The sequence below is a fragment of the Pseudomonas sp. B2M1-30 genome (genome assembly GCF_025447575.1).
Lineage (GTDB): Bacteria > Pseudomonadota > Gammaproteobacteria > Pseudomonadales > Pseudomonadaceae > Aquipseudomonas > Aquipseudomonas botevensis.
This window is the reverse complement of record NZ_JAOEJT010000001.1, coordinates 173,015-228,829: the sequence shown is the minus strand read 5'-3', so window position 1 is coordinate 228,829 and position 55,815 is coordinate 173,015. Positions and strand designations below refer to the sequence as shown.

Here is a 55,815-nt window from a genome sequence, read left to right as displayed (position 1 = left end):
CAGTCAGTTGAGTTATGTCGACGTGCCGCTGTGTGCGCTGGAGCAGGCGGCGGTGCAGGTGGGTGAGCAGGTGGCGAAGGTGCCGGATTTGTTGGCGCTGGAGAAGTTATTGGTGGATGCCGGACTGGTTTGAGTCCACTTGAGTTTTGTGTCGCCCCCATTCCCCTCACCCCAGCCCTCTCCCGGAGGGCGAGGGGGCCGACCGAGGTGTCTTGCGCTATCCATCGACCTGAGCCACCGAGTTGATTATGGATTCAGAGCAAATCGTTCAGGTCGTTGCAGCTTTCGAACATCCCCCGATCAGTCCCCTCTCCCTCCGGGAGAGGGCCAGGGTGAGGGCGCTTTTGATCGTTACGCTCAGCGTAATGATTCACCACCGCGCTTGATTGATGCCCCCACCCGACACTCCTAAGGTAGCTCCACGACAGCGAACCCCGTGGAGTGAGCATGACAACAACAATTTCCCCCGACTCGCGCTGGACGCGGCGGCGTGACGAGAAACAGCGTCGCCTCGACCGGGTGCGTGGTCTGGCCGACGGTGCGGTGTTGCCAACCGACAGGATCGTCGCGGCGCTCGAAGCGCTGATCCTGCCCGGCGACCGCGTGGTGCTGGAAGGCAACAACCAGAAGCAGGCGGATTTCCTCTCCCGTGCCCTTGCCAAGGCTGATCCGCAGAAGCTCCACGACCTGCACATGATCATGCCCAGCGTCGGCCGTTCCGAGCACCTCGACCTGTTCGAACGGGGTATCGCCCGCAAGCTCGATTTCTCCTTTGCCGGCACCCAGAGCCTGCGCATCAGCCAGTTGCTCGAAGACGGCCTGCTGGAAATCGGCGCGATCCACACCTATATCGAACTCTACGCCCGGCTGGTGGTGGACCTGATCCCCAACGTCGTGCTCTCGGCCGGGTTCATGGCCGACCGCGCCGGCAACATCTACACCGGCCCGAGCACCGAAGACACGCCGGCGCTGATCGAACCGGCGGCATTCAGCGACGGCATCGTCATCGTCCAGGTCAACCAGTTGGTCGACGACGTCAGCGAACTGCCACGGGTGGACATCCCGGCATCGTGGGTGGATTTCGTGGTGGTGGCGGACAAGCCGTTCTACATCGAACCGCTGTTCACCCGCGACCCTCGGCACATCAAGCCTGTGCATGTGCTGATGGCGATGATGGCGATCCGTGGCATCTACGAAAAACATAACGTGCAGTCGCTCAACCACGGCATCGGTTTCAACACCGCCGCCATCGAGCTGATCCTGCCGACCTATGGCGAATCCCTCGGCCTCAAGGGCAAGATCTGCCGCAACTGGACGCTCAACCCGCACCCGACCCTGATCCCGGCCATCGAAAGCGGTTGGGTCGAGAGCGTGCATTGCTTCGGCACCGAACTGGGCATGGAAAAGTACATTGCCGCCCGCCCCGACGTGTTCTTCACCGGCCGCGACGGCTCGTTGCGTTCGAACCGGATGGTCTGCCAACTGGCCGGGCAATACGCGGTGGATCTGTTTATCGGCGCCACTTTGCAGGTCGATGGTGATGGGCATTCCTCGACGGTCACCCGTGGCCGTCTTGCCGGTTTCGGTGGTGCGCCGAACATGGGCCATGACCCGCGCGGACGGCGTCACGGCACCCCGGCGTGGCTCGACATGCGCCACGACGATTCGCAGCAACCGATGCTCGAACGCGGCAAGAAGCTGGTGGTGCAAATGGTCGAGACGTTCCAGGAGGGCGGCAAACCGACCTTCGTCGAAACCCTCGACGCCGTGGAGGTGGCGAAGAAAAGCGGCATGCCGCTGGCGCCGATCATGATCTACGGCGACGACGTCACCCACTTGCTCACCGAAGAAGGCATCGCCTACCTGTACAAGGCCCGCTCGCTGGAAGAGCGCCAGGCAATGATCGCCGCCGTGGCCGGGGTCACCGCCATCGGCTTGCGGCACAACCCGAAAGACACCGAACGCATGCGCCGCGAAGGCTTGATCGCCTTGCCCGAAGACCTCGGCATCCGCCGCACCGACGCCACCCGCGAACTGCTGGCGGCGAAAAGCGTGGCCGATCTGGTCGAGTGGTCCGGCGGCCTCTACAACCCGCCCGCCAAGTTCAGGAGCTGGTAATGCACGCACTCAACCTGCAAGCGAGAAGCCTCAGCCTGGCCGAGCGTCTGGCGGATCTGGCGGTGGACGCGTTGATCGACGAGGCCGACCTGTCACCGAAACCGGCGCTGGTCGACCGTCGTGGCAACGGTGCCCACAGCGATCTGCACCTGGGCCTGATGCACGCCTCGGCGCTGGCCTTGTGGCCGGCGTTCAAGGAGATGGCCGAAGCGGCCGCCGAAATCGGCGAAGTCGGGATACCGCTGCGCGAGGCGATCGGTCGAATCGGTCGTGAAGGCGAGCAAGCCATGCTCGCCACCACCCACGGCGTGAATACCCATCGCGGCGCGATCTGGGCGCTGGGTCTGTTGGTCAGCGCCGCCGCGCTGGCGCCACCGGCCAGCGGTGCCGGCGCGGTCACGTTGCGCGCCGCCCGCCTGGCGTTGCTGGAGGATCGCGATGCGCCGCGTCCAATGAGCCACGGCGCACAAGTCGCGCAACGCTACGGCGCCCGGGGCGCCCGCGAAGAAGCACAACTCGGCTTTCCCTCGGTGATGCAACGCGGCCTGCCGCAACTCAAACGCAGCCGCATCGCCGGCCATGGCGAACAGAACGCCCGGCTCGACGCGTTGCTGGCGATCATGACCGAACTGGCTGACACCTGTGTGCTGTATCGCGCCGGTGAACCAGGCCTGCACGCCATGCAGCACGGTGCCCGATCAGTACTCGACGCCGGTGGCAGCGCCAGCCTCGGTGGTCGCCGTCGCCTGCACGAACTGGATCAACAACTCATCGCATTGAATGCCTCGCCCGGTGGCGCCGCCGACTTGCTCGCCGCCACGCTGCTGCTCGACCGAATCGAGCGCGACGGCATCCTTCAGGGAGCGTTTTGATGGAAACCCTATCCTTTGAATTCCCCGCCGGGCAGCCGCCACGCGGTCGGGCGCTGGTGGGCTGTGTCGGCTCGGGCGATCTGGAAGTGCTGATCGAACCGGGTCTGGCCGGGCGCCTGACCATCAACGTGCAGACTTCGGTCAATGGCAGCGAACAGCGCTGGCAGCACCTGTTCGCGCGGATGTTCGACGGCACCACGCCGCCGGCCATGAGCATCGATATCCACGACTTCGGCGCGACCCCCGGCGTGGTACGCCTGCGTCTGGAACAGGGCTTCGAGGAGATCGGCCATGACTGACAGCGCAGCGCTTCTGAACAAGCACAGCTTCGTCGAACTCGGTGCGCGGCAACGGGCGAAAGCCTTGCTCGATGCCGGCAGCTTTCGCGAATTGCTCGATCCGTTTCAACGGGTCATGTCGCCGTGGCTGGAACGCCAGGGCGTGGTGCCCCAGGCCGATGACGGCGTGGTGATCGCCAAGGGCAGCCTCGACGGTTTGCCGGTGGTGATCGCCGCCATCGAAGGCGCGTTCCAGGGCGGCAGCCTCGGCGAAGTCGGCGGGGCGAAGATTGCCGGTGCGCTGGAACTGGCCGCCGAGGACAACCGCAAGGGCATCCCGACCCGCGCGATCCTGCTGCTGGAAACCGGCGGCGTGCGCTTGCAGGAAGCCAACCTCGGACTGGCGGCGATTGCCGACATCCACGCGGCGATTGTCGATTTGCAGCAATACCAGCCGGTGGTCGGCGTGGTGGCGGGCAGCGTCGGGTGTTTTGGCGGCATGTCGATTGCCGCCGGGTTGTGCAGCTATCTGCTGGTGACTCAGGAAGCACGCCTCGGCCTGAACGGCCCGCAGGTCATCGAACAGGAAGCCGGGATCGAGGAGTACGACTCTCGCGACCGCCCGTTCATCTGGAGCCTGACCGGCGGCGAGCAGCGTTTCGCCAGTGGCTTGGTGGATCGTTACGTCGCCGATGACGTGGCGCAGATTCGCGATCAGGTCGGCGAACTGCTGCAACAAGGCTTGCCGCCGCAACCGCGCAGCCAGCGTGCCGAATGGTTCCTGCAACGTCTGGCGGGCCTTGAAACCGGGCCGCAAATCGAACCGTCGATGGTTCGCGATCTGTATCAAGGAGAGCGCTCATGAGTGGCTATTCCCTGCGGGGCTTGAACTGGTTCAACGCCTTGAGCGCCGGCGCAAAAGCGCTGGGTGGCCTGCCGCCGTCGCTGCGGGTGGCCGACGTGGCGCTCGGGCGTTTGCTGGCGGTGGTGGCCGATCCGGACAACCGTTTCCCCCGTGCCCGCAACGGCGAGGTGGGGCTGCTGGAAGGCTGGGGACTGGCAAAGGCCGTGGATGACGCCATCAGCGCCGACCGTGAGCAGATGCACAAGCGTCCGCTGATCGCCATCGTCGATGTACCGAGTCAGGCCTACGGGCGTCGCGAAGAAGCCCTCGGCATTCATCAGGCCCTGGCCGGCGCGGCGGATGCCTATGCCCGTGCGCGACTGGCCGGGCATCCGGTGATCGCGCTGCTGGTGGGCAAGGCGATGTCCGGGGCGTTTCTCGCCCATGGCTATCAGGCCAACCGGCTGATTGCCCTGCGCGATCCGGGGGTGATGGTGCATGCGATGGGCAAGGCTTCGGCGGCACGGGTGACCTTGCGCAGTGTCGAGGAACTCGAAGCCCTGGCGTCCAGCGTGCCGCCCATGGCCTATGACATCGACAGCTACGCCAGCCTCGGGCTGCTGTGGGAAACCCTGTCGGTGCAGCAGATCGAGCAACCGACGGCGGAGGATCTGGCGCGGGTGACCGAGTGCCTGAAGCAAGCCATCGGCGATGTCTCCAGTGGTGATCTGAGCAATCGTCTCGGCGCCGCCAATCGCGCGGCTTCCAGCCGGGTGCGTGAATTGCTGAGGGCGCAGTGGTGAGCCTGCCACTGGCCCACGACTTGCTCTGGGGCATGACCCCGGAGCAGTTGCCGGCGGAGGCGCCGCAGTGGGCCATCGACGCACTGCGCGCCGGGCAACCGGTGGTGGTGCGCCGGGCGTTGAGCGTCGATGGGCAGATTGCCGTGGGCCTGCGCGGGGTATCGCGCGAGCAGCGTCTGGCGGGGTTCATGGCGATCGATTCGATTGCGCACCGGGTCAGTCCTGAGGCGCTGTGTCATGTCGACAGCGCGCGTGATCTGCCGGCTCTGCGTGCCCTCAAGCAACTGCGGCCGATGCTCGATGACTGCGGTTGGGTGTGGGGTGTCAGCGGCAGTGTCGGGTTCGAACTGGCGAGCGGGTTTGCCGCGATGCACGCGGCCAGCGATCTGGATCTGATCCTGCGCACGCCACAATGGCTGGCGCGCAATCAGGCGCGCAAGCTGGTGGCGTTTTTCGATCAGGCTGAATGCCGGGTCGACCTGCAATTGCAGACGCCGTTCGGTGCGGTGGCGCTGCGTGAGTGGGCTGGCGCTTCTTCGCGGGTGCTGCTGAAAAATGCCCGGCAGGCCTGCCTGGTCAGCGATCCGTGGAATCCGCAGGAGCAGGCCGCGTGAGCAGCCTGCTGGTGTTCCCCGGTCAGGGCGCGCAGCAGCCGGGCATGCTCCGGCGTTTGCCTCGGGAAACGCTGGTCGAGGCCAGTGATGTGCTCGGTGAAGACGTCGGTTTGCTGGATTCGTCTGAAGCGTTGCGCAGCACCCGCGCCGTGCAGTTGTGTTTACTGATTGCGGGTGTGGCTGCATCGCGCCAGTTGTTGCAAGACGGGTCAACCGTGGATTACGTGGCCGGCCTGTCCATCGGTGCGTATCCGGCGGCGGTAGTGGCGGGGGCCTTGGGTTTCGGCGATGCGCTGCATCTGGTCAGCCTGCGCGGTGAGCTGATGCAGCAGGCTTGTCCACAAGGCTTCGGCATGACCGCCATCACCGGTCTGCCACTGGCGACGGTCGAGGCGTTGGTCGCGCAAGTCCACGGCAGCGAATCACCGGTTTACCTGGCGAACATCAACGCCGATAACCAGGTGGTGATCGCTGGCAGCGACCCGGCCATGCACGCGGTCGCCGAACTGGCGCGCAGTTGCGGCGCGGGGTTGGCGAAACGGTTGGCGGTGAGTGTGCCGTCCCATTGTCCGCTGCTCGATGAACCCGCGCAGGCCCTTGCCGAAGCGTTCGCCAGGGTGCCGATGCAGTCGCCGAACATCGCTTACCTGAGCGGCAGCCGCGCGCGCCCGTTGGTCAAGGTCGACGCCCTGCGCGATGACCTCGCCTTCAACATGTGCCGCGTGGTGGATTGGCGCGGCACCGTGCAAAGCGCCTACGAGCGCGGCGTGCGATTACAAATCGAACTGCCGCCCGGTGCGGTGCTGACCGGGCTGGCGCGCCGGGTGTTCGAACAGGGCACGGTCACTGCCTTCGACAGTGCCCGGCTCGACACCCTGCAAGCGCTGTTGCGTGAGGAGGATGGCCGCCGACCCTAGACCGCCGACTCAAGCTTCGAACAACAAAAACAACATTCGACGATGCACTTTGAGGACTACAACAATGATTATTTACGGTGTGGCGCTGCTGGCGATCTGTACGCTGGCGGGAGTGATCATGGGTGACCTGCTTGGCGTGCTGCTGGGGGTCAAATCCAACGTGGGCGGGGTCGGCATTGCCATGATCCTGCTGATCTGCGCGCGGTTGTGGATGCAAAAGCGCGGCGGCATGACCAAGGACTGCGAGATGGGCGTCGGCTTCTGGGGCGCCATGTACATTCCGGTAGTGGTGGCGATGGCCGCGCAACAGAACGTCGTCACCGCGCTGCATGGCGGCCCGGTGGCGGTGCTGGCGGCAATCGGTTCGGTGCTGGTCTGCGGCTGCACCATTGCCCTGATCAGCCGGACCCACAAAGGTGAACCGTTGCCCGACGAACCGGTAGAAACCGCGCCGACCGTCGCCCCGGCAGGAGGTCGCTGATATGTGGGATCTCATCGAAAAAGGTCTGGAACACAACGGTCTGATCACCGCTTTCGCCTTCGTCGGCGTCATCATGTGGGTCTCGGTGATTCTCTCCAGACGCCTGACGTTCGGACGGATTCACGGCTCGGCGATTGCCATCGTCATCGGTCTGGTGCTGGCCTGGGTCGGCGGCACCATGACCGGTGGGCAGAAGGGGCTGGCGGATCTGACGCTGTTCTCCGGCATCGGCCTGATGGGCGGGGCGATGCTGCGGGATTTTGCGATCGTGGCGACCGCATTTGAAGTGCAGGCCACCGAGGCGAAGAAGGCCGGGCTGATCGGCGTGATCGCCTTGCTGCTGGGCACGGTGCTGCCGTTCATTGTCGGCGCGTGCATGGCCTGGGCCTTCGGTTATCGCGATGCGGTGAGCATGACCACCATCGGCGCCGGTGCGGTGACCTATATCGTCGGACCGGTAACGGGCGCGGCGATTGGCGCGACTTCGGATGTGATGGCGCTGTCGATTGCTACTGGGTTGATCAAGGCGATTCTGGTGATGGTCGGCACCCCGGTGGCGGCACGCTGGATGGGCCTGGACAACCCGCGCTCGGCGATGGTGTTCGGCGGGTTGGCCGGCACGGTCAGCGGTGTGACCGCCGGGCTGGCGGCGACGGACCGGCGGTTGGTGCCTTACGGCGCGCTGACGGCCACGTTCCATACCGGGCTTGGGTGTCTGCTTGGGCCTTCGCTGTTGTTCTTCATTGTTCGCGGGATTGTGGGCTGAAGATCAAAAGCCCCCTCACCCCAGCCCTCGCCCCCTTGGGGGAGATGGCTGGGGGTAGGCTTATCTGCTATTGATCACACCGCCGACTGGCGATTGGCATACATCCGACACTCCGCCAGCAACGCCAGCAAGTTCGGATCGCGCTCCTTGGCCTTCAAAAACACCACCCCGATGTGCTGCTGCAACCGGTATTTCTCCTGCAACGGAATCAGCTTCACCCGGTTCTCGTACACCGCCGCAATCCTCCCCGGCAGCAACGCATAACCCACCCCGGAACTGACCATGCTCAGCAGGGTGAAGATGTCGTTGACCTGCATCGCCACCTTCGGCTCGAACCCCGCCTGGCGGAACACCCGAATGCCGTCCTGATGGGTGGCGAAGCCTTGGGTGAGGGTGATGAAGGTTTCGTCGCGCACCTCAGCCAAATCCACTTCACGACGCTGGGCAAAACGTGAATCCGCCGGGGTGGCGAGGAAGATGTCGTCGGAGAACAGCGGGATCTGCTCGCAGTCGGGGTCGTTGATGCTGTCGTCCAGCGACACCAGGATCGCGTCGACTTCCATGTTCTTCAGCTTGTACAACAGGTCGATGTTCGAGCCCAGGATCAGGTCGATGTTGAGTTCGCTGCGGCGGATTTTCAGGCCCATGATCAGCTGCGGCACGGTCTTCACCGTCAGCGAATACAGCGAGCCGAGTTTGAAGCGTTCGGCGGAGAACCCGGCGGCCTCGCGGGTCAGGCGCACGCTTTCGACCACATCCTGGATCAGCTTCTGCGCCCGTTCTTCGAGCACGTAGGCGCTTTCCAGCGGCGTCAGGTTGCGACCCTCGTGTTTGAACAGCGGGCAGCGCAGGGCGCTTTCCAGTGAGTGGATGGCGCGATGCACGCTGACGTTGCTGGTCTGCAATTCTGCGGCGGCGCGGGCGAGGTTGCCGGTGCGCATGAACGCGAGGAACACCTCGAGTTTCTTCAGGGTCAATTCTTCGTCGATCAGCATGGCGCGGACTCTTTTTGGTATCGGCCGATTGTGCCCGCCTTTTGCGCACATGTTGAACGGAAACATTGCGCTTTTACGCTCAAGGCCCGAGCCTTGCGCGTTGTGGTCAAGAATGGGAGGTGGGCGACACATGTATCACGGGGAAAAACTCAACGCCTGGACGCATCTGGTCGGGGCGGTGGCGGCGTTTGTCGGCGGGATCTGGCTGGTGGTGATCGCCAGCCTCGACGGCAGTCCGTGGAAGATCGTCAGTGTGGCGATCTACGCTTTTACCTTGCTGGTGCTCTACAGCGCTTCGACCGTTTACCACAGCGTGCGCGGGCGCAAGAAAGTGATCATGAAGAAGGTCGATCACTTTTCGATCTACCTGCTGATCGCCGGCAGCTACACCCCGTTCTGCCTGGTGACGCTGCGTGGGCCGTGGGGCTGGACGCTGTTCGGGATCGTCTGGGGACTGGCGTTGATCGGCATCCTGCAGGAGATCAAGCCGCGCTCTGAAGCGCGGGTTCTGTCGATCGTGATCTACGCGGTGATGGGCTGGATCGTGCTGGTGGCGGTCAAGCCGCTGATCGCCGCGCTGGGGACGGCGGGGTTTGCCTGGCTGGCGTCGGGTGGTGTGCTGTACACCGTGGGCATCATCTTCTTCGCCCTCGACCATCGCCTGCGGCATGCCCACGGGATCTGGCATCTGTTCGTGATTGCCGGGAGCCTGCTGCACTTTGTCGCGATCTGGTTTTACGTCCTGTAATCCTTCGACTTGTGGGAGCCGCGAGTTAGAAGTCACCCCAAAGCTGCTGGGCCACCGCCAGCGCTACCACCGGCGCGGTTTCGGTGCGTAGCACTCGTGGCCCGAGGCGGGCGGCGTGGAAACCGTTGGCCTTGGCCTGTTCGACTTCGGCGTCGGACAAACCGCCCTCCGGCCCGATCAGAAACGCCAGGGTCGCCGGTTTGGCATGGCTGATCAAAGGTTCGGCCACGGGATGCAAAACCAGTTTCAGATCCGCCTCGGTCTGCTTCAGCCAGTCGGCCAGCAGCACCGGCGGATGAATCACCGGCACCCGCGAACGACCGCATTGCTCGCAAGCGCTGATCGCCACCTGACGCCAGTGCAGCAGGCGCTTGTCGGCGCGTTCGTCCTTGAGCCGGACTTCGCAGCGTTCGCTGAAGATCGGGGTGATTTCAGTCACGCCCAGTTCGGTGGCTTTCTGGATCGCCCAGTCCATCCGCTCGCCCCGGGACAGGCCCTGGCCGAGGTGGATCTGCAACGGCGATTCGATCTGACCGGCAAATTGCTCATCGATGCGGACCACCACACGTTTCTTGCCGACTTCTGCCAATGCACCAAGAAATTCATGGCCGGAGCCGTCGAACATCTGCACCGCATCACCCTCGACCATGCGCAGCACGCGGCTGATGTAATGCGCCTGGGCCTCCGGCAATTCGTGTTCGCCGAGGCTCAGAGGGGCGTCGATAAAGAAGCGGGACAGTCTCATTTCGGATCTCTGGAAAAAAGTGAATCAGTTGAATCGGTGTCGGCCTCATTCGCGGGCAAGCCCGCTCCCACAAGGAAAAGCATTCCCATGTGGGAGCGGGCTTGCTCGCGAACGGACTCAACCCGGATCGCGGAAGCCGGGATGGAAGTCTTTCGGCACCGCCACGCTGACGCTGTCGCGGGTGGCGATGTCGATGCCCTCGCTGGCGACTTCGGCAAGGAAGTCGATCTGCTCCGGGGTGATCACGTACGGTGGCAGGAAATACACCACGCTGCCCAGCGGACGCAGCAGCGCGCCACGCTCCAGCGCATGCTGGAACACTTTCAGGCCGCGCCGCTCCTGCCACGGGTAGGCCTCGCGGGTGGCCTTGTCCTTGACCATCTCGATCGCCAGCACCATGCCGGTCTGGCGCACCTCGGACACGTTCGGGTGATCGATCAGGTGCGCGGTGGCCGAAGCCATGCGTTGCGCCAGGGCCTGGTTGTTCTCGATGACGTTGTCCTGCTCGAAGATGTCCAGCGTTGCCAGCGCCGCCGCACAGGCCAGCGGGTTGCCGGTGTAGCTGTGGGAGTGGAGGAACGCGCGCAGGGTCGGGTAGTCGTCGTAGAACGCGCTGTAGACCTCATCGGTGGTCAGGCACGCCGCCAGCGGCAGGTAACCGCCGGTCAGGGCTTTCGACAGACAGAGGAAATCCGGACGGATACCGGCCTGCTCACAGGCGAACATCGTCCCGGTGCGGCCGAAGCCGACGGCGATTTCGTCGTGGATCAGGTGTACGCCATAACGGTCGCAGGCCTCGCGCAGCAGCTTGAGGTAGACCGGGTGATACATGCGCATGCCGCCGGCACCCTGGATCAGCGGCTCGACAATCACCGCCGCGACGCTGTCGTGGTTTTCGGCGAGGGTCTGTTCCATGGCGGCGAACATGTTGCGCGAGTGCTCTTCCCAGCTCATGCCCTGCGGGCGCAGGTAGCAATCGGGGCTTGGCACCTTGATGGTGTCCATTAGCAGCGCTTTGTAGGTCTCGGTGAACAGCGGCACGTCACCGACCGCCATCGCCGCCATGGTTTCGCCGTGGTAGCTGTTGGTCAGGGTGACGAAGCGCTTCTTGTTCGGCTGACCGCGATTGAGCCAGTAGTGAAAGCTCATTTTCAGCGCGACTTCGATGCACGACGAACCATTATCGGCGTAGAACACCCGGTTCAGGCCTGCCGGCGTCATCTGCACCAGGCGCTCGGACAGCTCGATCACTGGCTGATGGCTGAAACCGGCCAGAATCACATGCTCCAGCTGATCGACCTGATCCTTGATGCGCTGGTTGATGCGCGGGTTGGCGTGACCGAACACGTTGACCCACCAGGAGCTGACGGCATCCAGGTAGCGCTTGCCTTCGAAGTCTTCCAGCCAGACGCCTTCACCGCGCTTGATCGGGATCAGCGGCAGCTGTTCGTGGTCTTTCATCTGGGTGCAGGGATGCCACAGAACCGCGAGATCGCGTTGCATCCACTGATTATTCAGGCCCATTTACAGTCTCCTCGAGGCGGCTCGCGTCGGGCGCGGGCAAACAATCGCGCAAGCCTATGCAATGCGTCGGCCGGGGACAACCCATTGTGTCGATTGAGCTACTTTCCATAGGTCGATAGACGTCGCTGGCGGCGTTTTGATGGCTGACGTATTCTTCGCGGTTCTTTGGGTCGACTGGCCCGCAAAACTGCTTTTTTCCCGTGTATTTCCGGAGTTCGCTGAATGTCTGTCGGTTGGCTGCGCGCCTGTGCGCTGGTGGTGTTGGGGCTGTTCAGCGTTACGGCGCTGGCCAAGGATAAAACCGCGATCGTGATCGGCGGCGGCCTGTCGGGCCTGACGGCGGCTTACGAGCTGCAGAACAAGGGCTGGCAGGTGACCTTGCTGGAAGCCAAGCCGAGCCTGGGCGGTCGCTCCGGCATGGCCACCAGCGAGTGGATCGGCAACGACAAGACCCAGCCGGTGCTGAACAAGTACGTCTCGACGTTCAAGCTGAGCACCACACCGGCGCCTGAGTTCGTGCGGACGCCGGGCTACCTGATCGATGGCGAGTACTTCTCCGCCGCCGATCTGGCGACCAAACAGCCGGCCACCGCCGAGGCGCTGAAACGCTACGAGAAAACCCTCGACGACCTGGCGCGCTCGATCGACGATCCGCAGAACCCGGCGTCCACCAACACCCTGCATGCACTGGATCAGATCAACGTGTCGAACTGGCTCGACAAGCAGAACCTGCCAGCCACTGCGCGTCAGTTGATTAACCAGCAGATCCGCACTCGCTACGACGAGCCGTCGCGCCTGTCGCTGCTGTACTTCGCGCAGCAGAGCCGGGTTTACCGTGGCGTGTCCGACCGCGACCTGCGGGCTTCGCGCCTGGTCGGCGGCAGCGCGGTGCTGGCTCAGGCCTTCGTCAAGCAGATCAAGACCATCAAGACCAGCTCGCCGGTTTCCGCCATCACCCAGGACAAGGACGGCGTGACCGTCAAGGTCGGCGGCGTGGGTTATCAGGCCGATTACGTGGTGCTGGCCGTGCCGCTGCGCGCGCTGAACAACATTCAGATGATCCCGGCGCTGGACGCCCAGCATCTGGCCGCGATCAAGGGCACCAACTACGGCTGGCGCGACCAGATCATGTTGAAGTTCAAGACGCCGGTCTGGGAAAGCAAGGCGCGGATGTCCGGCGAGATCTTCAGCAACACCGGCCTTGGCATGTTGTGGATCGAACCGGCGCTCAAGGGTGGCGCCAACGTGGTGATCAACCTGTCCGGCGATAACGCGCGAGTGATGCAGGCCTTCGGCGACAAGCAGATGGCCGATCAGGTACTGATTCGTCTGCACACCTTCTATCCACAGGCCCGTGGCTCGTTCACCGGTTATGAAATCCGTCGCTACAGCACCGACCCGTCCACGGGCGGTTCTTACCTGGCGTTCGGTCCTGGCCAGATCAGCAAATACTGGCGCCTGTGGGAGCGTCCGTTGCAGCGCGTAGCGTTTGCCGGCGAACACACCGACACCCTGTATCCGGGCACCCTGGAAGGTGCGCTGCGCACTGGTCAGCGCGCGGCCGGTCAGGTTGAGGACCTGGCGGCCGGCAAGTCGTTCGAGCCGGTCAAGGTCGGCCCGACAGCCGCGGCTGCCGCTGTGGCAGCAGGTGCGGCCGGTGGTGCGGTGGCGGCGAAGAAGGGCAACTTCTTCAGCAACCTGTTCGGTGGTTCGGACGACGACAAGAAGCCAGAGCCGGCCAAGGCCCCGGCGCCTGCGCCAGCTCCGGTTGCGCCAGCGCCAGCGCCTGCACCGACGCCGGCCCCAGCACCCGCCCCGGTGGAAGCGCCGAAGCCAGCCGCTCCGGTAAAAGCCGAACCGGCGAAAAAGGCCCCGGCCAAATCGACGGCGAAGAAGCCTGCAGCCAAGTCCGACGCGAAAAAGGCTCCGGCCAAGGCCCCGGCAAAAAAGGCCGAGCCAGCCAAGAAGCCAGCGGCAAAACCGGCGGCAAGCACCGAGACCAAGGCGCAGTAAGCCTTGTGGTGAACAGAAAAGCGCGGCTCTGAGGCCGCGCTTTTTTTTGCCTGCAAGATCATCTTCGCGAAAATCTGCTCACACTTTTGACCAAGTCATGCCGGTGAGTACGGTATGCCGTGGAATACGGCTTGCCCGCGAAGAGGGCGGATCAGGCAAAGAAAATCTGCGATCTACGCACTAATCTCTCGCCACGCGTTGGCCTTTAATCTTTCCTTAACTCACCACTTACAGACTCTTGATCGTATTTCTCGATATTTCAAAGCGAAATTTTCCGCTTTAATTCGATAGATAACTCGCTAGTCTTGGTTCGCAGTTCTCACAGGATTTGGGCAATGCAGCTACGTAACTCTTCTTCGCGCTACGGTTGGGTCAGCATCTTTATGCACTGGGGTGTGGCGCTGGCGGTCTTCGGACTGTTCGCGCTCGGCCTGTGGATGGTAGGGCTGGATTACTACAGCACCTGGCGCAAAGACGCGCCGGATCTGCACAAGAGCATCGGTCTGGTGCTGCTGGGCGTGATGCTGTTACGGGTGCTGTGGCGCTTTGTCAGCCCGCCGCCATCGACGCTGGATAGCTACAGCCGCATGACGCGCATCGGCGCAAAGTTCGGCCACGCGTTTCTGTATTTCGGTCTGTTCGCTGTGATGCTTGCCGGTTACCTGATTTCCACCGCAGACGGTGTCGGGATTCCGGTGTTTGGCCTGTTTGAAGTCCCTGCATTGATTTCCGGACTACCGGATCAGGCAGATACCGCTGGGGTGATTCATCTGTACCTGGCCTGGGCGCTGGTAATTTTTTCCGGCCTCCATGCGTTGGCAGCATTGAAGCACCACTTTATTGATCGTGATGCGACCCTGACTCGAATGCTCGGCCGCAAAGCCTGATGTTCAACCTCGACTCCAAAGGAAAAGAAAGCATGTTGAAAAAGACTCTGGCCGCTCTGGCAATCGGCTCCGCCGTACTGTCCGCCAACGTAATGGCCGCCGATTACACCGTTGACAAGGAAGGCCAGCACGCCTTTGTCGACTTCAAGATCAGCCACCTGGGCTACAGCTACATCACCGGTACTTTCAAGGACATCGACGGCAAGTTCAGCTTCGACGCCGCCAAGCCTGAAGACAGCAAGATCGAATTCAACGTGCGCACCGCCAGCGTGTTCACCAACCACGCCGAGCGCGACAAGCACATCGCCAGCAAAGACTTCCTGGACGTGGGCAAATTCGCTGACGCCAAGTTCGTCTCCACCAGCGTCAAATCCACCGGCAAGAACGCCGCCGGCAAAGACACTGCCGACGTGACCGGCGACCTGACCCTGCACGGCGTGACCAAGCCGATCGTGGTCAAGGCTGTGTTCCTGGGCGAAGGCAAGGATCCATGGGGCGGCTACCGTGCCGGCTTCGAAGGCACCACCAGCATCAATCGCCAGGATTTCGGCAAGATGATGGATCTGGGCCCGGCGTCGAACAACGTCGACCTGTACATCTCGTTCGAAGGTGTGAAAGCGAAGTAATTTTCGCCCGACACACAAAAACGCCCCCGGTCTTGTGGCCGGGGGCGTTTTTTATTGCCTGACATATTTCGCCAGCGTCGCCGGGTTCCCGTGGCGGAAGGTGTCGCCCATAAAAAATGCCCCGTCAGGGGCATTTTTCAGTGCAGGGAAAAACTCAGCGATTGCGGGTCAGCAAGGCCGGTTTTTCGCCGCGCGGACGGCTTGGCAGTTGATCGAGCTGCTCAGGCGTCGGGAAGCGGTCGGCTTTCGATTCCTTGTGCATGATCTTCGGCCCGCTGCTGCGCGGGTTCTGCACGGCCGGTTCGGCGCGCTGCTGATCGTCACGGGCCGGGCGGCGGTTGCGCGAGGACTCGTCGCGACGACCCTGGCCGTCACGCGGTGCGCCGTTGCGCGGACCGTTGCGTTTGCCCTGCGGTGTGCCGGTGCCGGAGCCGCTGCTCGAACCGCCGCCATTGCTGCGTGGGCCGTTTTGGCGACCTTGCGACTGACCGTTGCGCGGTGCGCCCGAGCCTGCGCCCTGACCCTGGCCACCGCCAGGACGACGACCACGCCCGCCGGCCGGAGCCTGCTTCGGCACGTAGTCGACGCGGTTACCGAAGTTATCGATATCGTCGTCGAGGAATTCATCCGGCGCCCGATCGGCAGCGGCGCGTGGCGGCTGACTTGGCTGGCGCTGTTCGCGGGCCGGGGTGCCTTCGCGTGGCTTCTGCTGACGGGCAGGACGCTCGCCGCGTTCACCCCGTTCGCTACGCTCACCGCGCTCGCCGGCCGGTTTTTCCTTGCCCTTGTCCTTGCCTTTGTCTTTACGACCGCCGCCACCGCCATTCGGGCCGTCGCCGCGCGGGCCACGGGCATTGCGCGGGTTGCGCATGTCCGGACGTTCACGGGCTTCCGGTTTCTCGGCTTCGATGGTGCTGGCGTCGAAGCCCATCAGGTCGCCGTCGGCGATTTTCTGCTTGGTCATGCGTTCGATGCTTTTCAGCAGTTTTTCTTCGTCCGGCGCGACCAGCGAGATCGCCTCGCCCGAACGACCGGCACGACCGGTACGACCGATGCGGTGTACGTAGTCTTCATCGACGTTCGGCAGTTCGAAGTTGACCACGTGTGGCAACTGGTCGATGTCCAGGCCACGGGCGGCGATGTCGGTGGCGACCAGAATGCGCACTTCGTTGGCCTTGAAGTCGGCCAGGGCCTTGGTGCGGGCGTTCTGGCTCTTGTTACCGTGGATCGCCACGGCCGGCAGGCCATGTTTGTCCAGGTATTCGGCCAGACGGTTGGCGCCGTGCTTGGTACGGGTGAACACCAGTACCTGTTCCCACGCGCCAGCGGTGATCAGGTGGGCCAGAAGCGCACGCTTGTGGCTGGCCGGCAGACGGAAAACGCGTTGCTCGATGCGCTCGACCGTGGTGTTCGGCGGCGTCACTTCGATGCGTTCCGGGTTGTGCAGCAGCTTGCCGGCGAGGTCGGTGATGTCTTTGGAGAAGGTCGCCGAGAACAGCAGGTTCTGGCGCTTGGCCGGCAGACGCGCGAGGACTTTCTTCACGTCATGGACGAAGCCCATGTCGAGCATGCGGTCGGCTTCGTCGAGCACGAGGATTTCGACGTGGGACAGGTCGATGCTGCCTTGTCCGGCGAGGTCGAGCAGACGGCCGGGGCACGCTACCAGCACATCGACGCCACGGGCCATGGCCTGGACCTGCGGGTTCATGCCGACGCCGCCGAAGATGCAGGCGCTGACGAATTTCAGGTCACGGGCGTAGATCTTGAAGCTGTCGTGAACCTGGGCCGCGAGTTCGCGGGTCGGGGTCAGGACCAGTACGCGGGGTTGGCGCGGGCCGTGACGCTGGGATTTGTCCGGGTGACCGTTGGGGAACAACCGCTCCAGGATCGGGAGGGCGAAACCGCCGGTTTTACCAGTACCTGTCTGTGCCGCGACCATCAGGTCGCGACCTTGCAACACGGCGGGGATGGCCCGCTGTTGCACCGGAGTAGGCTCGGTATAGCCCGCGTCTTCGATAGCGCGGACCAAAGCCTCGGAGAGACCGAGGGAAGCAAAGGACATGAGTAATCCTGTTTTAGTTAGGGCTTGGCCCAATGGGAGTCTTGCCTGGCGCGAATGGCGTTTAAGAGGACGCAATCCCGTCCGGTCCTGCTACGGTCCCGAAGGCACGTCTGGAGCGCTCGCGCGGGCTGAAAAGCTGCGCTGTAGCGGGTCGAGAGGCCTGTTACGGTTCCGCGCGTCCGGGCGTGAGCCTGGCGGGAGGCCGGAGTATAACAGAGCAATCACTGTGCGCTGCGTTCCTGCTGCTCAACGGTTTTGCCGCTGGCGGTGGCGGTGCCCGGCGGAACGCCCAGGGAAGGGTCTGCGCCATAGCGGGCGCTCAGCTCGGCGTAGGCCGGTTCACGCTTGAAACGCTTGAGTTCGGCACCGAAACGCTGCACCAGCAAATCCATCCCTGCATTGCGTCGCACCGCGAGAAACTGGCTCTGACGGCTGATGACCGTGGGGTTTTCAGTAATTTTGTCGCGGATGTCCAGCTCATCGAGCAAATGCTGGCCGACCCGGCGGTCGGTAATCAGCAGGTCGATGCGTCCGCGCACCAGTTTGCCGAAATTGGCCTCGTGGGTCGGCGCCGGCTCGCGGGTAAAGAGCGGAGATTCGCGGAAGTCCGGGCTGTACAGATAACCCGGCGAGGTGCCGATGGTCAGGCCCTTGAGCTCATCGAGGGAGCGAAATGGATGGGGACGTTCGTTGGCGTAGAACAGCACGAACTCCACGTCCGACAGCGGTTCGCTGGGGTAGAGCAGGGTGGCGTCGCGTTCGTCGCTGTGGAAGATGTCGAGCGCGCCGTCGGCCTGGCCGGTTTCGAGCATGGATAGGCAGCGTTTCCACGGCAGGAACTGCCACTCGACTTCGATTCCCAGGCGCTTGAACACAATGGCGGTGGTTTCGTAGTCCAGACCGAGGTTTTTGCCGTTCTCCTCATACACGTAAGGCGCCCACGGCTCGGTGACAATACGCAACTTCTCGCCCCGGGCTGCAAAGCTCAGGCAAGCAAAAACCAGCACGGCGAATAATTGCGTGATCAAAGGCATGGCTTGAGATTACGACGAGAAACCGGAAAGAGCCAGAAAGTGCCTGCACAAGCTCTAATTCGGGGATTTAAAAGCAAAAGATCGCCGCCTGCGGCAGGCGGCGATCTTTTGATCTTGCGTGAATCTGTCAGCGTTCAGCGTGTGGCTGTTTCAACGCGGCAGCTTCAGGTTATTCCAGATCGCCAGGCTGGGTTCTGCCTGGTTCATGGAATAGAAGTGCAGCCCTGGCGCGCCGCCCTGCAACAGACGCTCGCACATGTCGGTGACGACCTGCTCGCCGAAGCGCTGAATGCTTTGGGTGTCGTCGCCGTAGGCTTCCAGCTGCTTGCGGATCCAGCGCGGGATTTCCGCACCGCAGGCATCGGAGAAGCGCGCGAGTTTGCTGTAGTTGGTGATCGGCATGATCCCCGGCACGACTGGAATGTCCACGCCCGCGGCCTGCAAACGGTCGACGAAGTAGAAATAGCTGTCGGCGTTGAAGAAGTACTGGGTGATCGCGCTGTCGGCGCCGGCCTTGGCCTTGCGTACGAAGTTGGCGATATCGTCTTCGAAGTTGCGCGCTTGCGGATGCATTTCCGGGTAAGCGGCGACTTCAATGTGGAAATGCCCGCCGGTTTCTTCACGAATGAATTCAACCAGCTCATTGGCGTGACGCAGCTCACCGCTGGTCATGCCCATGCCGGACGGCAGGTCGCCACGCAGGGCAACGATGCGCTTGATGCCGGCGGCCTTGTATTCGCTCAGCAGGCCGCGCAGGTCGTCCTTGCTGTCGCCGACGCACGACAGGTGCGGCGCGGCGGGGATTTTCACTTCGTTTTCCAGCTGCAGCACGGTGTTGAGGGTGCGATCACGGGTCGAACCACCAGCGCCATAGGTGCAGGAAAAGAAGTCGGGATTGTAAGTTGCCAACTGACGGGCAGTGGCGAGCAGTTTTTCTTGCCCAGCATCGGTCTTGGTCGGGAAGAACTCGAAGCTGTAGCGACGTTCTTGGGACATGGTCATACCCTTGGAAACTCGTAAGCCGGGAGCGCAGGCATAACCCATGTGGGAGCGGGCTTGCCCGCGAAGGCGTCAGCACATCCGGCATCGATGTCGTCTGACACACCGCTTTCGCGGGCAAGCCCGCCCCCACAGGGAGAGCGGGCGGCCGCGTCGATCAGTAGCGGTAAGCGTGCGGCTTGAACGGGCCTTCGACGGTCACGCCGATGTAGTCAGCCTGCTGCTTGGTCAGTTGAGTGACCACGCCGCCGAAGCCGCGAACCATTTCCAGGGCCACTTCTTCGTCGAGTTTCTTCGGCAGAACTTCAACGGTCAGGCGCTCGGCTTTCTGGGCTGGCGACAGGTCGGCGTACTTCTGGCCGAACAGGAAGATCTGTGCCAGAACCTGGTTGGCGAACGAACCGTCCATGATGCGGCTCGGGTGACCGGTGGCGTTGCCCAGGTTCACCAGACGGCCTTCGGCCAGCAGGATCAGGTAGTCGTCGTTCTGAGCGTCGAAAGCGCCCGGGCCGGTACGGTGGATCTTGTGTACCTGTGGCTTCACTTCTTCCCATGCCCAGTTCTTGCGCATGAAAGCGGTGTCGATTTCGTTGTCGAAGTGACCGATGTTGCAGACAACGGCGCGCTTCTTCAGGGCTTTGAGCATGTTCGCATCGCAAACGTTGACGTTACCGGTGGTGGTCACGATCAGGTCGATCTTGCCCAGCAGCGCTTTGTCGATGCTTGCTTCGGTGCCGTCGTTGATACCGTCGATGAACGGCGAAACCAGTTCGAAACCGTCCATGCAGGCTTGCATGGCGCAGATCGGGTCAACTTCGGAAACCTTGACGATCATGCCTTCCTGACGCAGGGACTGGGCCGAACCCTTGCCCACGTCACCGTAGCCGATGACCAGCGCTTGCTTGCCGGACAGCAGGTGGTCGGTGCCGCGCTTGATCGCGTCGTTCAGGCTGTGACGGCAGCCGTACTTGTTGTCGTTCTTGGACTTGGTCACCGAGTCGTTGACGTTGATGGCCGGGATCTTCAGCTCGCCCTTGGCCAGCATGTCCAGCAGACGGTGAACGCCGGTGGTGGTCTCTTCGGTCACGCCGTGAACGCGATCCAGAACCTGTGGGTACTTGTCGTGCAGCAGCTGGGTCAGGTCGCCGCCGTCGTCGAGGATCATGTTGGCGTCCCATGGCTGGCCATCCTTGAGGATGGTCTGCTCCAGGCACCACTCGTACTCTTCTTCAGTCTCGCCTTTCCAGGCGAAAACCGGGATGCCGGCAGCAGCGATGGACGCGGCGGCCTGATCCTGAGTCGAGAAGATGTTGCAGGACGACCAGCGTACTTCGGCACCCAGGGCAACCAGGGTCTCGATCAGCACGGCAGTCTGAATGGTCATGTGGATGCAACCGAGGATTTTCGCGCCCTTGAGCGGCTGCTCGGAAGCGTACTTGCGGCGCAGACCCATCAGGGCTGGCATTTCCGACTCGGCGATGATGGTTTCGCGACGGCCCCAGGCAGCCAGGGACATGTCGGCGACTTTGTAGTCGGTAAAATCTGCAGGCGTGATTACAGCGCTCATGAAGAGCCTCCATTCGTAAAGTATGCGAATGGGCGCCGTTGTGCGTTTAGTGTCCGGCCTTGGCCAGTCAACGCCCCATCCGAGCCTGACAGGTTGAACCTGCTGCAGCGCCCCTCGGACAGGTGGCGGGAAAACGGTAGCAAGTGAAGGTTACCGTTTTGAAACGCCGGCGATTATAGCCGTCTAGACTGATCTTCCAAAGGGTTTCTGTCGGCCAGATGAAGATTGCCAATGATGGCCATAGCGGATGGCTCATGGAGCGTGACCGTTGGGTCTGACATGATGGCCACCATCATTGGGCAAGACGTCAGGAGCGAGCATGAATTTCCACACCCGCAAATGGGTAAAACCCGAAGATCTCAACCCCAACGGCACCCTGTTCGGCGGCAGTCTGCTGCGCTGGATCGACGAAGAGGCGGCGATCTACGCCATTGTCCAGTTGGGCAATCAGCGCGTGGTGACCAAGTACATCTCCGAAATCAACTTCGTCAGCGCCTCGCGCCAGGGCGACATCATCGAACTGGGCATCACCGCCACCGAGTTCGGCCGAACCTCGATCACCCTGACTTGCGAAGTGCGCAACAAGATCACCCGCAAGAGCATCCTGACCGTCGAGAAAATGGTTTTCGTCAACCTTGGCGAAGATGGCTTGCCGGCGCCGCACGGGCGGACCGAGATCAAGTACGTCAAGGATCAGTTCAAGGACGAGGAAGTCGACCAGTAAAATCGCGGCGTGCCGTTCGCGAGCAAGCCTGCTCCCACAAGGATCGCTTGATCCGCTGTGAGCGCGGGCTTGTCCGCGAAGGCGATTTCAGCAGGCGCAGAGATTCTCGTGGCCAATGAACAGTCGCGAACCGCGCGTGTCGTAGCTAAATGACACCCCCACGGTTCGCACGCCATGACCACTCCGACCTCCGGCAAGACCCCCGACCTCTCCGCCAAGGAACAGCACGAAGTCGAGAAAAACCAGCCGCCCCGCGCGGCGGTTCTGCATGAAATCATCCGCACCCAGGGCGACCAGGAACTGGAGCGCAGCATCGCCGCCTTATGGTGGTCGGCGCTGGCGGCGGGGCTGACCATGGGCCTGTCGCTGATGGGCATGGGCCTGCTCAACTCGCGCCTGCCCGACGGCGAGGGGTTCAAGGTGATCGCCAGTTTCGGTTACTGCGCCGGTTTTCTCGCGGTGATCCTCGCCCGTCAGCAACTGTTCACCGAAAACACCCTGACCGCCGTGCTGCCGGTGATGACCAAGCCGACACTCGGCAATTTCGGCCGACTGCTGCGGCTGTGGACGGTGGTGCTGTTCGGCAACCTGTGCGGCACGCTGCTGGTGGCGTTCGTAATGCTGGAGTTGCCGATCTTCGACAGCAAGACCGACGTCGCCTTCCTCGAAATCGGTCGCAAGGTCATGGAACACAGCGCCAGTCAGATGTTCGCCAAAGGCATCGTTTCCGGCTGGATGATCGCCACCATGGTCTGGATGATTCCGTCCATGGAGAGCGCGAAGATGTGGATCATCATCCTCATCACCTACTTCATGGCCCTCGGCGATTTCACCCACATTGTCGTGGGCTCGGCGGAGGTGTCGTATCTGGTGTTTGCCGGCGAGCTGCCGTGGAGTGATTTCTGGGCGGTGTTTGCCGGGCCGACGCTGGCGGGGAACATCATCGGCGGCAGTTTTATCTTCGCCCTGATCAGCCATGCGCAGATTCGCAGCGAAAGCGGCGCGCCGAAGGAAGGTGCGGATCGGGCCGGGAAAAATCCCGATCCGCAGTCGATCAAAAAATGATCAGTGATGCGCCGGCTCGGCCACGGTCGCCGGCTCGTTGCGCGTTGCGTGCTTGACCAGTTTGCCAATGGTCAGGCCCTGCAACAGGATCGACGACAACACCACGATGTAGGTGATGCTCAGCAACAGATCGCGCTCCGGCCCCAGCGGCAGGGCCAGGGCCAGCGCCACTGAAACACCGCCACGCAACCCGCCCCAGGTGAGGATGCGAATGGTGCCGCTCGGCACCGTGCGCCAGCGCCGCAGCAGGACGATGGCCGGGGCCACGGTGAGCAGGCGCGAGAGCAGGATCGCCAGGGCCAGCAGACTCGCCGCCGCCACATGCAGCCAGTTGAACGGCAGCAGCAACAGCTCCATGCCGATCAGCGCGAACAGCAGGGCGTTGAGCATGTCGTCGAGCAATTCCCAGAAACCGTCGAGGTACTTGCGGGTCATGTCGTTCATCGCCAGGTTGCGGCCCAGATTGCCGATGATCAGCCCGGCCACCACCATCGCGATCGGCGCCGAAACGTGCAGTTCGGTGGCCATCGCCGAGCCACCGATCACCAGCGCCAGGGTCAGCATCACTTCGATCTGGTGCTGCTCGATGCTCTTGATCATCAGGTACACCAGATAACCGATCAGCCCGCCGAACAGCACGCCGCCAATGGCTTCGTGGGCGAACAGCATGGCCGTGGCGCCGAGTGTCGGCGTCTCACCCAGCTGCGCGATGCCCAGCAGCACGGTGAACACCACCACGGCGGTGCCATCGTTGAACAGCGATTCGCCGACGATGGTGGTTTTCAGTGGCTTCGAGGCATTGGCGGTACGCAGCACACCCAGTACTGCGATCGGGTCGGTCGGCGAAATCAGCGCACCGAACAGCAGGCAGTAGAGGAAACTCACGTGCCAGCCGAACAGGGCAAAGATGTAGTAGGCGAGGCTGCCGATCACGGCGGTGGCGATCAACACGCCGAAGGTCGCCAACAGGCCGATGGGCCAGCGATAGCTGCGCAGGTCATTCAGATTGACGTGCAGGGCGCCGGCGAACAGCAGGAACGACAGCATCCAGTTCATCAGCAGATCACCGAAGTCGATCTGGCCGATCAGTTGCTGGACGCGTTCTTCCAGGCCGGGGTAACCCAGCAGGCTCAGGCCTTGCAGTGCCAGGGAGAACATCAGCGCGGTGACCATCACGCCGATGGTCGGGGGCAGGCCGATGAAGCGGAAGTTGACGAAGGTGAGGAGGGTGGTGAGGCAGATGAAAGCGGCGACAAGCTCAAGCATCCGGGGTCCTTTGGATGAGGGATGGAAAGTGGGGTTTGATGGGGTGGGTGAGGCGGCGCTCACAGGCACCCCGCAATCAGCCAGACACATTGACCGCAGCCACGCTCCGACGTTGCAGATAAATAAAGAACAGCGCCGCCAACACGGTCAGCACGCCAACCAGCGCCCCGGTCCATGGCAGGTTTGCCAGGTCGGTGCCGCTGGCGACCACCAGCCCGCCGAGCCACGCTCCGGTTGCGTTGCCCAGGTTGAAGGCGCTCTGGTTCAGGGTCGAGCCGAGGTTCGGCGCCTCATGGGCCTGATCGATGATCAGCAGTTGCAGGATCGGGCACAGCGCGAAGGCGAAGATCCCCCACAGCACCAGAGTGATCGCCGCCGGAATCACCAAGCGACTGGTCTGGCTGAATGCCGCCAGAATCACCACCACCGCCAATGCCACGCCGACCAGCGACGGCAGCAGGCGGCTGTCCGCCAGGCGACCGCCGAGCATGCTGCCGCCGGTCAGGCCGACGCCGAACAACAGCAGCATCACGGTCACGCCGTGGGGGCTGACGCCGGTGATGTCTTGCAGGATCGGTGCAATGTAAGTGAACACGCTGAACAGACTGGTGGATGCCAGCACGCTCATGCCCAGCGCCAGCAACACGTTGACCTTGCCCAGCACCTTGAATTCGCTGGCGAGGTTGGCCCTGTCCATCGGGATGTGCCGGGGCAGCCACAGCCATTGGGCGAGGGCGGCGATCACGCCGATCACCGACACTGCCCAGAACGTCGAGCGCCAGCCGGCGTACTGACCGAGCGCGGTGCCCAGCGGTACGCCGAGGACGTTGGCTAGGGTCAGGCCGGTGAACATCATGGCGATCGCCTGCGCCCGTTTGTTCGGCGCGACCAGACCGGCGGCGACCACCGAGCCAATCCCGAAAAACGCCCCATGGCACAGTGCGGTGACCACTCGTGCGGCCATCAGCGTCGCGTAGTTCGGCGCCAGTGCGCAGAGCACATTGCCGAGGATGAACATCAGCGTCATTCCCAGCAGCGTGGCCTTGCGTGGCATGTTTGCGGTGCCGATCGCCAGGATCGGCGCGCCGAACACCACACCCAGGGCGTAGCCGGTAATCAGCAGGCCGGCGTGGGGAATGCTCACGGCTAGGTCGCGGGCGACATCAGGCAACAGGCCCATGATGACGAATTCAGTGGTGCCGATACCGAAGGCGGCAACGGCCAGTGCAAGCAAGGCGAGGGGCATGCGCAAGGTCTCTGTCGTTTTGGTCTTGACGCTGTGATCAGGCATACGCAGGCCGACGACCGGTCTCGGACGAGAACGGGGCAGGCAGGAATTATTGGAATTAGTCTGTGCGCAACTGAGTGCGGCGTGGTCGTTTGCAGTATAAACAGCTGCTGACACATCGCGAATCAATAATCTGACTAATTGGCTCGACTGCAGAACAAATAAGGAGTGCTGGGGTGTTGGCGACGGTTCTGGTGTTGGTGGCGGCGCTGCTGCACGCTGCATGGAATACCCTGATCAAATTCAGCGCCGAACGCTTGCTGGTCGTGGCCTGCATGGACACCGTGGCGCTGTTGTTCGTCGCCGTGGCATTGCCCTTCGTGAAGCTGCCGCCGCTGGATATCTGGCCGTGGATTCTCGCCTCGGCGGCGTTCGAGCTGCTCTATCGCTACCTGCTGATCCAGGCCTACCGGGTTGGCGACCTCGGGCTGGTCTATCCGTTGATGCGCGGATTGTCGCCTTTAGTGGTGCTGGCGCTGACCCTGATTTTCGCCGGGGAGGTGCTGAGCCCGCAGCAGATCTTCGGCATCCTGCTGATCCCGTTCGGCATGGTCTGCCTGCTCTGGCAGGGTGGTGGCGGAGCGCGGTTGCCGTGGTCGATGCTGCCGGTGGTGGCGCTGATCGGGCTGTGCATCGGCTGCTACACCTACATCGATGGTCAGGCGTTGCGGCGCTGGTCACATCCGCTGGATTACCTGATGTGGGTCACGCTGCTCAGTGCCTGGCCGTTTCCGCTGCTGGCGTGGGTGGCGAAGCGCCCGGCGTTCATGCAGTTCTGGCGCGAGCAGTGGAAGCTGGGGCTGGCGGTCGGGTTCTGCGTGTTGTTCAGCTACGCTCTGGTGCTGTGGGCGATGCAGCTGGGCTCGATTGCCGAAGCGGCGGCGTTGCGGGAAATCAGTGTGATCCTGGTGGTCCTGTTCGGCATGCGCTACCTGAAAGAACCTTTCGGCCGGCCACGGCTCTTAGCCTGTGGGCTGGTACTGATCGGCATGCTGGTGATGAAGTTCTGACCGCCCTCATTCCAATGACTGAAAAAAGGACGGCGTTATGACGGTGGCTCTCTGGTGCGTGTTGATCGCGATCTTTTTGCCTTACCTGTGTACGGTGGTGGCGAAGGTCGCGGGTGGTTACAGACTCAGTGACAATCACGACCCCCGGGACTTTCTCGAAAGCCTCAACGGTCTGGCCCGCCGCGCGCATGCCGCGCAGCTCAACGGCTTCGAAGTCACCCCGGCGTTTGTCGCGGCGGTGCTGGTCGCGCATCTGGTGGGCACGGCTGAGCTGGTGACGGTGAACGTGCTGGCGGTGCTGTTCATCACCAGTCGCCTGCTGTACATCATTTGCTACCTGGCGGACTGGGCGATCCTGCGGTCGTTGGTGTGGTTTGTCGGGATGGGGCTGATAGCCAGTTTCTTCATTGTGTCGGTGTGATTTTCAGCTGTCGGTGCCGGCCCCTTCGCGGGCTTGCCCACCCCCACAGGGAGATCGGTGGACACAGCGCTTGATCACACCTTTGATCCCCTGGGGAGCGGGCTTGCCCGCGAAAGCGATCTGACCGCCGACCTCTATCTCAAGGCTTGGCCTTTTCCGCATCAGGCACCTGCGGAACTTGCGGCAATGCCGCGCCTTTGGGCCAGAGCATCCAGATCTGCCCTTGCTGCTTCATGTCCCCGGCCAGTTGCCCGGCCGCATCGCCCGTGCCCCAGAACAGATCCGCACGCACTTCGCCGGCAATCGCGCCGCCGGTGTCCTGCGCCGCCACCGGGCGCACCAGCGCGCTGCCGTCCGGACGAGTGGTCGAGAGCCACAGCAGGCTGCCCAGCGGAATCACCTTGCGATCCACCGCCGCGCTGTAGCCAGCGGTCAGCGGCACGTTCAGCGAACCGCGCGGGCCTTCGTTGCTGTCCGGGTTGCGCGTGAAGAACACATAGCTCGGGTTACTGCCCAGCAATTCGGGGATGCGCGACGGGTTGGCCTTGGCCCAGTTGCTGATCGCGCCCATGGTCACGTCTTCTTTCTTCAGTTCGCCCTGTTCCACCAGCCAGCGGCCGATGGGCCGGTAGGGGTGGCCGTTCTGATCGGCGTAGGCGATGCGCAACTGGCGTCCGTCACGGGTCTGGATCCGCCCCGAACCCTGGATTTGCAGGAATTGCAGGTTCATCGGATCGGTCAGCCACGCCACCACCGGTGCCTTGACCCCTTTGCTTTCGATGGTTGCCGCGTCGTCGTAAGGCTTGAGCACGCGACCTTCGAGACGCCCGCGCAGACGCTTGCCCTTGAGTTCCGGGTAAATGCTGTCCAGCGAGACGATGATCATGTCGTCGGGCACGCCGTACACCGGCACGTTGGCGGTTTCGGTCTGCGTCAGGCTGCCGGGGTAGACCGGTTCGTAGTAGCCGGTGATCAGGCCATTGGGGTTGTCGTTCTCGGCGCGCAGGCCATAGACGTCGAGGTTCTGCTTGAGGAACGCGCGGATCTCGCCGGCGCTTTGCGGTACGTTGCTTGCCGAGGCACAGGTTGCGCCCCAGACCGGGTCAGCCTTGAGTCGGGTGCAAGCGCTGCGCCATGAACCGAAACCGGCCACCAGATCGTTGTCGGACACGCTCGGCAGCGCTTCCCAGGTGGCGCTGGAGTAGGTGGCCAGGGCGTGGGTTTTCGGTTTGGCCGTGTCGCCGCCGGTGCAGCCGGCGAGAATCGCCAGCAGCGGCAGGGTTGCGAAGAGCGGATGACGCCAGGCCTTGAAACGGCTGTTCATGGAGAGTTTCCTGTACCGGTCGCGCGAGCGCTCCATGCGCTCATGCAACCCTTATTTTTAATAGGGCTATTGGTGTTTTCCGGCGGCGCGAGGATACTGGCCGCCGTTTTCCGTGACCGAAGCCACCATGACTCTTAAAAGAATTTCTGTTGTATTGCTGGCCTGTCTGACCTTGTCCGCCTGTGGCGGAGTCGATCCCAATTCCCCGTTGGGTCAGCGCAAGGCGATCTTCAAGCAGATGCTCAAGACCGGCGAAGACCTGGGCGGCATGCTGCGTGGGCGCATTGCCTTCGACGGGGCGAAATTCGCCGACGGCGCGGTGAAGCTCGATACGTTGTCCCATGAACCGTGGAAACACTTTCCCCAGGTGCGCGAAGAAGATCACACCAGCGCCAAGGACGATGTCTGGCTGCGTCAGGCCCGTTTCCAGGAAATGGCGCGCACGCTTGAAGCCGCCACCGGTGAACTGGTGATCGCCAGCAAGGTTCAACCTTACTCGGCCAGCAATCTGGGGCCGGCGGTGCAGAAGGTCGAAGATGCCTGCAGTGCCTGCCATAAAGAGTTTCGGGATCATTGATTCACGGTGTCTGATCTGACGCCTTCGCGGGCAAGCCCGCTCCCACGAGGTTTGCAGTGAATCTGTGGGGACGCGACGGCGCCCTCGGGTTCACTGCAAAACCACGGCCTTACTTGTCGATTTCATCCAGCGCATCCTGCAATTCCTTGCGCGACTCGGCGAGCTTGTCCTTGCGCTTGTTGATCTTCTCCGGATCGCCCTTCTTCATCGCCTTGTCGAGATCGGCCTGACGCTTGCTGACTTCGTGCTTGGCGTCGAGCACCTTGTTTTCGCGTTCTTTCTTCAGGCCCGCGTCGGTGCAATGTTCAGTGACTTCGCGCAGGGCGGTTTCCAGTCCGGCTTGTTGATCGGCATTGCCACGGGATTTGGCTTGCTCGATCTGATTCATGATGCCCTGCTTCTTGGCAGCGCAACCGGTCAGTCCCGGAGCGTCTTCGTCGGCCATCGCGGGAGCGGCCATCACGCCGCAGAGAGTCAGCATGGCGAGCGGTGCAAGAAATTTCATAAAAGCTCCATGTGCAAAGGCATTCGGGTCGGTGGGGCGCTGCGCTGTTGGAGCGCGCCGGTGACGGTTGGGTTCCCGGTGTACCGGGATTGGTGCCGGGAGTAGCGCATTCAGAAACCGTCGACGCCGGCGGCCCGTAGGGTTTCACTCAAGGCCAGCACTTGCGGGTCGCGGAAAAATGCGCTCAGTTGCGCCGCACGACCCGGGCCGATGCCGGGTTCTGCCTGCCATTGTTCGGTATTGCGTTGTGCCAGTGCCTGCCATGAGTCAACCAGTCGGGCTTGTCCGGTCGGCGGCAGCCCCAAGGCTTTGAGCCACTGCTGGAAAGGTCGCTGGCGGGCGCTGTGAAAACTGTGCATCAGGCGCACGCTGCTGCGTTCGCCGAGGCCGTCAATGTTAGCAAGCTCTGACGGGGCGAGGGTCAACCAATCCAGCAGGTTGTCGAGATGGCCTGTTTCGAGAAGTTTCTCCCAGGTGCCCTGGCCCAGATGGGGCAGGGCCAGTCCTTGTTTGCCGCTGAGCCAGGTCAGGCGGGCGAGGAACTGACTTTCGCAGCCTGGCGTCGGTTGCCAGCAGCTCAAGGCATGAAAATCATCGGCGCTCGGGATATTCATTTCCATTCTTGCGACGCTGCGCAGGACGACGCCATCAAGGCGCGGAATTGTCAGTCCGGCCAGGCTGATCGCCACTTGATCGCCGGGGCGGATGTCCAGTTCCTGCCAGCGCTTCAATGAGCTGACGCTGACCCGTTTGATCTGCCGGTCATCGAGCATCACCGGCACCAGATCCAGCACCGGCGTGATGCGCCCGGTGCGGCCGATCCTGAAATTGACCTTGCGCACCTCGGCCAGCGCCTGGGCGAACGGGTATTTCCAGGCGACGCTCCAGTAGGGCGGACGTGCCTGCCAGCGTTCGGCCGGCGGGCGCTGGTTCTGTCGCAGCACGACGCCGTCGCTGGCGAACGGCAACGGCGAGCGATACCAGTGATCGCGCCACTTCTGGGCGTCGGCGAAGCTCTCGACTCCATGACTGAAAGGCTCGGTCGTGGCGAAACCCAGCGTCGCCAGCATTGAAACCCGTTCGGGCCAATGCTGCGGCCCTTGTGGCCAGTCCCAGGCAAACAGCCCGATGCCTGCCGCCTGCTCGGCACTCAGGTCCTTGCGCCCCATCAGTCCGGCCACGGTGGCGCGGGCATTGAGACTGCCGGAGCGGGCCTGAACGTGGTCGGTCAGGCGCCAATACAATTCGCCTTGCACCAGCAGATCCAGCGGTTGCGTCAGTCGTTGCGGGATTGCGGCGATCTTGCGCGCCGCTGCCGTCCAGTCCCGCCCGCGAATGCCGTCGCCGCGACTGATCGCCTGTTGCAGCAAACCCTGGCGATAAATCAGGGTGACCGCCACGCCATCGACCTTTGGTTGCACCCAGACATTCTTGCGTTCGTGCAGCCAGGCCTTGATGTCGGCGGCGGTGTGGCGTTTTTCCAGGCCGGTGTGGGCGATGGGGTGGGCGACCGGGCCTGCTGCGGTGCGCAACGGTTCGGGCGGCGGCGAGAGTTTGAAGCACTGACGCCAGGTGGTCAGGCGCGAGCGGGACTGATCGTAGAGTTCGTCGGCGATCAGCGATTGGCCGTCGCGGTGGTAGGCATCGTCCCACTGGTCGATCTGTTTTTGCAGGCTGACGATTTCCTGTCGGGCCTGGGCGGGTGGCCAGCCGGGGCAATCGGCGGCGTGGGCAAGCGAGGTTGGCAGCAGCAAAACAAACAACAGGCGCAGCGTGGAAAGCATGGTGAGCGTCCTTGCTCAAGGGGAACGCTTGAAGGGTAGGTGAGGATTTTCTGGCGGGTCGGGCGGGTGTTTTTCGTGGTGTTTCGAAGCGCTGCCCTCACTTCCACCCCACAAAACGCGCCTGAAATAAAAAAGCCCCGCACGGCGCAAACCGTGCGGGGCTTTTGTACAACCCGTGAAATTACAGGCCGGCAGCAGAACGCAGAGCGTCGGCGCGGTCGGTTTTTTCCCAGGTGAAGGTGCTGAAGGTGTCTTCGCCAACAGTCTTGGTCTGCGGCGCGCGACCGAAGTGGCCGTAGGCTGCGGTTTCCTGGTACATCGGGTGCAGCAGGTCGAGCATGGTGGTGATCGCGTATGGACGCAGGTCGAACACTTCGCGGACCAGTTTGATGATCTTGTCATCGCTGATCTTGCCGGTGCCGAAGGTGTTCAGCGAGATCGAAGTAGGCTGGGCCACACCGATCGCGTAGGAAACCTGGATCTCGCAGCGCTCGGCCAGGCCGGCAGCAACGATGTTCTTGGCAACGTAACGGCCAGCGTAGGCAGCCGAACGGTCAACCTTCGATGGATCTTTACCGGAGAATGCGCCGCCGCCGTGACGGGCCATGCCGCCGTAGCTGTCGACGATGATCTTGCGACCGGTCAGACCGCAGTCACCCACCGGGCCGCCGATGATGAACTGGCCGGTCGGGTTGATGTGGAACTGGGTGTCCTTGCTCAGCAGTTCGGCAGGCAGTACGTGCTTGACGATCAGCTCCATCACGCCTTCGCGCAGGTCGTTGTACGACACTTCAGGGTTGTGCTGGGTCGACAGAACTACCGCATCGATACCGACAACCTTGCCGCCTTCGTAACGGCAAGTCACTTGCGACTTGGCGTCCGGACGCAGCCAAGGCAGCAGACCGGATTTACGGGCTTCGGCCTGGCGCTGCACGAGCTGGTGCGAGAAGGTGATCGGTGCCGGCATCAGCACGTCGGTTTCGTTGCTGGCGTAGCCGAACATCAGGCCCTGGTCGCCGGCGCCCTGATCTTCAGGCTTGGCACGGTCGACGCCCTGATTGATGTCAGGGGACTGCTTGCCGATGATGTTCATCACGCCGCAGGTGGCGCCGTCGAAACCAACGTCGGAGCTGGTGTAGCCGATGTCGCAGATTACGTCACGAACGATCTGCTCCAGGTCGACCCAGGCGCTGGTGGTCACTTCACCGGCAACGATGGCCACGCCGGTCTTGACCAGGGTTTCCACCGCAACGCGTGCGTGCTTGTCCTGGGCGATGATGGCGTCCAGCACTGCATCGGAAATCTGGTCGGCGATTTTGTCCGGATGCCCTTCAGACACGGACTCGGAGGTGAAGAGGGAGTATTCGCTCATCTCGATGTTTTCCTGAATTTACCGATGGTGAGTGTCGCCAGCCGGCCGCTGAAAGTGGCGGACCTGGATCTGGAAACCATTACGTAAGCCTACATAGAGGCTTTCCCCGGGAACGAGTCCCGCAGCGGTGGCCCAACGGGCCAGATCGTCCTGTTCAAACCCCAACCACAGATCACCGCAGGCCTCCCTGGCCCAACTCTGGTTGTGGCTACATAACTCTGTCACGAGCAGGCTACCGCCCGGTTGCAGCAGGCCGGCCATGTGCCTGAGCGCATCGGCCGGCGCAGCGAAGTGGTGCAACACCATGTTCAACACCACGCAATCGGCCTGAAGGCTCACGCCATTCAATGCATCGGCCAATTGCAGGCTGACGTTAGCCAGCCGTTCACGTTCACAGACCTGGCGCGCCAGTTCGAGCATCGCCGGGCTGTTGTCCAGCGCGGTCACGGCACTGAAGCGGCGCGCCAGTTCCGGCAGGAAAGCGCCGTCACCGGGGCCGACTTCGATGGCCGTGGCGGCACCATTGAAGTTCAACTTGTCGAGCAGGGCCAGCACGCTGTCGCGGTACTGCGGCAGGCCGGCGATCAAATCCTGCTGGGCGCGGAATTTCTCCGCCACCCGCGAGAAAAAGTCCTGGCTGGCCGCCGCACGCTGGCTGTGTACCTGGGCGATCCGCGCCTCGACGTCCGCCGGCAGCGCCAGATTGTCGACTTCTTCTAACAAGGCCGCGTGCAACTTGCCACCCAGAAGCTCGGTGTGGGGCAGGGCGCGGCGATAAAAAATCGCGTTGCCTTCACGGCGTGTCGCCACCAGATCGGCCTGGGCCAGCACCTTGAGGTGGTGGCTCATGCCGGACTGACCGATACCGAAAATCTGTGCCAGCTCCAATACGCCGAACGAATCGTTGGCCAGCGCGCGCAATACATTCAGCCGCAGCGGATCGCCGCCGGCCTTGCACAGGGCCGCCAGCTCGTCGCAATCGTCATGGCGAATGGAAGGCACGCGTAAGTTCATAGGGCAGGCAGTCTAGTGACGGCGGGAAATCACCGCAAGGTCAATATCAAAAAGTTTTGATATTGCTCGATAGATGGCACTTCTCACGAGTCGGTCAGCTCTACAAACGAACAGCGGAAAGGTTTCACCAGCCGAAACCGATGTTATCCATGGGAAAAACGCCTTCAGATGACTATCTGTCATTGCCCCGAGGCGTCCGGGTGAGGGAAAATGCTCGCCTTTTTTCCGTTTCGATTTAACAGAACCCCAGGAGATCAGCGATGCCTAGCCGTCGTGAGCGTGCCAACGCCATTCGTGCCCTCAGCATGGATGCCGTGCAAAAAGCCAACAGCGGCCATCCCGGTGCCCCGATGGGTATGGCAGATATCGCCGAAGTGCTTTGGCGCGACTACCTCAAGCACAACCCGAGCAATCCATCGTTCGCCGACCGTGACCGCTTCGTGCTGTCCAACGGCCACGGTTCGATGTTGATCTACTCGCTGCTGCACCTGACCGGTTACGACCTGTCGATCGACGACCTGAAGCAATTCCGTCAACTGCACAGCCGCACCCCGGGCCACCCGGAATTCGGCTACACCCCAGGCGTCGAGACCACCACCGGTCCGCTGGGCCAGGGTCTGGCCAACGCCGTGGGCTTCGCCCTGGCGGAAAAAGTCCTGGGCGCGCAGTTCAACCGTCCTGGCCACAACATCGTCGACCACCACACCTACGTGTTCCTGGGTGATGGCTGCATGATGGAAGGCATTTCCCACGAAGTCGCGTCCCTGGCCGGCACCCTGGGCCTGGGCAAGCTGATCGCTTTCTACGATGACAACGGTATCTCCATCGACGGTGAAGTCGAGGGCTGGTTCACCGACGACACGCCGAAGCGTTTCGAATCGTACAACTGGCAGGTGATCCGCAACGTCGACGGCCACGATCCGGAAGAGATCAAGACCGCCATCGAGACTGCGCGCAAGAGCCCGCTGCCGACCCTGATCTGCTGCAAGACCACCATCGGCTTCGGTTCGCCGAACAAGCAAGGCAAGGAAGACTGCCACGGCGCCCCGCTGGGTGACGCGGAAATCGCCCTGACCCGTGAAGCGCTGAAGTGGACTTACGGCCCGTTCGAAATCCCGGCCGACATCTATGCCGAGTGGGATGCCAAGGAAGCCGGCCGCGCCGTCGAAGCCGAGTGGGATCAGCGTTTCGCTGCCTACTCCGCCGCGTTCCCGACCGAAGCCAACGAACTGATCCGTCGTCTGAGCGGCGAGCTGCCGGCCGACTTCGCTGAAAAAGCCTCGGCCTACATCGCCGACGTGGCTGCCAAGGGCGAAACCATCGCCAGCCGCAAAGCCAGCCAGAACGCCCTGAACGCGTTCGGCCCGCTGCTGCCGGAAATGCTCGGCGGTTCGGCTGACCTGGCCGGTTCCAACCTGACCCTGTGGAAAGGCTGCAAAGGCGTCAGCGCCGAAGACGCCAGCGGCAACTACATGTACTACGGCGTGCGCGAATTCGGCATGACCGCGATCATGAACGGCGTCGCCCTGCACGGTGGCCTGGTGCCTTACGGCGCGACCTTCCTGATGTTCATGGAATACGCCCGCAACGCCGTGCGCATGTCCGCCCTGATGAAGCAGCGCGTGATCCACGTCTACACCCACGACTCCATCGGTCTGGGCGAAGACGGCCCGACGCACCAGCCGATCGAGCAACTGACCAGCCTGCGCAGCACGCCGAACCTCGACACCTGGCGTCCAGCCGATGCCGTGGAATCGGCCGTGGCCTGGAAAAACGCCCTGGAGCGCAAGGACGGCCCTTCGGCGCTGATCTTCTCGCGTCAGAACCTGCAGCACCAGACCCGTGACGCCGGCCAGATCGCCGACATCAGCCGTGGTGGCTACGTGCTGAAAGACTGCGCGGGCGAGCCTGAGCTGATCCTGATCGCCACCGGTTCGGAAGTCGGCCTGGCCGTTCAGGCCTTCGACAAACTGACCGAGCAGGGCCGCAAGGTGCGTGTGGTTTCCATGCCTTGCACCAGCGTGTTCGACGCTCAGGACGCCAGCTACAAGCAATCGGTCCTGCCGTTGCAGGTGGGTGCGCGTATCGCCATCGAAGCGGCCCACGCCGACTTCTGGTTCAAGTACGTGGGCCTGGAAGGTCGCGTGATCGGCATGACCACCTACGGTGAGTCGGCGCCGGCTTCGGCATTGTTCGAAGAGTTCGGTTTCACCCTGGAAAACATCCTGGGTCAGGCTGAAGAACTGCTGGAAGACTGATCCAGAAAGGTGTCGTCTGGACTGACGCCTTCGCGGGCTTGTCCGCGAAGGCGATCGGTCAGGCGAGATCGCACTGACCGATCCATACGGTAATCGAGAACCCCATGCCTCAACCGCGTCCCTACAAAGTTGCACTCAACGGCTACGGCCGTATCGGTCGTTGCGTCTTGCGTGCGTTGTTTGAACGAGGAGCGAAGGCCGGGTTTGAAATTGTCGCGATCAACGATCTGGCCGACATGGCCAGCATCGAATACCTGACACGCTTCGACTCCACCCACGGCCGGTTTCCCGGCGAAGTGAAGGTCGACGGCGATTGTCTGCATATTAATGGCGACTGCGTGAAGGTGCTGCGCAGTGCCACCCCCGAAGGCATCGATTGGGCGTCCCTGGGCGTCGATCTGGTGCTCGAATGTTCCGGCGCCTACCACACCCGCGAAGACGGCCAGCGTTTCCTCGATGCCGGCGCGCCACGGGTGCTGTTCTCGCAGCCGATGGCCAGCGAGGCGGATGTCGACGCGACCATCGTTTACGGCGTCAATCAGGATTGCCTGAGCGGTGACGAATTGCTGGTGTCCAACGCCTCCTGCACCACCAACTGCGGCGTGCCGCTGTTGCGTCTGCTGGATCAGGCGATCGGCCTGGAATATGTGTCGATCACCACGATTCACTCGGCGATGAACGACCAGCCGGTGATCGACGCTTATCACCACGAAGACCTGCGCCGCACCCGTTCGGCGTTCCAGTCGGTGATCCCGGTGTCCACTGGTCTGGCGCGCGGTATCGAGCGCCTGCTGCCGGAACTTGCCGGGCGAATCCAGGCCAAAGCCGTGCGTGTGCCGACGGTCAACGTGTCCTGCCTCGACATCACGATGCAGACCGCGAGCGACACCGACGCCACCGAGGTCAACCGGATCCTGCGTGAAGCCGCCACCAGCGGCCCGCTCAAAGGCCTGTTGGCCTACACCGAGCTTCCCCATGCAAGCTGTGATTTCAACCATGACCCACATTCGGCCATCGTCGATGCCAGTCAGACCCGCGTTTCCGGCCCACGGCTGGTGAACGTCCTGGCCTGGTTCGACAACGAATGGGGTTTTGCCAACCGAATGCTGGATGTTGCAGAACACTATCTGCAGACAGCGACTTCAAAAAAACCGTAGGAAGTGCGACCCATGACCGTGTTGAAGATGTCCGACCTCGATCTGCAAGGTAAGCGCGTATTGATCCGCGAAGACCTCAACGTCCCAGTCAAGGACGGTGTTGTCACCAGCGATGCGCGTATCCTGGCTTCGCTGCCGACCATCAAGCTGGCCCTGGAAAAAGGCGCGGCCGTGATGGTTTGCTCGCACCTGGGCCGTCCGACCGAAGGCGAGTTCTCCGCCGAGAACAGCCTCAAGCCAGTCGCTGACTACCTGAGCAAGGCCCTGGGCCGTGAAGTGCCGCTGGTGGCCGATTACCTGGGCGGCGTTGACGTCAAGGCCGGCGACATCGTGCTGTTCGAAAACGTGCGCTTCAACAAAGGCGAGAAAAAGAACGCCGACGAACTGGCCCAGCAATACGCCGCCCTGTGCGACGTGTTCGTGATGGACGCCTTCGGCACCGCCCACCGCGCCGAGGGTTCGACCCATGGCGTTGCCAAGTTCGCCAAGGTTGCGGCTGCCGGCCCGTTGCTGGCCGCTGAGCTGGATGCACTGGGCAAGGCCCTGGGCGCCCCGGCCAAGCCAATGGCTGCCATCGTTGCCGGCTCCAAGGTGTCGACCAAACTCGACGTGCTGAACAGCCTGAGCCAGATCTGCGATCAACTGATCGTCGGCGGCGGCATCGCCAACACCTTCCTCGCCGCTGCCGGTCACCCGGTCGGCAAGTCGCTGTACGAGCCGGATCTGCTGGACACCGCCCGCGCCATCGCCGCCAAGGTCAGCGTGCCGCTGCCGGTGGACGTGGTGGTTGCCAAGGAATTCGCCGAGAGCGCCGAGGCCACCGTCAAGCTGATCGCTGACGTCGCTGCCGACGACATGATCCTCGACATCGGCCCGCAGACCGCAGCCAACTTCGCCGAACTGCTGAAATCGTCGAAAACCATCCTGTGGAACGGCCCGGTCGGCGTATTCGAATTCGACCAGTTCGGCAACGGCACCAAAGTGCTGGCCCAGGCCATTGCCGACAGCGCCGCGTTCTCCATCGCTGGCGGCGGCGACACCCTGGCGGCCATCGATAAATATGGCGTGGCCGAGCAGATCTCCTACATTTCCACCGGTGGCGGCGCGTTCCTCGAATTCGTCGAAGGCAAGGTGCTGCCAGCCGTTGAAGTTCTGGAAAGCCGGGCCAAGGCCTGAGGCCACCCGTTTGGCCAGGCAAAGGAGTGTTCACATGGTCAAGTCGTTAGCGCTGTTGCTGCTGACCGGCACCCTGGCGGCCTGCGGGAGTAACCCGAAGGCCGACGCGGAGCCGGCGCCCGGCAAGGCCGATAAAGGCTGCTATCAGGCCGACTGGCAGGCGGAAACCAACCCGGTGCTGAACAAGCGTTCGGGGCCGGAAGGGCTGGACAAGTACGAGACACAAACCCCGGCCAAGGAACATGGTTGTCCTTGACGGGTCTGACTCTTTAACTCAGGGCCGGCGGCGTGTGCCGTCGGCAGAGGAGCACGGATGAAAGGCTTGATCGCCATTGCGGCGTTGGCATTGTTGGGCGGTTGCGCGCAGTTGAACCTGTTTCAGTCGTCCGAGCCTGTGGACAACTGGACCACCTGGACCTGCGACAGCCAGGCCAAAGTGCTGTGGCGCTACACCGACGCCGGCCGCAAGGAAGTCGATGTTCGCCTCGGCGGCGGTGATCAGGTCTACCGCCTGAAAGAAGAGCCGGGCGCCTCGGGTTCGCTGTACAGCGATGGCATGCTGGCGTTTCACGTCAAGGGTGACGAAGGCCTGGTCTACTGGGTCGCCACCAATGACCTGATCGGCCGTGGGTGCAAGGCGCAGTAATCGATTTTGCTTTACCGAATCACCAGACCGGGCCTCGACCCCCGATCTGCAATCACTTGAATAGCCGCCGCCGCTCCGGCAGGCTGGCACGATTAACGACCCTCAACCGGGAGAGAGACACACAATGGCACTTATCAGCATGCGCCAGATGCTGGACCACGCAGCCGAGTTCGGCTACGGCGTTCCAGCCTTCAACGTCAACAACCTTGAGCAGATGCGCGCCATCATGGAAGCCGCTGACAAGACTGACTCTCCGGTGATCGTCCAGGCTTCGGCCGGCGCTCGCAAATACGCAGGTGCGCCGTTCCTGCGTCACCTGATCCTGGCCGCGATCGAAGAGTTCCCGCACATCCCGGTGTGCATGCACCAGGACCACGGCACCAGCCCTGACGTCTGCCAGCGCTCGATCCAGCTGGGCTTCAGCTCGGTGATGATGGACGGCTCCCTTGGCGAAGACGGCAAGACCCCGACCGACTACGAATACAACGTGCGCGTCACCCAACAGACCGTTGCCATGGCGCACGCCTGCGGCGTTTCGGTTGAAGGCGAGCTGGGCTGCCTGGGCTCCCTGGAAACCGGCATGGCCGGCGAAGAAGACGGCATCGGCGCCGAAGGCGTTCTGGATCACAGCCAGATGCTGACCGACCCGGAAGAGGCCGCCGACTTCGTCAAGAAGACCCAGGTCGACGCCCTGGCCATCGCCATCGGCACCAGCCACGGCGCCTACAAGTTCACCAAGCCACCAACCGGCGACGTGCTGGCCATCGACCGCATCAAGGAAATCCACAAGCGCATCCCGAACACCCACCTGGTGATGCACGGTTCGTCCTCGGTGCCACAAGAGTGGCTGGCGATCATCAACCAGTACGGCGGCGACATCAAAGAAACCTACGGCGTGCCGGTTGAAGAAATCGTCGAAGGCATCAAGCACGGCGTGCGCAAGGTCAACATCGACACCGACCTGCGCCTGGCCTCCACCGGCGCCATGCGCCGCCTGATGGCGACCAACCCGAGCGAATTCGACCCACGCAAATTCTTCGGCGAAACCGTCAAGGCCATGCGTGACGTGTGCATCGCGCGTTATGAAGCGTTCGGCACTGCCGGCAACGCTTCGAAGATCAAGCCGATCTCGCTGGAAAGCATGTACCAGCGTTATCTGAAGGGTGAGTTGAACGCCAAGGTTAACTAAGCCTTAGCGTTTATTGCGCACAGAAAACCCGCCGAAAGGCGGGTTTTTTATTGCCTGAATTTGGCTCGCTACCGTTCGCAGTTCTGGGTTTTCGACAGGTCGGTTAAGTAAAGACAGTCGATTGAACAGTGAATCGCAGGCGTTGAGGCATCGCGTTGTGGTTTTAGGTTTTTTATAGCGAATTTATATAAAAGACTGTTATTTCTAACAGGTGGAAGTCGTGCAAGTTCTTGTTAGTTTTAAAGCCAGGAGCCCTAATCGAAAAAAGGATGAGTCGTCATTGGAATAAAAGGCATAAAAATGATCATTACTCCTGTTGCACCGCTACCGCCGCTTCCAGGTCCGGCAACAACGATGGTGGCAGCGTTTGATCCAACGCCTTTTCCTCCGCCTCGAATGAGAAGTGTCGCGCCCAGGATAACCCAGCCCATTGGGCCGAACCATTTTCAGATTGATTATCTGTTGCCTGTTTCTACGAGGGTCGGTGATGTGGTGGAGGTTTACCTGATCAGTTTGACTGTTCCTTTTCCAGTTTTGATTCTTACCAGAACACTCGATGACTATTCTATTTTTTTGGCGTTGCGAAGAAAGCGAGGCATATACACCGTCAGTGAATTGAGTGTGGATGTTCTGACTTCAAATGGTATTACACCCGACGACTATGACTGCGAGGTGGTTCAATATGGTGGAGCGATCCCGACTCCGCCTTCTCCGCTTCCTCAAATCACATTTCAACCCACGACGAATACAGCGGTCAGCTTTCTGAGTACATATAAATTCGTGTAAGTCTGCGCAGATTAAAAAATAGGGATTGTTATTCCGAACCATAAAAGAAGCCCGCCGTATGGCGGGCTTCTTTTATTCAGGAGTCTGGCTACGGCGTCAGTTCAACATGATCCAGCGCCTGATTCACCGCCAGTTCCGCAACCATGACCACTTGGGCAATCCCCAGCGCCGTCTTGCGGTGGGCGTGGTCGAGGGTGGCGGCGAAGTTGCTGAGCATCTCGGTGACTGATCCCAGGTTTTCGCTGGCGTTGGCGAGCAGGGATTCAGTGTTGTACTTCGGATTGGCGAGGTACATGGCTTCGGGTTCGTTGCAGGACGACATGATCCGTGCGGCTGGAGAGAGGTAGTGATCCAGAGCGCGCTCGGCGGCGTCGTGGAATTTCTTTGAGTCGGGGGATTCGTAGGGGGAGGCCGGGTCGGTGTCCGGCGGATTCGGTGTAACTTTGAACATATGCTGAAAACTCCTGTTGGAGCTGCTCATCTTCTCTACTAAAAGAAGGGTGGCGGCTGTATGCAGGTTAGTAGACCGGGGAGTTATTCAGCATCAACCGGCGCGCCGAAGCGCCCTGCACACAGCCACCATCAAGGTCAGAGAGGAATCTCTGATTGATAGCGCTTTTGCATTACTGAAGAACCACCACGGGCTACTAAACCCGATCACTGCAAATCAGTGACCCGAATCAAGTTACCGACGGCCCCCCAGGCGCACAAGCCGGCGGATTCTGGCGCACCGGTAGGCAACGACGCAAGCCGTTGTAGGCTTCGGGAAGTGACGAGACTCACCTTTAAACGCTGTTGTTTAGTTTTGGTGTTTTAAGAAGGGAAAGTCGTGAGGCGTCACCTGATCGATGTCGAATCGAAGCTGGCTGCTCTGCTGAAGATTGGGAATCTTCCGACAAAAATCACGGACGTATGGCCCTTGAAATGTCACCCATAGTGGACATAATTTAATTAAATTTAAAAAAAGTCCGTTATGGGTGACATTCCATGCTGCTAGCCAATCCACTGATGTTCGGTGAAAGGGTCCGAGAGCTGCGGCGGGCCAAGGGGTATAGCCAGGCTATCCTGGCGCACAGAGCCAAATGCAGTCGAAAGACCATCATTGATCTGGAGGCCGGTGAGAATGTTTCCCTCTACACCTCTTTCAGGGTGTTGACTGCGTTGGGGATGGCACTCGAGATCGTCGACAACCGAATTGATCTCAAATCCCTTGCCGATCTGGTGGAGCACGATGAGTAAGATCAAGCTCCTCAATGTTATTGCGCCGCAAGGCTTCTGCGGTGAGTTGTCCAAAGGTTCGCAGTTTGCATTTGCCTATGACGCTGCGCGGGCAGAGCGGGAAGTCTCACTGGTCATGCCTTATGACCCGACATCTTAGGTCAGCAATGTGCTGCATCCCATTTTCGATATGAACGTGCCGGAAGGATTTCTCGCCGATCAGATCAAGCGGCGCATGGCCAAGCATATGCAGGTGGACGAAATGCGCCTGCTGTCGATCATTGGTGGCAACCAGATCGGGCGCCTCACTTATCAGAATCCTGTTGAGGCTCACGTATCCGTCCGGGCGCAGGTCGGGTTGCAGGCAATTCTGTCGGCGGGTGCGTCACAGAGTGTTTTCGAGTTTCTGGTCGACACTTACTTCGAATCGGGTATCTCGGGTGTGCAGCCCAAGGTATTGGTGCCTGATCTGGACAAACTCATTAGCAATCGCAAGACCCTGCTCAGTTCTGATTTGATCGTCAAGTCGGGGGCGGACGAATACCCACACCTGGCTCAAAACGAGTTTCTATGCCTGGAGGCAGCCCGCGTCGCCGGGCTGGATACACCGCCATTCTGGCTATCTGAAAATGGCGAGCTGTTTGTGATGGAGCGTTTCGATCTCACGGATGCCGGGCGGCTCGGGTTTGAGGACATGGCTGTTCTACTTGGATTGAACAAGGATCCACACGACAACTACAAGTACTCCCAAAGTTATGAAACGCTGGCGGCGGTCATACGTCAGGTTTGTCGGCATGGTGATCCCTTGCAGGAGCTGGAGCGCTACTTCGCTTCGGTTTGCCTTTCGGTGATGGTGCGTAATGGCGATGCCCACCTGAAAAATTTCGGGGTGATCTACACCCATCCAGGTGCGCCAGAAACGGTGCGACTGGCACCGGTCTTTGACGTAACGACCACAACGGTCTATGAAAACTACAACCCCAAATCCGGTCGTTCGCTAGTGGACAGGACGCTGGCGATCAAAATGAACAAGACCAAGAATTACCCGGATCGTCAGCAATTGTTGGAGTTTGGCCGAAAGCATTGTGCGGTAGAGAAACCAGCGTTGATCATCGAGCGTATCGCAGAGGCTATGACCCAGACGCTGGAGAGCAACCGGGGACGGGTAAACGCAGAGCTGTTAGCCCGGATGCAGCGGGAGTGGGATACAGGGCGGATTTTGACGCTGCATGACTCCGGTGCTTCGGGGATCAAGCGCAAGCCCGTTACTAAAGGGGCTCACTGATTCTGCTGTTCGGAGATCAATTGTCCTGAGTAAGTTCGAAGCACAAAAAGTGCAGGAAACCCGCATAAGGCGGGTCGCTACTTGTCATGATCAATATCCAGCTTCGAAAACGTCACCTGCCCGCCCTCACTCGTGTACCCCGTGTTGTCCTGCACATACACGCCCGCCTTGAAGTACAACGGCTTGTTGCGCCATGTCGCGCTGATCTGCGAATCCCACTGATACCCCGCCGCACTGACACCCAATGCGCCGCCGGGGCTGAGGTGGATCAAGTAGTTGAACTCGCGATCCAGTTTGATCCCGGTGGCCAGGGTGATCACGCGGCTTTCGTCCTGATCCGGATGGGTGCGGAGTTTGATCACCAGGTTGCCGGTCTCGGTTTTGCTTTTGTATTGGTATTCGAGTTTGAGCATCGGTTTTTGGCTTTCGTAAGCGTGGATCTGGCCGATGACGATTTTGCCGGAGCTGGGGACTTTGTTGACGGCGAGGGTGGCGCGCAGCAGGTTGTCGGCGTCGGGGTAGTACCAGTTGCGCAGGGTGCCGTTGCTGTAGGTTTCGCGCAGTTCGGTGCGCGGGTAGATGGCGTTCTCGGTTTTTGAGCCGGTGACCGGGGACCAGAAAAACAGCGTGCCGGTGTCGGAATGGAAGTATTGATCCTTGAAGCCGTTCACCAGTCTGGAGGTTTCAACGGTGTACGGCGGGCTGCCAACGGGAACGCTGAGGTTCCAGGTTGCGAGGTCGATCATGTCGGTTCTTCCACTCGGTCTTTTGCTGCACGCACGTGCCAGAAGCTCTAGCCCGCACCTTTGGGGCGGTCTTTATAAGCGCAGAGGAAGTCTTTGTTAACGCCCGTCCGGCGGATGATTGGCGTCAACATCCTGTCGAAATGCCATCTTTCCCGGTTTTCGGGGGCTGTAGCGATGACCGTTAGTCGGCTTCTTAACTCTTTGTTTAAATGATGGCCTGATGACAGCTACAGCTTTTGCAGAACCCCGACTAGAGTGAAGGCTCAGCAACTGTACGGTTTTCACGAGAAGCCGGCCTGACGTCCCCATAAGAGAAGCAGCATGGAATGCGCGCAACCACAGCCAGGTGAAGGCAGCTCAGTCCTTTTGATTGTTGATGATTACCCTGAAAACCTGATCAGCATGCGTGCGTTGTTGCAGCGTCAGGATTGGCAGGTGATGACCGCCGCTTCGGGATTCGAAGCGCTGAGCCTGCTGCTGGAACACGAAATCGATCTGGTGCTGCTGGATGTGCAGATGCCGGGCATGGACGGTTTTGAAGTCGCGCGGCTGATGCGCGGCAGTCAGCGAACGCGGCTGACCCCGATCATTTTCCTCACCGCCAACGAACAGTCCCAGGACGCCGTGATCAAGGGTTATGCCAGTGGCGCGGTGGATTACCTGTTCAAGCCGTTCGATCCGCAAATTCTCAAACCCAAAGTGCAGGCGCTGCTGGAACATCAGCGCAATCGCCGGGCCTTGCAGCGTCTGAGTCATGATCTGGAAGTGGCCCGCGCGTTTAATGCGTCGGTGCTGGATAACGCCGCCGAGGGCATTCTGGTGCTGGCCGAGGACGGTTTGATCCGCTTCGCCAACCCGGCGATTTCGCGGCTGCTCAACGCCCCGGTCAAGGATCTGGAGGGCCAGGAGTTTCTCGATTTCCTGCAACGACCGCACATTCCGTTGTGGGCCGATTCCGAGTTCTACACCAGTTACAAACGTGGCGAGACGCTGCGCCTGCACGATGCCCTGCTGCGGACTGCGCCGGGACAACAGGTGCCGGTGGCGTTGTCTTGCGCGGCGTTGCCGAGCGAGCAGCACGCGATGGTGGTGACGGTGCTGGACATGTCGGTGGTGCATCACCTGCATCAGCAACTGGAATTTCAGGCAGTCACCGATCCGCTGACCGGGTTGCTCAATCGACGCGGCTTTTATCAGACCGTAGAAAACCTGCTGCTGCGCGGTGACCGCACGGACAGCACCTGGGTGCTGATGTACCTGGATCTGGACGGCTTCAAACGGGTCAACGATTCCCTCGGCCACGATGCCGGCGACCGGGTGTTGCGCTGGGTGTCCGAGCAGTTGAAGGCGTGCCTGCGGCCGTTCGACATTCTGGCGCGGATGGGCGGCGACGAGTTCACCGCGCTGCTGGACCTGGAGTTTCCCGAGCAGGCGGCAAAGATTGCCGAGAAGCTCATCGAGCGGGTGTCGGTGTGTCAGCAGATCGAGGGCCTCGACATCGCCCTCGGCGCCAGTATCGGCATCGCCACCTACCCGGATTGCGGCAACAACCTGGACGGTCTGATGCGCGCTTCGGACATCGCCATGTACGAATCCAAGCGGGCCGGGCGTCAGCAATATCGCTTTTACGATCATGAAATGAACGGCCGCGCGCGCTCGCGATTGATGCTCGAAGAGAGCGTGCGCATGGCCATCGAAAACCGCGATTTCAATCTGGTCTATCAGCCGCAAGTGGCAATCGACGACGGCCGGATCCGTGGTTTCGAAGCGTTGTTGCGCTGGCAGCATCCGAGTGTCGGCGATGTACCGCCGGGACTGTTTTTGCCGTTGCTGGAAGAGGCGACACTGATCAGTCGGCTCGGCAGCTGGATCTACCATCGCAGCGCCGGGCAGCGGAAGGCGTGGGAAGGGCAGTTCGCCGAAGACCTGGTGCTGGGCGTGAGCCTGAGCAACACCCAGTTCGGCATGCCGAACCTGGTCACCGAGTTGCGGCAGGTGCTGGAACGCTATGGGCTGAAGCCGCGTCAACTGGAAGTCGAGGTGACAGAGGAAGCGCTGACCCTGAATGCTGACGAAACCCGCAAGCAGCTGCGGCTGCTGCGTAATCTCGGGGTACGGGTGGCGCTCGATGACTTCGGCTCCGGCGCTTGCTCGCTGGCGCATCTGCGGGATCTGGAACTGGACACGCTCAAGCTCGATCGGCATTTGATCGCCCGATTGCCGGACTCGACCCGGGACGCCTCGCTGGTGCGCAGCGTGATCAGTCTGTGCAAGGAATACGGCTTGCTGGTGATTGCCGAGGGCGTGGAAACCGTCGCGCAGTACCAGTGGCTGCAAGCCCATGGCTGCGAGTATGTGCAGGGATTCCTGGTGGCACGACCGATGGTCGCCGACGACGCCGGACGCTTTGCCCAGCCGTTCGACTGGGGCGCGCTGACCGGTTGAATTCGCTACACTGGCGGCCTTTCCATGACCCGTGCTGCCCGTCCCATGACCGCGTTGAAATACCTCCAGGCCTATCCCGCGCAATTGCAGGATCAGGTGCGCCGACTGATCGCCGAAGGGCGACTCGGGGACTATCTGACTCAACGCTATCCGGGCCGCCACGATGTGCAGAGCGACAAGGCGTTGTACAGCTACGCGCTGGACCTGAAGCAGGAATACCTGCGCAACGCCCCGGCCATCGACAAAGTGCTGTTCGACAATCGCCTCGACCTGACCCACCGCGCCCTCGGCCTGCACACCACGGTGTCGCGGGTGCAGGGCGGCAAGCTCAAGGCGAAGAAGGAAATCCGCATCGCGTCATTGTTCAAGGACGCGGCGCCGGACTTTTTGAAGATGATCGTGGTGCATGAACTGGCGCACTTCAAAGAGTCGGACCACAACAAAGCGTTCTATAAATTATGTGAGCACATGCTGCCGGGGTATCACCAGATCGAGTTCGATCTGCGGGTGTACCTGACGTGGCGCGAGATGCAGTGACCAACCAGTACAGGGTGCGTGCATGGACGTGAGCAAGACCAAAAGCAGTTTCTACCGGCGCCTGTATGTGGCCTACCTGATCGACAGCGGCCTGGCCGCCAGCGTGCCGGCGCTGACCGAAGCCACCGGCATGCCCCGGCGCACGGCGCAGGACACGATCGCCGCGCTGGCGGACCTGGATATCGTTTGTGAATTCGAGCAGGAAGAGGGCGCGCGCAACCATGCCGGGCGCTACCGGATTCGCGAATGGGGGGCGATTGACCGGGGGTGGATCGAGCGGAATCTGCGGCAGATCAAGGGGGTTCTGGAGTATCCCTGAGAACCCGTCACCCCACCCTCTCGAAGCGTCAGACCGCCCGGAGGGAGAGGGAACTGACCGAGTCGTTTCTGGATTCGCTGCTGCACGTTCAGGTCGGCGTAGCTCTTGAGCAACCCCCGTTCGGTTCCCTCTCCCTCCGGGAGAGGGCCAGGGTGAGGGCCGGTTCTTCAGTCAGACCCGCAACTCAAGACCGCCGCATGCCAATGTGCGGAATGTCATCCTCCAGATATTCCTCACCCGCCACGACAAACCCGTATCGCCCGTAATACCCCTGCAAATGCGCCTGCGCCGACAGATAGATCGGCACCTGCGGCCAATGCTTCCCGGCCTGCTTCAGCGCCTGTTCCATCATTTCATGGCCCAGCCCCTTGCCCCGTCCTGCCGGCGCGGTCAGCACCCGGCCGATCACCACGTCGCCGCCCTGGGATTGCGGATCCAGCAGGCGCAGGTACGCCAGCAACTGATCGTCCTCCCAACCCATCAAATGGCAGGTGTCGCCGTCCAGATCCTGGCCATCGGGGTCCAGGTAGGCGCATTTCTGTTCGACGACGAACACTTCCGAGCGCAGTTTCAAAATGGCGTACAGCTGCTCTTTGCCCAGATCGCTGTGATGTTTGCAGACCCACTCGATTGTCATCTTCCGATTCCTTGAACAACGTCGTCCGATACTAAGCGCATGACGAAAATAAGTCTGTATGGCAAAGAAATCTGTGACAAAGGCCAAAATGCCATCATTCCTTTCTGGCGCCGCTGTCGTCTTTGTGTAATCTGCTGATAAGCGCTGTGCACGGGCTTCAATGAGCTACTGTTAAGGCCTGGGATTCGCCGGTAAGGGGCCTGGGGTTTTGACTGAAAACACGCCGGGCGGCTCGCCCGCTAAGGATTTTCAAGCATGCCGCGATTGCATCGAGCCTTTGCTTTGATCGGTTTGCTGTTGCTGAGTCAAAGCGCTGCTGCGGAAAAGTTGCGTCTGGTCTTCGACATCTGGCCACCCTTTACCGATGAGACACTGGTCAACGGTGGCCTCGCCACGGACATCGTCAGCACGGCGCTGGCCCGGGCCGGCTATGCCAGCGGTTACGAACAGGTGCCTTGGGCACGCGCCCTGCTGGGGATCGGCGAGGGCCGTTACGACGTGCTGGTCAATGCCTGGTACAACGACGAGCGAACCCGGTTGGGGCAGTTCTCCGGCGAGTACCTGCTTAACCGCGTGCGCTTCATCAAGCGCAAAGACACGCCCATCGAATACAACAATCTTCAGGAACTGCACACCTACCCGATCGCGGTGGTGCGTGGCTACGCCTACTCGGCGCCGTTCGATGCTGACACCGCGTTGCAGAAAGTCCCTGTGCACAACTTCGCCATGGCCGTGCGCATGCTGGCGGCGGATCGGGTCAAACTGACGCTGGAAGACGAATTCGTCGCCCGCTATTACCTGGCCCGGGAGTCACCCAAGGTGCGCAATGCGGTGGAGTTTCTGCCCAAGCCGTTGAGTGAAAACAGCCTGCACATTCTGGTGAGCCTGAAGAACCCGCAGCACGAGCAGATCGTGGCGGGGTTCGATAAGGCGATTTCGGAAATGAAGGCCGACGGCAGTTACGAGAAGTTGTTGAGGCAGCACGGGATGTAAGGGCTGATCCGGAAACGACTTTGCTGCTGCCGGCCCTTTCGGGGGCCGGCCCACTCACCTCAATCTTCGCTGGTGTCCTTGATCAGGTGCGCCGCCAACGTCCGCAGTGGCCCCAACTGCCGGCAGATCAGCGCCAGTTGGGTCTGCACCAGTCGCTGGCCTTCATCGATTTCGTCGGGCATCTGCTCCAGATCGTTGGCCAGCGCCTCTTCCTCGTCACTCTGAATCGCAATCGGCTGTTTGTTCGCCAGGCCCTGGGCGATTTCGTCGATGCTCGTCGCCAGTCTCACCCCGGCGTCGTCGATCAGGTGTTCACGCACGTCGGCCGGCAACTGGGTTTCCCGGTGCGCGCCGAGGCCCGAGAGGTAGCTGAGCAAGGTGTGCGAGAGCACCAGGAAGCGGAAGCCGACATCTGCTTCCTTCCGGAAATGCCCCGGCTCCATCAGCATGTTGGCGAGCGTGGTCGAGAGTGCCGCGTCGGCGTTGTGTGCGTTGCGCCGGGCGAGGCGATAGGCGAGGTCGTCGCTCTTGCCGGCAGCGTATTGCTGCATGATCTGGCGCAGGTAAATGCTGTTGCAGGCCAGGGTATTGGCCAGCACCTTGTTCAGGCGCCGGCCCTGCCAGTCCGGCAGGAACAGGAACACCGCCAGGCCCGCAATCAGACTGCCGAGCAAGGTATCGAGCAGGCGCGGGGCAAACAGCCCGTAGCCGTCGCCGACCTGGTTGAAGCAGAACAGCACCATGATCGTGATCGCCGCCGTTGCCACGGTGTAGCGGGTGGTGCGGTTGGTGAAGAACACCACCCCGGCGGCGATGGCGAAGCACGATTGCACCAGCGGATTGGGGAACAGGTCGAACAGTGCCCAGGCGATGGTCAGGCCGATGGCGGTGCCGAAGATCCGCTGACCGAGTTTGCGTCGGGTCGCGCCGTAGTTCGGCTGGCAGACGAACAACGTGGTGAGAATGATCCAGTAGCCTTGCGACGGGTGAATCAGGTGCACCATGCCGTAGCCGATGCTCAAGGCCAGCGGCAAGCGCAGGGCGTGGCGGAACAGCAGCGAGGTCGGCGTCAGTTGGGTGCGCAGGCGCACCAGCACATCCTTGAAGTTGCGCGGCGAGCGGTCGAGGAGGCTGCTGTCGGTGGCGTCCGCCAGGGCGTCGGGGTTGCTGGCGTCGCTGAGCAGACGATCCAGGGTGCCGAGGTTGGCCGCCAGTGCCCGCAGCGAACGCAACAGACCGCGCCAGGCCGGGTTGCTCTGGATGCGCAGGTGTTCGAGGGAGGCGTGCAGGTCGCTCAGGGCTTCGGCGAAGCTCGCGTCGTAGACGAACGGCTGGCGCATCTGGATCGATTCGGCCAGCGCGCGGCAGGCCTTGCCTTGCTGGCGCAACAGGCGCTGGCAGCGGAACAGCACGTCGCTGTGGAAAAACGCTTCGGCCAGGGCGTTGTACGGATAGTGTGAAGAGCTGGCGCGTTCGTGGATGTCCTGCGCGAGGAAGTACAGTTTGAGATAGCGGCTGACTTTCGAGCCGGGGCGACCATTGCCGACCCGATGCAGGATGATTTCCTTGGCGCTGTTCAGTGCCGCCACCACTCGGCCATTCTGCTGCGCCAGTTCCAGGCGCCGGGCTTCGACATCCAATTGACGGATCGGCTCGAACAGCGAGGCTTTCAGCTTCAGGTAATAGCCCAGCTCACGGAACAGCCGCGCCAGACTCTGTTGCACCGGCTGGTTGGAAAACATCGCCTGCCACAACACCGACAGCAAGCCGTACCACGCGGCACCGGCGACCAGCAGCATCGGCTCGTGCCAGAAGTCGGTGACCGCGCCACCGCGCTGGTCCACGCCGATCATGGTGTAGACCGAGAGAATCAGCGTCGCCGAAGCAATCGCCCCGTAACGTTCGCCCAGCGCACCGAGCATGGTCAGGCCGAAGCTCGCTAGGGCGAGGGCGATCACGAAGACGATGGGATAGGGGAACAGCAGTTCCACCGACAGCGCCGCCACGCTGAAACATACCAGCGTCACCGCCAGGGCATTGAGGCGGCCCTGCCAGCTGTCGTCGGTTTCCGCCAGGGCGCTGGCGATGATCCCGAGGAACAGCGGGATCAGCAGCCCCATTTCATCCTGATACCAGCACAGCGCCATGCTGCCGGTCAGGGCGATGAACACCCGCACGCTATAGCTGAATTTATCCAGCGCCCACAGGCGCCGCAAAGACTGACGAAACGAGGTCGAGGACATGAAGTGCGAAGGCCTTCCGAGGCGATGCCGCTAAATTGAGCCAGTAATGACGCCGACGCAATGGCGCCGATCACATCTGACAGCAAAAAGTGTTCCTTGAGGCTTCGCACTCACCACAAATCCTGAGATCGACAGCAAGTTTCTGTGGGAGCGGGCTTGCTCGCGAAAGTGGCAGGGCATTCAACACGGGTGTCGGCTGACACACCGCTTTCGCGAGCCAGTGGTGATCGGCTGCGGCCAAGGAATCAGACGTACTGCGCCGCCGCGTAGCCCGAGGCCCAGGCCCACTGGAAGTTGAAGCCCCCCAGATGCCCGGTGACATCGAGCACTTCGCCGACAAAATACAGCCCCGGGCTTTTCAGCGATTCCATGGTCTTGGACGACACTTCCCGGGTATCGACGCCCCCCAGGGTGACTTCGGCGGTGCGATAGCCTTCGGTGCCGGCCGGGACGACCTTCCAGCAGCCGAGTTTGTCGGCGATCTCTGCCAGTTCGGCGTGGGTGTACTGCTTCATCGGCTTGGAGACGAACCAGTTGTCCGCCAGCAGGTTGGCCATCTTCTTGGTGAAGATTTCCCCGAGCAGGGTTTTCAGTTCGCTGTTCGGGCGCTCGGCCTGTTGCTGTTGCAGCCAGCCTGCCGCGTCGTGATCCGGCAGCAGGTTGATCTCCACCGTGTCGCCGGATTCCCAGAACGAGGAAATCTGCAAAATCGCCGGGCCGCTGAGGCCACGGTGAGTGAACAGAATGTTCTCGCGGAAACTCTGGTCGTTGCAGCTGACCAGGCAATCCACCGAGGTTCCGGATAGCTCGGCGCACAAGTCCTTGAGCTGGTCGGTGATGGTGAACGGCACCAGGCCGGCGCGGGTCGGCAGCAGTTCGTGACCAAACTGCCTGGCGACCTGATAACCGAAACCGGTGGCGCCCAGGGTCGGGATCGACAGACCACCGGTGGCGATCACCAGCGACTGGCACTGGATCTGGCCGAGGGTGGTATCGAGCAGGTATCCGTTTTCGACTTTCTCGATGGTCTGGATCGAGGTGTCCAGGTGCAGGTTGACGCCAACCTGATCGCACTCGTCGAGGAGCATGCCGAGAATGTCGCTGGATTTGTTATCGCAGAACAACTGGCCGAGTTTTTTCTCGTGATACGGCACGCCGTGCTTGGCGACCATGCCGATGAAATCCCACTGGGTATAACGCGCCAGTGCGGATTTGCAGAAGTGCGGGTTCTGCGAGAGGAAATTGCCCGGTTCGGTGTACATGTTGGTGAAATTGCAGCGGCCACCGCCGGACATCAGGATTTTCTTGCCGGCCTTGTTCGCATGGTCGAGCAGCAACACCTGACGTCCACGCCCGGCGGCAGTCAGTGCGCACATCAAACCTGCGGCGCCAGCGCCAATGATCACGACTTCGGTAGAGCGCAAAACGGTGTCCTCTTGGTGACTCGCCACAAAACGGATTGTGGGAGCGGGCTCGCTCGCGAAGGCGGTGCGTCATTCGACATTGCTGTCGACTGACCGATTACCTTCGCGAGCAAGCCCGCTCCCACATTTGATCTCTGTCGGGCAGCAGATCAGTTACAGCACACGGACGCGCAGCGAGCGGCCCTTGATCTTGCCGTTGTTCAAACGCTGCAGGGCCTGCATGACCACGGTGCGTTCAACCGCCACGTACGACTGGAAGTCGAAGATCGCAATCTTGCCGACCTGGGCGCCGGGGATGCCGGCGTCGCCGGTCAGTGCGCCGAGAATGTCACCCGGACGCACCTTGTCTTTACGCCCGCCAGCGATGCACAGCGTGCTCATCGGTGGCTGCAGGGGGGCGCCGCCCTGGGACTTGAGGTTTTCCACCTGATCCCAGTTCAGCGGCGCTTTTTGCAGTTGTTCGATCGCTTGCGCGCGGTGCGCTTCGGAAGGCGCGACCAGGCTGATCGCGATGCCTTTCTCGCCCGCACGACCGGTACGGCCGACGCGGTGAATGTGGATTTCCGAGTCCCGGGCCAGTTCGACGTTGATCACCATGTCCAGCGCATCGATGTCCAGACCACGGGCGGCGACGTCGGTGGCGACCAATACCGAGGTGCTGCGGTTGGCGAACATCGCCAGCACCTGATCGCGGTCACGCTGTTCCAGATCGCCGTGCAGGCCGACGGCGGAAATGCCCTTGGCGGTCAGGTGATCGACGGTTTCCTGGACTTGCTGCTTGGTGAAGCAGAACGCCACGCAGGAGGCCGGACGGAAGTGGTGCAAGACTTTGGTCACGGCACCCATGCGTTCTTCCGGGGAAATCTCGTAGAAACGCTGTTCGATCTGCGTGTCGTCGTGGAAGGTTTCGACCTTCACTTGCTGCGGATCGCGCATGAACTTGGAGGCCAGTTGCTTGATGCCCACCGGGTAAGTGGCAGAGAACAGCAAGGTCTGACGACGTTCCGGGGTCTGCTGGATGATGTCTTCGATGGCGTCGTAGAAACCCATGTCGAGCATGCGGTCGGCTTCGTCGAGGATCAGCGTGTTGAGGCCGTCGAGAACCAGCGAACCCTTGCGCAGGTGCTGCTGGATGCGCCCCGGCGTGCCGACGATGATGTGCGCGCCGTGTTCCAGCGAACCGATCTGCGGACCGAACGACACGCCGCCGCACAGGGTCAGGACTTTGATGTTGTCTTCGGCGCGGGCCAGACGACGGATTTCCTTGGCGACCTGATCGGCCAGCTCACGGGTCGGGCAGATCACCAGGGCCTGGCAACCGAAGTAGCGCGGGTTGATCGGGTTCAGCAAACCGATGCCGAACGCGGCGGTCTTGCCGCTGCCGGTCTTGGCCTGGGCGATCAGGTCCATCCCCTTGAGGATCACCGGCAAGCTTTGCGCCTGGATCGGCGTCATCTGGGCATAACCGAGGGAGTCGAGGTTAGCCAGCATGGCGGCAGACAGCGGCAAAGTATTAAAAGCGGTGGCGATGGTGGTCACGGGACTGGCCTGCAAAACAAAATGTCGCGCAGTGTAGCAGCCCCGTGCCACTTTCCTCGAAAGTTCTGGACGAAGTGTGGTTCGACCCCGTGGGTCAGTGCTCGATATGTTGCTCCGGGCTTCTGACGCGGCGCCCGTCGTTCTTGGACAGTTGCGAGAAAATCGTCGCCGCCAGCATCGCCATGATCCCCACCGTGACAAAGGTCAGCTGGAAGGCGCCGAGGACGGTTTCGACCCCGTCGTTGCCGATCTCCGCCGTGAACCCGCCGAGCAACGCACCGGCGCACGCCACCCCGAGGCTCAGCGACAACTGCGCCACCACCGACAGCAGGCTGTTGCCGCTGCTGGCGCTGGCGTCGTCGAGGTCGATCAGGGTCACGGTGTTCATCGCGGTGAATTGCAGCGAGTTGATCGCCCCGAGAATCGCCAGCAGGCACAGCAGCAGCCAGTACGGTGTCTGCTCGCTGACCAGGCCCATGCTCGCCAGCATGATCCCCAGCGCCAGGGTGTTGCCGGTGAGGACGATGCGATAGCCCAAGCGTTCGATCAGCGGTCGCGCCACCCACTTGGCGATCATCGCCGCTGCCGCCAGGGGCAACATGCTCATCCCGGCCTGCGCCGGTGAATAGCCCAGCGCTACTTGCAGCAGCAACGGCACGAGGAACGGCAGGGCGCCGCTGCCCAGGCGGGCGAACAGATTGCCGAGGATGCCGACGGCAAACGTGCGGGTCTTGAACAGCGAGGGTGAAAACAGCGGGTTTTCGATGTGCCCGGCGCGCAGCCAGTACGCCGCCAGGCACGCCATGCCGCCGAACAGCAACAACATCACCCGCAGGTGCGGCAGGTGCAGTTCGCCGAGGCCTTCCATGGCGATGGTGATCAGGATCATCGCCGCGCCGAACAGCAGGAAGCCCAGGCTATCGAAACGTGTGCGCTCGGTGCCGCGCAGGTCGGGAATGAACTTCCACACCGCATAGCAACCGATGACACCCACCGGCAGGTTGATCAGGAAGATCCAGTGCCAGGTCAGAAATTGCACCATCCAGCCGCCCATTGTCGGGCCGATCAGCGGGCCGAGCAGGCCGGGGATGGTGATGAAGCCCATGATCCGTACCAGTTCCGAGCGCGGGTAGGCGCGCAGCACCACCAACCGCCCGACCGGCAGCATCAGCGCGCCGCCCAGGCCCTGGATGATTCGCGCCCCGATGAGCATGGTCAGAGTGCTCGACAAGGCGCAGAGCAGTGAGCCGAGGCTGAACAGCAGGATCGCGCCGAAGAAGATTTTCTTGGTGCCGAAGCGGTCGGCGATCCAGCCCGAGGCGGGAATCAGCAGGGCCACGGTGAGCATGTAGGCGATGATCACGCCTTGCATACGCAACGGGTCTTCGGCCAGATCCCGGGCCATGGCCGGCAGGGCGGTGTTGAGGATGGTCCCGTCAAGGGATTGCATGAAGAACGCGATGGCCACGACCCACGGCAACCAGCGGGCGGTGATGGCATCGAGCGGCGGGCGGTTGGGCATGGAACCTCTGGCGGTAATCAGAAAACCGAACCCGGAGTGAGCAAGCCTGCTCCCTCCGGGTCTTGTGTTTACAGGGTCAGGGTCAAGCGGCTGACCAATGCCCCCGGTAACAGCGCCGATGAAGTGTTGCGCTGGCCGTAGGTGCTGGCCGACAGCAGCAACTCACGCTCGGCGGTCAGGGCTTCCAGTTGCGAGCCGAGCAGGCTGTAGGCGCTGTCGTCGAAGCGCATGGTGCTGACCGGTGCCTGGATCTCACCGTTCTCGACCCAGAACGTGGCGAAGCGGGTCATGCCGGTCAGGCGCGCCGCCGGTTGATCCGAGAAGTTCAGATACCACAGGTTGCTGATGTACAGCCCGGTGCCCAGTTGCTTGAGAATGTCCGCCTGCGGTAACTCCCCGGCGGCCATGTTCAGCGCGCTCGGCGCTTCACCGCCGCTGGCGCCGTTGGCCGT

55 protein-coding genes and 1 riboswitch (2 of these 56 only partly in view) are annotated in these 55,815 nt (G+C 61.9%); of the genes, 33 read left to right on the top strand and 22 right to left on the bottom strand.

What is annotated here, in order from left to right; all coding sequences use genetic code 11:
- The 10 genes from N8H74_RS01000 to madM form a co-directional block, all read left to right on the top strand.
- Nucleotides 1-133, top strand: the 3' portion of a protein-coding gene (locus N8H74_RS01000) for a chemotaxis protein CheW (RefSeq protein WP_217829441.1). The gene continues 335 nt to the left of window position 1, outside the view; the window shows 133 of its 468 coding nt (coding positions 336-468); its start codon lies beyond the left edge, outside the window; it ends in the stop codon at nt 131-133.
- A gap of 314 nt (nt 134-447) precedes the next feature.
- Entirely contained in the window at nt 448-2,118 is a 1,671-nt protein-coding gene (mdcA, locus tag N8H74_RS00995; protein ID WP_217829442.1) for a malonate decarboxylase subunit alpha, read from the top strand.
- Nucleotides 2,118-2,990 carry a triphosphoribosyl-dephospho-CoA synthase gene (locus N8H74_RS00990; RefSeq protein ID WP_262145872.1) on the top strand — a complete coding sequence of 291 codons (873 nt, stop codon included), beginning with the start codon at nt 2,118-2,120 and terminating at the stop codon, nt 2,988-2,990. The genes mdcA and N8H74_RS00990 overlap by 1 nt, the downstream gene beginning before the upstream one ends.
- Entirely contained in the window at nt 2,990-3,289 is a 300-nt protein-coding gene (locus N8H74_RS00985) for a malonate decarboxylase subunit delta (protein ID WP_217829444.1), read from the top strand. Before N8H74_RS00990 ends, N8H74_RS00985 begins: the two co-directional genes overlap by 1 nt.
- Nucleotides 3,282-4,133: a biotin-independent malonate decarboxylase subunit beta gene (locus N8H74_RS00980; protein WP_262145871.1), complete on the top strand. Its 852-nt coding sequence runs from the start codon at nt 3,282-3,284 to the stop codon at nt 4,131-4,133. Before N8H74_RS00985 ends, N8H74_RS00980 begins: the two co-directional genes overlap by 8 nt.
- Nucleotides 4,130-4,915, top strand: coding sequence for a biotin-independent malonate decarboxylase subunit gamma (mdcE, locus tag N8H74_RS00975; RefSeq protein ID WP_262145870.1), 786 nt, complete (start codon nt 4,130-4,132; stop codon nt 4,913-4,915). The genes N8H74_RS00980 and mdcE overlap by 4 nt, the downstream gene beginning before the upstream one ends.
- Nucleotides 4,909-5,529, top strand: coding sequence for a malonate decarboxylase holo-ACP synthase (locus tag N8H74_RS00970; RefSeq protein ID WP_262145869.1), 621 nt, complete (start codon nt 4,909-4,911; stop codon nt 5,527-5,529). Before mdcE ends, N8H74_RS00970 begins: the two co-directional genes overlap by 7 nt.
- The gene (gene mdcH, locus N8H74_RS00965) at nt 5,526-6,446 is read left to right on the top strand and encodes a malonate decarboxylase subunit epsilon (protein ID WP_262145868.1); all 921 of its coding nucleotides are present in this window, start codon (nt 5,526-5,528) and stop codon (nt 6,444-6,446) included. The genes N8H74_RS00970 and mdcH overlap by 4 nt, the downstream gene beginning before the upstream one ends.
- Nucleotides 6,447-6,510: 64 nt before the next feature.
- Nucleotides 6,511-6,927 carry a malonate transporter subunit MadL gene (madL, locus tag N8H74_RS00960; RefSeq protein ID WP_217829449.1) on the top strand — a complete coding sequence of 139 codons (417 nt, stop codon included), beginning with the start codon at nt 6,511-6,513 and terminating at the stop codon, nt 6,925-6,927.
- Between the two features lies 1 nt (nt 6,928).
- A complete protein-coding gene (gene madM, locus N8H74_RS00955; protein ID WP_217829450.1) occupies nt 6,929-7,693 on the top strand; it encodes a malonate transporter subunit MadM in 765 nt (254 codons plus the stop codon).
- Nucleotides 7,694-7,767: 74 nt separating this feature from the next.
- Here the strand turns inward: madM and N8H74_RS00950 are convergent, their stop codons facing one another.
- Nucleotides 7,768-8,688: a LysR substrate-binding domain-containing protein gene (locus tag N8H74_RS00950; RefSeq protein ID WP_217829451.1), complete on the bottom strand. Its 921-nt coding sequence runs from the start codon at nt 8,686-8,688 to the stop codon at nt 7,768-7,770.
- Nucleotides 8,689-8,818: 130 nt separating this feature from the next.
- Between N8H74_RS00950 and N8H74_RS00945 the strand changes: the two genes are divergently transcribed.
- Nucleotides 8,819-9,436, top strand: a complete 618-nt coding sequence (locus N8H74_RS00945; protein WP_262145867.1) for a hemolysin III family protein — start codon at nt 8,819-8,821, stop codon at nt 9,434-9,436.
- A gap of 25 nt (nt 9,437-9,461) precedes the next feature.
- Here the strand turns inward: N8H74_RS00945 and N8H74_RS00940 are convergent, their stop codons facing one another.
- Together N8H74_RS00940 and N8H74_RS00935 are read right to left on the bottom strand one after the other, a co-directional pair.
- Entirely contained in the window at nt 9,462-10,181 is a 720-nt protein-coding gene (locus tag N8H74_RS00940; protein WP_262145866.1) for a 16S rRNA (uracil(1498)-N(3))-methyltransferase, read from the bottom strand.
- A gap of 117 nt (nt 10,182-10,298) precedes the next feature.
- Nucleotides 10,299-11,705: an adenosylmethionine--8-amino-7-oxononanoate transaminase gene (locus tag N8H74_RS00935; RefSeq protein WP_262145865.1), complete on the bottom strand. Its 1,407-nt coding sequence runs from the start codon at nt 11,703-11,705 to the stop codon at nt 10,299-10,301.
- A gap of 222 nt (nt 11,706-11,927) precedes the next feature.
- On the opposite strand from N8H74_RS00935, the gene N8H74_RS00930 reads away from it, so the two are divergent.
- From N8H74_RS00930 to N8H74_RS00920, 3 genes are all read left to right on the top strand, one after another.
- Complete coding sequence (locus tag N8H74_RS00930; protein ID WP_262145864.1) at nt 11,928-13,718, top strand: flavin monoamine oxidase family protein; 1,791 nt, start codon at nt 11,928-11,930, stop codon at nt 13,716-13,718.
- Between the two features lie 335 nt (nt 13,719-14,053).
- Nucleotides 14,054-14,605 carry a cytochrome b gene (locus N8H74_RS00925; protein ID WP_217829456.1) on the top strand — a complete coding sequence of 184 codons (552 nt, stop codon included), beginning with the start codon at nt 14,054-14,056 and terminating at the stop codon, nt 14,603-14,605.
- A 32-nt stretch (nt 14,606-14,637) separates the two neighbouring features.
- The gene (locus N8H74_RS00920; RefSeq protein ID WP_262145863.1) at nt 14,638-15,231 is read left to right on the top strand and encodes a YceI family protein; all 594 of its coding nucleotides are present in this window, start codon (nt 14,638-14,640) and stop codon (nt 15,229-15,231) included.
- Between the two features lie 154 nt (nt 15,232-15,385).
- On the opposite strand, the gene N8H74_RS00915 is transcribed toward N8H74_RS00920, so the two are convergent.
- The 4 genes from N8H74_RS00915 to ahcY all read right to left on the bottom strand — a co-directional run bounded on the left by N8H74_RS00915 (nt 15,386) and on the right by ahcY (nt 20,893).
- Entirely contained in the window at nt 15,386-17,293 is a 1,908-nt protein-coding gene (locus N8H74_RS00915; protein ID WP_262145862.1) for a DEAD/DEAH box helicase, read from the bottom strand.
- Nucleotides 17,294-17,514: 221 nt separating this feature from the next.
- Nucleotides 17,515-18,327: a transporter substrate-binding domain-containing protein gene (locus N8H74_RS00910; RefSeq protein ID WP_262145861.1), complete on the bottom strand. Its 813-nt coding sequence runs from the start codon at nt 18,325-18,327 to the stop codon at nt 17,515-17,517.
- 150 nt (nt 18,328-18,477) lie between these two features.
- Complete coding sequence (gene metF / locus N8H74_RS00905) at nt 18,478-19,323, bottom strand: methylenetetrahydrofolate reductase [NAD(P)H] (protein ID WP_217829460.1); 846 nt, start codon at nt 19,321-19,323, stop codon at nt 18,478-18,480.
- A 160-nt stretch (nt 19,324-19,483) separates the two neighbouring features.
- Nucleotides 19,484-20,893 (bottom strand): adenosylhomocysteinase, encoded by a 1,410-nt coding sequence (gene ahcY / locus N8H74_RS00900; protein ID WP_217829461.1) that lies wholly within the window; start codon nt 20,891-20,893, stop codon nt 19,484-19,486.
- 23 nt (nt 20,894-20,916) lie between these two features.
- Nucleotides 20,917-21,015, bottom strand: a riboswitch (S-adenosyl-L-homocysteine riboswitch).
- Nucleotides 21,016-21,212: 197 nt separating this feature from the next.
- Between ahcY and N8H74_RS00895 the strand changes: the two genes are divergently transcribed.
- Both N8H74_RS00895 and N8H74_RS00890 read left to right on the top strand, forming a co-directional pair.
- Complete coding sequence (locus N8H74_RS00895; protein WP_217829462.1) at nt 21,213-21,617, top strand: hotdog domain-containing protein; 405 nt, start codon at nt 21,213-21,215, stop codon at nt 21,615-21,617.
- A 174-nt stretch (nt 21,618-21,791) separates the two neighbouring features.
- Nucleotides 21,792-22,682 (top strand): formate/nitrite transporter family protein, encoded by an 891-nt coding sequence (locus tag N8H74_RS00890; RefSeq protein WP_217829463.1) that lies wholly within the window; start codon nt 21,792-21,794, stop codon nt 22,680-22,682.
- Here N8H74_RS00890 and N8H74_RS00885 read toward each other — a convergent pair whose 3' ends face one another.
- Both N8H74_RS00885 and N8H74_RS00880 read right to left on the bottom strand, forming a co-directional pair.
- Nucleotides 22,683-23,948: a sodium:proton antiporter gene (locus N8H74_RS00885; RefSeq protein ID WP_217829464.1), complete on the bottom strand. Its 1,266-nt coding sequence runs from the start codon at nt 23,946-23,948 to the stop codon at nt 22,683-22,685.
- Between the two features lie 76 nt (nt 23,949-24,024).
- Nucleotides 24,025-25,194 (bottom strand): MFS transporter, encoded by a 1,170-nt coding sequence (locus N8H74_RS00880; RefSeq protein ID WP_262145858.1) that lies wholly within the window; start codon nt 25,192-25,194, stop codon nt 24,025-24,027.
- A gap of 218 nt (nt 25,195-25,412) precedes the next feature.
- On the opposite strand from N8H74_RS00880, the gene N8H74_RS00875 reads away from it, so the two are divergent.
- Together N8H74_RS00875 and N8H74_RS00870 are read left to right on the top strand one after the other, a co-directional pair.
- Nucleotides 25,413-26,246 (top strand): EamA family transporter, encoded by an 834-nt coding sequence (locus N8H74_RS00875; protein ID WP_217829466.1) that lies wholly within the window; start codon nt 25,413-25,415, stop codon nt 26,244-26,246.
- A gap of 37 nt (nt 26,247-26,283) precedes the next feature.
- Complete coding sequence (locus tag N8H74_RS00870) at nt 26,284-26,667, top strand: MAPEG family protein (protein ID WP_262145857.1); 384 nt, start codon at nt 26,284-26,286, stop codon at nt 26,665-26,667.
- Between the two features lie 139 nt (nt 26,668-26,806).
- Here N8H74_RS00870 and N8H74_RS00865 read toward each other — a convergent pair whose 3' ends face one another.
- Entirely contained in the window at nt 26,807-27,991 is a 1,185-nt protein-coding gene (locus N8H74_RS00865; protein WP_262145855.1) for an MltA domain-containing protein, read from the bottom strand.
- 127 nt (nt 27,992-28,118) lie between these two features.
- Here N8H74_RS00865 and N8H74_RS00860 point away from each other — a divergent pair, with 127 nt between their 5' ends.
- Nucleotides 28,119-28,568: a cytochrome c gene (locus N8H74_RS00860; protein ID WP_217829469.1), complete on the top strand. Its 450-nt coding sequence runs from the start codon at nt 28,119-28,121 to the stop codon at nt 28,566-28,568.
- A gap of 109 nt (nt 28,569-28,677) precedes the next feature.
- Here the strand turns inward: N8H74_RS00860 and N8H74_RS00855 are convergent, their stop codons facing one another.
- The 4 genes from N8H74_RS00855 to N8H74_RS00840 form a co-directional block, all read right to left on the bottom strand.
- Nucleotides 28,678-29,073 carry a DUF1090 domain-containing protein gene (locus tag N8H74_RS00855; RefSeq protein ID WP_217829470.1) on the bottom strand — a complete coding sequence of 132 codons (396 nt, stop codon included), beginning with the start codon at nt 29,071-29,073 and terminating at the stop codon, nt 28,678-28,680.
- Nucleotides 29,074-29,183: 110 nt separating this feature from the next.
- A complete protein-coding gene (gene ligB / locus N8H74_RS00850; protein ID WP_262145854.1) occupies nt 29,184-30,857 on the bottom strand; it encodes an NAD-dependent DNA ligase LigB in 1,674 nt (557 codons plus the stop codon).
- A gap of 181 nt (nt 30,858-31,038) precedes the next feature.
- Nucleotides 31,039-32,229 carry a methionine adenosyltransferase gene (metK, locus tag N8H74_RS00845; protein WP_011336330.1) on the bottom strand — a complete coding sequence of 397 codons (1,191 nt, stop codon included), beginning with the start codon at nt 32,227-32,229 and terminating at the stop codon, nt 31,039-31,041.
- An 18-nt stretch (nt 32,230-32,247) separates the two neighbouring features.
- A complete protein-coding gene (locus tag N8H74_RS00840; RefSeq protein ID WP_217829472.1) occupies nt 32,248-33,243 on the bottom strand; it encodes a metalloregulator ArsR/SmtB family transcription factor in 996 nt (331 codons plus the stop codon).
- A gap of 260 nt (nt 33,244-33,503) precedes the next feature.
- Here N8H74_RS00840 and tkt point away from each other — a divergent pair, with 260 nt between their 5' ends.
- From tkt to N8H74_RS00805, 7 genes are all read left to right on the top strand, one after another.
- Nucleotides 33,504-35,501, top strand: a complete 1,998-nt coding sequence (gene tkt, locus N8H74_RS00835; protein ID WP_217829473.1) for a transketolase — start codon at nt 33,504-33,506, stop codon at nt 35,499-35,501.
- A gap of 104 nt (nt 35,502-35,605) precedes the next feature.
- Entirely contained in the window at nt 35,606-36,658 is a 1,053-nt protein-coding gene (epd, locus tag N8H74_RS00830; RefSeq protein WP_262145852.1) for an erythrose-4-phosphate dehydrogenase, read from the top strand.
- A 12-nt stretch (nt 36,659-36,670) separates the two neighbouring features.
- Nucleotides 36,671-37,834 (top strand): phosphoglycerate kinase, encoded by a 1,164-nt coding sequence (locus N8H74_RS00825; RefSeq protein ID WP_007961877.1) that lies wholly within the window; start codon nt 36,671-36,673, stop codon nt 37,832-37,834.
- A gap of 34 nt (nt 37,835-37,868) precedes the next feature.
- Nucleotides 37,869-38,090 (top strand): hypothetical protein, encoded by a 222-nt coding sequence (locus N8H74_RS00820; RefSeq protein ID WP_217829475.1) that lies wholly within the window; start codon nt 37,869-37,871, stop codon nt 38,088-38,090.
- A 57-nt stretch (nt 38,091-38,147) separates the two neighbouring features.
- Nucleotides 38,148-38,480 (top strand): MliC family protein, encoded by a 333-nt coding sequence (locus N8H74_RS00815; protein ID WP_217829476.1) that lies wholly within the window; start codon nt 38,148-38,150, stop codon nt 38,478-38,480.
- A gap of 124 nt (nt 38,481-38,604) precedes the next feature.
- Nucleotides 38,605-39,669 carry a class II fructose-bisphosphate aldolase gene (fba, locus tag N8H74_RS00810; protein WP_007959708.1) on the top strand — a complete coding sequence of 355 codons (1,065 nt, stop codon included), beginning with the start codon at nt 38,605-38,607 and terminating at the stop codon, nt 39,667-39,669.
- A 300-nt stretch (nt 39,670-39,969) separates the two neighbouring features.
- A complete protein-coding gene (locus N8H74_RS00805) occupies nt 39,970-40,455 on the top strand; it encodes a hypothetical protein (protein ID WP_262145850.1) in 486 nt (161 codons plus the stop codon).
- A gap of 88 nt (nt 40,456-40,543) precedes the next feature.
- Here N8H74_RS00805 and N8H74_RS00800 read toward each other — a convergent pair whose 3' ends face one another.
- The gene (locus N8H74_RS00800; protein WP_262145848.1) at nt 40,544-40,906 is read right to left on the bottom strand and encodes a hypothetical protein; all 363 of its coding nucleotides are present in this window, start codon (nt 40,904-40,906) and stop codon (nt 40,544-40,546) included.
- A gap of 536 nt (nt 40,907-41,442) precedes the next feature.
- Between N8H74_RS00800 and N8H74_RS00795 the strand changes: the two genes are divergently transcribed.
- The 3 genes from N8H74_RS00795 to N8H74_RS00785 are packed head-to-tail and all read left to right on the top strand — an operon-like array spanning nt 41,443 to nt 42,958.
- Entirely contained in the window at nt 41,443-41,694 is a 252-nt protein-coding gene (locus N8H74_RS00795; RefSeq protein WP_217829479.1) for a helix-turn-helix transcriptional regulator, read from the top strand.
- Nucleotides 41,687-41,833 carry a hypothetical protein gene (locus tag N8H74_RS00790; RefSeq protein ID WP_262145847.1) on the top strand — a complete coding sequence of 49 codons (147 nt, stop codon included), beginning with the start codon at nt 41,687-41,689 and terminating at the stop codon, nt 41,831-41,833. Before N8H74_RS00795 ends, N8H74_RS00790 begins: the two co-directional genes overlap by 8 nt.
- Nucleotides 41,834-41,842: 9 nt before the next feature.
- Complete coding sequence (locus tag N8H74_RS00785) at nt 41,843-42,958, top strand: type II toxin-antitoxin system HipA family toxin (RefSeq protein ID WP_262145845.1); 1,116 nt, start codon at nt 41,843-41,845, stop codon at nt 42,956-42,958.
- A 77-nt stretch (nt 42,959-43,035) separates the two neighbouring features.
- On the opposite strand, the gene N8H74_RS00780 is transcribed toward N8H74_RS00785, so the two are convergent.
- Entirely contained in the window at nt 43,036-43,704 is a 669-nt protein-coding gene (locus tag N8H74_RS00780) for a polysaccharide lyase family 7 protein (RefSeq protein WP_217829481.1), read from the bottom strand.
- A 321-nt stretch (nt 43,705-44,025) separates the two neighbouring features.
- Here N8H74_RS00780 and N8H74_RS00775 point away from each other — a divergent pair, with 321 nt between their 5' ends.
- The 3 genes from N8H74_RS00775 to N8H74_RS00765 are packed head-to-tail and all read left to right on the top strand — an operon-like array spanning nt 44,026 to nt 47,005.
- The gene (locus N8H74_RS00775; protein WP_262145843.1) at nt 44,026-46,149 is read left to right on the top strand and encodes an EAL domain-containing protein; all 2,124 of its coding nucleotides are present in this window, start codon (nt 44,026-44,028) and stop codon (nt 46,147-46,149) included.
- A gap of 45 nt (nt 46,150-46,194) precedes the next feature.
- On the top strand, nt 46,195-46,686 hold the full coding sequence (locus N8H74_RS00770) for a M48 family metallopeptidase (protein WP_217829639.1): 492 nt from the start codon (nt 46,195-46,197) through the stop codon (nt 46,684-46,686).
- A gap of 22 nt (nt 46,687-46,708) precedes the next feature.
- Nucleotides 46,709-47,005, top strand: a complete 297-nt coding sequence (locus tag N8H74_RS00765; RefSeq protein ID WP_217829483.1) for a winged helix-turn-helix domain-containing protein — start codon at nt 46,709-46,711, stop codon at nt 47,003-47,005.
- Nucleotides 47,006-47,189: 184 nt separating this feature from the next.
- On the opposite strand, the gene N8H74_RS00760 is transcribed toward N8H74_RS00765, so the two are convergent.
- Nucleotides 47,190-47,642 carry a GNAT family N-acetyltransferase gene (locus tag N8H74_RS00760; protein WP_262145842.1) on the bottom strand — a complete coding sequence of 151 codons (453 nt, stop codon included), beginning with the start codon at nt 47,640-47,642 and terminating at the stop codon, nt 47,190-47,192.
- Nucleotides 47,643-47,897: 255 nt separating this feature from the next.
- Here N8H74_RS00760 and N8H74_RS00755 point away from each other — a divergent pair, with 255 nt between their 5' ends.
- Complete coding sequence (locus tag N8H74_RS00755; RefSeq protein WP_217829485.1) at nt 47,898-48,635, top strand: transporter substrate-binding domain-containing protein; 738 nt, start codon at nt 47,898-47,900, stop codon at nt 48,633-48,635.
- Nucleotides 48,636-48,694: 59 nt separating this feature from the next.
- On the opposite strand, the gene yccS is transcribed toward N8H74_RS00755, so the two are convergent.
- The 5 genes from yccS to N8H74_RS00730 all read right to left on the bottom strand — a co-directional run.
- Nucleotides 48,695-50,878 (bottom strand): YccS family putative transporter, encoded by a 2,184-nt coding sequence (gene yccS / locus N8H74_RS00750; RefSeq protein ID WP_262145840.1) that lies wholly within the window; start codon nt 50,876-50,878, stop codon nt 48,695-48,697.
- Between the two features lie 245 nt (nt 50,879-51,123).
- Nucleotides 51,124-52,302, bottom strand: coding sequence for an NAD(P)/FAD-dependent oxidoreductase (locus tag N8H74_RS00745; protein WP_262145839.1), 1,179 nt, complete (start codon nt 52,300-52,302; stop codon nt 51,124-51,126).
- Between the two features lie 153 nt (nt 52,303-52,455).
- The gene (dbpA, locus tag N8H74_RS00740; protein WP_262146235.1) at nt 52,456-53,793 is read right to left on the bottom strand and encodes an ATP-dependent RNA helicase DbpA; all 1,338 of its coding nucleotides are present in this window, start codon (nt 53,791-53,793) and stop codon (nt 52,456-52,458) included.
- 142 nt (nt 53,794-53,935) lie between these two features.
- Nucleotides 53,936-55,363: a multidrug transporter subunit MdtD gene (mdtD, locus tag N8H74_RS00735; protein ID WP_217829489.1), complete on the bottom strand. Its 1,428-nt coding sequence runs from the start codon at nt 55,361-55,363 to the stop codon at nt 53,936-53,938.
- 68 nt (nt 55,364-55,431) lie between these two features.
- On the bottom strand, nt 55,432-55,815 hold the final stretch of the coding sequence (locus N8H74_RS00730; protein ID WP_217829490.1) for a TldD/PmbA family protein. It continues 954 nt past the right edge of the window; the window shows 384 of its 1,338 coding nt (coding positions 955-1,338); its start codon lies off the right edge, out of view — the gene reads right to left on this strand; the stop codon is at nt 55,432-55,434.

Bases quoted from the DNA above. Each gene is read 5' to 3' on its own strand.
- mdcA (WP_217829442.1), top strand. From the start codon at position 448: ATGACAACAACAATTTCCCCCGACTCGCGCTGGACGCGGCGGCGTGAC.
- N8H74_RS00990 (WP_262145872.1), top strand. From the start codon at position 2,118: ATGCACGCACTCAACCTGCAAGCGAGAAGCCTCAGCCTGGCCGAGCGT.
- N8H74_RS00985 (WP_217829444.1), top strand. From the start codon at position 2,990: ATGGAAACCCTATCCTTTGAATTCCCCGCCGGGCAGCCGCCACGCGGT.
- N8H74_RS00980 (WP_262145871.1), top strand. From the start codon at position 3,282: ATGACTGACAGCGCAGCGCTTCTGAACAAGCACAGCTTCGTCGAACTC.
- mdcE (WP_262145870.1), top strand. From the start codon at position 4,130: ATGAGTGGCTATTCCCTGCGGGGCTTGAACTGGTTCAACGCCTTGAGC.
- madL (WP_217829449.1), top strand. From the start codon at position 6,511: ATGATTATTTACGGTGTGGCGCTGCTGGCGATCTGTACGCTGGCGGGA.
- madM (WP_217829450.1), top strand. From the start codon at position 6,929: ATGTGGGATCTCATCGAAAAAGGTCTGGAACACAACGGTCTGATCACC.
- N8H74_RS00950 (WP_217829451.1), bottom strand. From the start codon at position 8,688: ATGCTGATCGACGAAGAATTGACCCTGAAGAAACTCGAGGTGTTCCTC.
- N8H74_RS00945 (WP_262145867.1), top strand. From the start codon at position 8,819: ATGTATCACGGGGAAAAACTCAACGCCTGGACGCATCTGGTCGGGGCG.
- N8H74_RS00940 (WP_262145866.1), bottom strand. From the start codon at position 10,181: ATGAGACTGTCCCGCTTCTTTATCGACGCCCCTCTGAGCCTCGGCGAA.
- N8H74_RS00935 (WP_262145865.1), bottom strand. From the start codon at position 11,705: ATGGGCCTGAATAATCAGTGGATGCAACGCGATCTCGCGGTTCTGTGG.
- N8H74_RS00930 (WP_262145864.1), top strand. From the start codon at position 11,928: ATGTCTGTCGGTTGGCTGCGCGCCTGTGCGCTGGTGGTGTTGGGGCTG.
- N8H74_RS00925 (WP_217829456.1), top strand. From the start codon at position 14,054: ATGCAGCTACGTAACTCTTCTTCGCGCTACGGTTGGGTCAGCATCTTT.
- N8H74_RS00920 (WP_262145863.1), top strand. From the start codon at position 14,638: ATGTTGAAAAAGACTCTGGCCGCTCTGGCAATCGGCTCCGCCGTACTG.
- N8H74_RS00915 (WP_262145862.1), bottom strand. From the start codon at position 17,293: ATGTCCTTTGCTTCCCTCGGTCTCTCCGAGGCTTTGGTCCGCGCTATC.
- N8H74_RS00910 (WP_262145861.1), bottom strand. From the start codon at position 18,327: ATGCCTTTGATCACGCAATTATTCGCCGTGCTGGTTTTTGCTTGCCTG.
- metF (WP_217829460.1), bottom strand. From the start codon at position 19,323: ATGTCCCAAGAACGTCGCTACAGCTTCGAGTTCTTCCCGACCAAGACC.
- ahcY (WP_217829461.1), bottom strand. From the start codon at position 20,893: ATGAGCGCTGTAATCACGCCTGCAGATTTTACCGACTACAAAGTCGCC.
- N8H74_RS00895 (WP_217829462.1), top strand. From the start codon at position 21,213: ATGAATTTCCACACCCGCAAATGGGTAAAACCCGAAGATCTCAACCCC.
- N8H74_RS00890 (WP_217829463.1), top strand. From the start codon at position 21,792: ATGACCACTCCGACCTCCGGCAAGACCCCCGACCTCTCCGCCAAGGAA.
- N8H74_RS00885 (WP_217829464.1), bottom strand. From the start codon at position 23,948: ATGCTTGAGCTTGTCGCCGCTTTCATCTGCCTCACCACCCTCCTCACC.
- N8H74_RS00880 (WP_262145858.1), bottom strand. From the start codon at position 25,194: ATGCCCCTCGCCTTGCTTGCACTGGCCGTTGCCGCCTTCGGTATCGGC.
- N8H74_RS00870 (WP_262145857.1), top strand. From the start codon at position 26,284: ATGACGGTGGCTCTCTGGTGCGTGTTGATCGCGATCTTTTTGCCTTAC.
- N8H74_RS00865 (WP_262145855.1), bottom strand. From the start codon at position 27,991: ATGAACAGCCGTTTCAAGGCCTGGCGTCATCCGCTCTTCGCAACCCTG.
- N8H74_RS00860 (WP_217829469.1), top strand. From the start codon at position 28,119: ATGACTCTTAAAAGAATTTCTGTTGTATTGCTGGCCTGTCTGACCTTG.
- N8H74_RS00855 (WP_217829470.1), bottom strand. From the start codon at position 29,073: ATGAAATTTCTTGCACCGCTCGCCATGCTGACTCTCTGCGGCGTGATG.
- ligB (WP_262145854.1), bottom strand. From the start codon at position 30,857: ATGCTTTCCACGCTGCGCCTGTTGTTTGTTTTGCTGCTGCCAACCTCG.
- metK (WP_011336330.1), bottom strand. From the start codon at position 32,229: ATGAGCGAATACTCCCTCTTCACCTCCGAGTCCGTGTCTGAAGGGCAT.
- N8H74_RS00840 (WP_217829472.1), bottom strand. From the start codon at position 33,243: ATGAACTTACGCGTGCCTTCCATTCGCCATGACGATTGCGACGAGCTG.
- tkt (WP_217829473.1), top strand. From the start codon at position 33,504: ATGCCTAGCCGTCGTGAGCGTGCCAACGCCATTCGTGCCCTCAGCATG.
- epd (WP_262145852.1), top strand. From the start codon at position 35,606: ATGCCTCAACCGCGTCCCTACAAAGTTGCACTCAACGGCTACGGCCGT.
- N8H74_RS00825 (WP_007961877.1), top strand. From the start codon at position 36,671: ATGACCGTGTTGAAGATGTCCGACCTCGATCTGCAAGGTAAGCGCGTA.
- N8H74_RS00820 (WP_217829475.1), top strand. From the start codon at position 37,869: ATGGTCAAGTCGTTAGCGCTGTTGCTGCTGACCGGCACCCTGGCGGCC.
- N8H74_RS00815 (WP_217829476.1), top strand. From the start codon at position 38,148: ATGAAAGGCTTGATCGCCATTGCGGCGTTGGCATTGTTGGGCGGTTGC.
- fba (WP_007959708.1), top strand. From the start codon at position 38,605: ATGGCACTTATCAGCATGCGCCAGATGCTGGACCACGCAGCCGAGTTC.
- N8H74_RS00805 (WP_262145850.1), top strand. From the start codon at position 39,970: ATGATCATTACTCCTGTTGCACCGCTACCGCCGCTTCCAGGTCCGGCA.
- N8H74_RS00800 (WP_262145848.1), bottom strand. From the start codon at position 40,906: ATGTTCAAAGTTACACCGAATCCGCCGGACACCGACCCGGCCTCCCCC.
- N8H74_RS00795 (WP_217829479.1), top strand. From the start codon at position 41,443: ATGCTGCTAGCCAATCCACTGATGTTCGGTGAAAGGGTCCGAGAGCTG.
- N8H74_RS00790 (WP_262145847.1), top strand. From the start codon at position 41,687: ATGAGTAAGATCAAGCTCCTCAATGTTATTGCGCCGCAAGGCTTCTGC.
- N8H74_RS00780 (WP_217829481.1), bottom strand. From the start codon at position 43,704: ATGATCGACCTCGCAACCTGGAACCTCAGCGTTCCCGTTGGCAGCCCG.
- N8H74_RS00775 (WP_262145843.1), top strand. From the start codon at position 44,026: ATGGAATGCGCGCAACCACAGCCAGGTGAAGGCAGCTCAGTCCTTTTG.
- N8H74_RS00770 (WP_217829639.1), top strand. From the start codon at position 46,195: ATGACCGCGTTGAAATACCTCCAGGCCTATCCCGCGCAATTGCAGGAT.
- N8H74_RS00765 (WP_217829483.1), top strand. From the start codon at position 46,709: ATGGACGTGAGCAAGACCAAAAGCAGTTTCTACCGGCGCCTGTATGTG.
- N8H74_RS00760 (WP_262145842.1), bottom strand. From the start codon at position 47,642: ATGACAATCGAGTGGGTCTGCAAACATCACAGCGATCTGGGCAAAGAG.
- N8H74_RS00755 (WP_217829485.1), top strand. From the start codon at position 47,898: ATGCCGCGATTGCATCGAGCCTTTGCTTTGATCGGTTTGCTGTTGCTG.
- yccS (WP_262145840.1), bottom strand. From the start codon at position 50,878: ATGTCCTCGACCTCGTTTCGTCAGTCTTTGCGGCGCCTGTGGGCGCTG.
- dbpA (WP_262146235.1), bottom strand. From the start codon at position 53,793: ATGCTGGCTAACCTCGACTCCCTCGGTTATGCCCAGATGACGCCGATC.
- mdtD (WP_217829489.1), bottom strand. From the start codon at position 55,363: ATGCCCAACCGCCCGCCGCTCGATGCCATCACCGCCCGCTGGTTGCCG.